Origin of the sequence: Tunturiibacter gelidiferens (assembly GCF_014201335.1) — a bacterium.
In the GTDB taxonomy this organism is placed as follows: Bacteria; Acidobacteriota; Terriglobia; order Terriglobales; family Acidobacteriaceae; genus Edaphobacter; species Edaphobacter lichenicola_E.
This window is the reverse complement of the sequence record NZ_JACHEB010000018.1, coordinates 1-55,975: the sequence shown is the minus strand read 5'-3', so window position 1 is coordinate 55,975 and position 55,975 is coordinate 1. Positions and strand designations below refer to the sequence as shown.

At 53.6% G+C, this 55,975-nt stretch carries 62 protein-coding genes, 1 tRNA gene and 1 riboswitch (1 of these 64 cut by a window edge); of the genes, 39 read left to right on the top strand and 24 right to left on the bottom strand.

The features are described 5' to 3' along the window. Window positions 1-819, bottom strand: partial view of an NAD(P)-dependent alcohol dehydrogenase gene (locus HDF14_RS25585; RefSeq protein WP_183981595.1) — the 5' portion only. The gene continues 141 nt to the left of window position 1, outside the view; the window shows 819 of its 960 coding nt (coding positions 1-819); it begins with the start codon at window positions 817-819; its stop codon lies off the left edge, out of view. Window positions 820-1,124: 305 nt separating this feature from the next. On the opposite strand from HDF14_RS25585, the gene HDF14_RS25580 reads away from it, so the two are divergent. Then, window positions 1,125-1,685 carry a carbonic anhydrase gene (locus HDF14_RS25580; protein WP_183981594.1) on the top strand — a complete coding sequence of 187 codons (561 nt, stop codon included), beginning with the start codon at window positions 1,125-1,127 and terminating at the stop codon, window positions 1,683-1,685. Between the two features lie 242 nt (window positions 1,686-1,927). Next, window positions 1,928-2,317, top strand: a complete 390-nt coding sequence (locus HDF14_RS25575) for a VOC family protein (protein WP_183981593.1) — start codon at window positions 1,928-1,930, stop codon at window positions 2,315-2,317. Window positions 2,318-2,386: 69 nt separating this feature from the next. On the opposite strand, the gene HDF14_RS25570 is transcribed toward HDF14_RS25575, so the two are convergent. Together HDF14_RS25570 and HDF14_RS25565 are read right to left on the bottom strand one after the other, a co-directional pair. Beyond that, complete coding sequence (locus HDF14_RS25570) at window positions 2,387-3,094, bottom strand: CbtA family protein (RefSeq protein ID WP_260698604.1); 708 nt, start codon at window positions 3,092-3,094, stop codon at window positions 2,387-2,389. A gap of 10 nt (window positions 3,095-3,104) precedes the next feature. Continuing rightward, complete coding sequence (locus HDF14_RS25565) at window positions 3,105-3,323, bottom strand: CbtB domain-containing protein (RefSeq protein WP_183981592.1); 219 nt, start codon at window positions 3,321-3,323, stop codon at window positions 3,105-3,107. A 358-nt stretch (window positions 3,324-3,681) separates the two neighbouring features. On the opposite strand from HDF14_RS25565, the gene HDF14_RS25560 reads away from it, so the two are divergent. The 8 genes from HDF14_RS25560 to HDF14_RS25525 all read left to right on the top strand — a co-directional run bounded on the left by HDF14_RS25560 (window position 3,682) and on the right by HDF14_RS25525 (window position 10,560). Next, on the top strand, window positions 3,682-3,936 hold the full coding sequence (locus tag HDF14_RS25560; protein WP_183981591.1) for a hypothetical protein: 255 nt from the start codon (window positions 3,682-3,684) through the stop codon (window positions 3,934-3,936). Between the two features lie 59 nt (window positions 3,937-3,995). Beyond that, window positions 3,996-4,607 (top strand): histidine phosphatase family protein, encoded by a 612-nt coding sequence (locus HDF14_RS25555; protein ID WP_183981590.1) that lies wholly within the window; start codon window positions 3,996-3,998, stop codon window positions 4,605-4,607. Window positions 4,608-4,733: 126 nt separating this feature from the next. Continuing rightward, window positions 4,734-5,165 carry a preQ(1) synthase gene (queF, locus tag HDF14_RS25550; RefSeq protein WP_183981589.1) on the top strand — a complete coding sequence of 144 codons (432 nt, stop codon included), beginning with the start codon at window positions 4,734-4,736 and terminating at the stop codon, window positions 5,163-5,165. A gap of 125 nt (window positions 5,166-5,290) precedes the next feature. After that, complete coding sequence (locus HDF14_RS25545) at window positions 5,291-6,052, top strand: hypothetical protein (RefSeq protein ID WP_183981588.1); 762 nt, start codon at window positions 5,291-5,293, stop codon at window positions 6,050-6,052. Between the two features lie 38 nt (window positions 6,053-6,090). Beyond that, the gene (locus HDF14_RS25540) at window positions 6,091-7,086 is read left to right on the top strand and encodes a hypothetical protein (protein WP_183981587.1); all 996 of its coding nucleotides are present in this window, start codon (window positions 6,091-6,093) and stop codon (window positions 7,084-7,086) included. A gap of 196 nt (window positions 7,087-7,282) precedes the next feature. After that, window positions 7,283-8,548, top strand: coding sequence for a spinster family MFS transporter (locus HDF14_RS25535; RefSeq protein ID WP_183981586.1), 1,266 nt, complete (start codon window positions 7,283-7,285; stop codon window positions 8,546-8,548). Between the two features lie 29 nt (window positions 8,549-8,577). Beyond that, the gene (locus tag HDF14_RS25530; protein WP_183981585.1) at window positions 8,578-9,330 is read left to right on the top strand and encodes a DUF899 family protein; all 753 of its coding nucleotides are present in this window, start codon (window positions 8,578-8,580) and stop codon (window positions 9,328-9,330) included. Between the two features lie 30 nt (window positions 9,331-9,360). Then, window positions 9,361-10,560 carry a glycosyltransferase gene (locus HDF14_RS25525; protein ID WP_183981584.1) on the top strand — a complete coding sequence of 400 codons (1,200 nt, stop codon included), beginning with the start codon at window positions 9,361-9,363 and terminating at the stop codon, window positions 10,558-10,560. A gap of 125 nt (window positions 10,561-10,685) precedes the next feature. On the opposite strand, the gene HDF14_RS25520 is transcribed toward HDF14_RS25525, so the two are convergent. Beyond that, complete coding sequence (locus HDF14_RS25520) at window positions 10,686-11,408, bottom strand: quinone oxidoreductase family protein (protein WP_221304886.1); 723 nt, start codon at window positions 11,406-11,408, stop codon at window positions 10,686-10,688. Beyond that, on the bottom strand, window positions 11,401-11,664 hold the full coding sequence (locus HDF14_RS26205) for a hypothetical protein (RefSeq protein ID WP_221304885.1): 264 nt from the start codon (window positions 11,662-11,664) through the stop codon (window positions 11,401-11,403). The genes HDF14_RS25520 and HDF14_RS26205 overlap by 8 nt, the downstream gene beginning before the upstream one ends. Window positions 11,665-11,780: 116 nt before the next feature. Here HDF14_RS26205 and HDF14_RS25515 point away from each other — a divergent pair, with 116 nt between their 5' ends. After that, the gene (locus HDF14_RS25515) at window positions 11,781-12,419 is read left to right on the top strand and encodes a TetR/AcrR family transcriptional regulator C-terminal domain-containing protein (RefSeq protein WP_183981583.1); all 639 of its coding nucleotides are present in this window, start codon (window positions 11,781-11,783) and stop codon (window positions 12,417-12,419) included. A 45-nt stretch (window positions 12,420-12,464) separates the two neighbouring features. Here the strand turns inward: HDF14_RS25515 and HDF14_RS25510 are convergent, their stop codons facing one another. Beyond that, window positions 12,465-12,887 (bottom strand): ester cyclase, encoded by a 423-nt coding sequence (locus HDF14_RS25510; RefSeq protein WP_183981582.1) that lies wholly within the window; start codon window positions 12,885-12,887, stop codon window positions 12,465-12,467. Window positions 12,888-13,904: 1,017 nt separating this feature from the next. On the opposite strand from HDF14_RS25510, the gene HDF14_RS25505 reads away from it, so the two are divergent. Then, window positions 13,905-14,351 (top strand): DsrE family protein, encoded by a 447-nt coding sequence (locus HDF14_RS25505; RefSeq protein ID WP_183981581.1) that lies wholly within the window; start codon window positions 13,905-13,907, stop codon window positions 14,349-14,351. A 408-nt stretch (window positions 14,352-14,759) separates the two neighbouring features. Continuing rightward, entirely contained in the window at window positions 14,760-15,419 is a 660-nt protein-coding gene (locus tag HDF14_RS25500) for a hypothetical protein (protein ID WP_183981580.1), read from the top strand. On the opposite strand, the gene ispG is transcribed toward HDF14_RS25500, so the two are convergent. Continuing rightward, the gene (ispG, locus tag HDF14_RS25495) at window positions 15,416-16,648 is read right to left on the bottom strand and encodes a flavodoxin-dependent (E)-4-hydroxy-3-methylbut-2-enyl-diphosphate synthase (protein ID WP_183981579.1); all 1,233 of its coding nucleotides are present in this window, start codon (window positions 16,646-16,648) and stop codon (window positions 15,416-15,418) included. The genes HDF14_RS25500 and ispG overlap by 4 nt on opposite strands. Before the next feature lie 65 nt (window positions 16,649-16,713). On the opposite strand from ispG, the gene HDF14_RS25490 reads away from it, so the two are divergent. From HDF14_RS25490 to HDF14_RS25470, 5 genes are all read left to right on the top strand, one after another. Then, window positions 16,714-16,790 (top strand) — tRNA-Arg (locus HDF14_RS25490). Window positions 16,791-17,519: 729 nt separating this feature from the next. Then, a complete protein-coding gene (locus tag HDF14_RS25485) occupies window positions 17,520-17,792 on the top strand; it encodes a hypothetical protein (RefSeq protein ID WP_183981578.1) in 273 nt (90 codons plus the stop codon). Window positions 17,793-17,883: 91 nt separating this feature from the next. Then, a complete protein-coding gene (locus tag HDF14_RS25480) occupies window positions 17,884-19,161 on the top strand; it encodes a sigma-70 family RNA polymerase sigma factor (RefSeq protein WP_183981577.1) in 1,278 nt (425 codons plus the stop codon). After that, window positions 19,161-19,730: a hypothetical protein gene (locus HDF14_RS25475; RefSeq protein ID WP_183981576.1), complete on the top strand. Its 570-nt coding sequence runs from the start codon at window positions 19,161-19,163 to the stop codon at window positions 19,728-19,730. The genes HDF14_RS25480 and HDF14_RS25475 overlap by 1 nt, the downstream gene beginning before the upstream one ends. 487 nt (window positions 19,731-20,217) lie before the next feature. Continuing rightward, window positions 20,218-20,601, top strand: coding sequence for a hypothetical protein (locus HDF14_RS25470; RefSeq protein ID WP_183981575.1), 384 nt, complete (start codon window positions 20,218-20,220; stop codon window positions 20,599-20,601). Window positions 20,602-21,179: 578 nt separating this feature from the next. Here HDF14_RS25470 and HDF14_RS25465 read toward each other — a convergent pair. Further along, entirely contained in the window at window positions 21,180-21,839 is a 660-nt protein-coding gene (locus tag HDF14_RS25465) for a hypothetical protein (RefSeq protein WP_183981574.1), read from the bottom strand. Window positions 21,840-22,182: 343 nt separating this feature from the next. Between HDF14_RS25465 and HDF14_RS25460 the strand changes: the two genes are divergently transcribed. The 7 genes from HDF14_RS25460 (at window position 22,183) to HDF14_RS25430 (ending at window position 28,055) form a co-directional block, all read left to right on the top strand. Then, the gene (locus HDF14_RS25460; protein WP_183981573.1) at window positions 22,183-22,749 is read left to right on the top strand and encodes a hypothetical protein; all 567 of its coding nucleotides are present in this window, start codon (window positions 22,183-22,185) and stop codon (window positions 22,747-22,749) included. Window positions 22,750-22,808: 59 nt separating this feature from the next. After that, a complete protein-coding gene (locus HDF14_RS25455) occupies window positions 22,809-24,095 on the top strand; it encodes a phage portal protein (protein ID WP_183981572.1) in 1,287 nt (428 codons plus the stop codon). Further along, window positions 24,088-24,660 carry an HK97 family phage prohead protease gene (locus HDF14_RS25450; protein ID WP_183981571.1) on the top strand — a complete coding sequence of 191 codons (573 nt, stop codon included), beginning with the start codon at window positions 24,088-24,090 and terminating at the stop codon, window positions 24,658-24,660. Before HDF14_RS25455 ends, HDF14_RS25450 begins: the two co-directional genes overlap by 8 nt. 154 nt (window positions 24,661-24,814) lie before the next feature. Then, a complete protein-coding gene (locus HDF14_RS25445) occupies window positions 24,815-26,029 on the top strand; it encodes a phage major capsid protein (RefSeq protein WP_260698603.1) in 1,215 nt (404 codons plus the stop codon). 345 nt (window positions 26,030-26,374) lie between these two features. Continuing rightward, on the top strand, window positions 26,375-26,623 hold the full coding sequence (locus tag HDF14_RS25440; protein WP_183981569.1) for a hypothetical protein: 249 nt from the start codon (window positions 26,375-26,377) through the stop codon (window positions 26,621-26,623). A gap of 63 nt (window positions 26,624-26,686) precedes the next feature. After that, window positions 26,687-27,007, top strand: coding sequence for a hypothetical protein (locus tag HDF14_RS25435; RefSeq protein ID WP_183981568.1), 321 nt, complete (start codon window positions 26,687-26,689; stop codon window positions 27,005-27,007). Window positions 27,008-27,173: 166 nt separating this feature from the next. Next, window positions 27,174-28,055 (top strand): response regulator, encoded by an 882-nt coding sequence (locus HDF14_RS25430; RefSeq protein ID WP_183981567.1) that lies wholly within the window; start codon window positions 27,174-27,176, stop codon window positions 28,053-28,055. A 323-nt stretch (window positions 28,056-28,378) separates the two neighbouring features. Here the strand turns inward: HDF14_RS25430 and HDF14_RS25425 are convergent, their stop codons facing one another. The 5 genes from HDF14_RS25425 to HDF14_RS25405 form a co-directional block, all read right to left on the bottom strand. After that, entirely contained in the window at window positions 28,379-28,585 is a 207-nt protein-coding gene (locus tag HDF14_RS25425; RefSeq protein WP_183981566.1) for a hypothetical protein, read from the bottom strand. 554 nt (window positions 28,586-29,139) lie between these two features. Then, entirely contained in the window at window positions 29,140-29,400 is a 261-nt protein-coding gene (locus HDF14_RS25420) for a hypothetical protein (protein ID WP_183981565.1), read from the bottom strand. A gap of 991 nt (window positions 29,401-30,391) precedes the next feature. Next, complete coding sequence (locus HDF14_RS25415; protein WP_183981564.1) at window positions 30,392-30,631, bottom strand: hypothetical protein; 240 nt, start codon at window positions 30,629-30,631, stop codon at window positions 30,392-30,394. A gap of 814 nt (window positions 30,632-31,445) precedes the next feature. Continuing rightward, entirely contained in the window at window positions 31,446-32,498 is a 1,053-nt protein-coding gene (locus tag HDF14_RS25410) for a tyrosine-type recombinase/integrase (RefSeq protein ID WP_183981563.1), read from the bottom strand. A 408-nt stretch (window positions 32,499-32,906) separates the two neighbouring features. Further along, complete coding sequence (locus HDF14_RS25405) at window positions 32,907-34,307, bottom strand: APC family permease (protein WP_183981562.1); 1,401 nt, start codon at window positions 34,305-34,307, stop codon at window positions 32,907-32,909. A 318-nt stretch (window positions 34,308-34,625) separates the two neighbouring features. Continuing rightward, a riboswitch (cobalamin riboswitch) is annotated at window positions 34,626-34,817 on the top strand. 267 nt (window positions 34,818-35,084) lie between these two features. Here HDF14_RS25405 and cobG point away from each other — a divergent pair. Genes cobG through cobF form a run of 8 tightly spaced genes read left to right on the top strand, consistent with a single transcriptional unit; the run spans window position 35,085 to window position 42,542 of the window. After that, the gene (gene cobG, locus HDF14_RS25400) at window positions 35,085-36,365 is read left to right on the top strand and encodes a precorrin-3B synthase (RefSeq protein WP_183981561.1); all 1,281 of its coding nucleotides are present in this window, start codon (window positions 35,085-35,087) and stop codon (window positions 36,363-36,365) included. Beyond that, window positions 36,362-36,988 carry a precorrin-8X methylmutase gene (locus HDF14_RS25395; protein WP_183981560.1) on the top strand — a complete coding sequence of 209 codons (627 nt, stop codon included), beginning with the start codon at window positions 36,362-36,364 and terminating at the stop codon, window positions 36,986-36,988. The genes cobG and HDF14_RS25395 overlap by 4 nt, the downstream gene beginning before the upstream one ends. Continuing rightward, on the top strand, window positions 36,985-38,496 hold the full coding sequence (locus tag HDF14_RS25390) for a precorrin-2 C(20)-methyltransferase (protein ID WP_183981559.1): 1,512 nt from the start codon (window positions 36,985-36,987) through the stop codon (window positions 38,494-38,496). The genes HDF14_RS25395 and HDF14_RS25390 overlap by 4 nt, the downstream gene beginning before the upstream one ends. Beyond that, a complete protein-coding gene (cbiE, locus tag HDF14_RS25385) occupies window positions 38,486-39,751 on the top strand; it encodes a precorrin-6y C5,15-methyltransferase (decarboxylating) subunit CbiE (protein WP_406707276.1) in 1,266 nt (421 codons plus the stop codon). The genes HDF14_RS25390 and cbiE overlap by 11 nt, the downstream gene beginning before the upstream one ends. Further along, window positions 39,730-40,113: a cobalamin biosynthesis protein gene (locus tag HDF14_RS27800; protein ID WP_406707274.1), complete on the top strand. Its 384-nt coding sequence runs from the start codon at window positions 39,730-39,732 to the stop codon at window positions 40,111-40,113. The genes cbiE and HDF14_RS27800 overlap by 22 nt, the downstream gene beginning before the upstream one ends. Next, window positions 40,110-40,898 (top strand): precorrin-4 C(11)-methyltransferase, encoded by a 789-nt coding sequence (gene cobM / locus HDF14_RS25375; RefSeq protein WP_183981557.1) that lies wholly within the window; start codon window positions 40,110-40,112, stop codon window positions 40,896-40,898. The genes HDF14_RS27800 and cobM overlap by 4 nt, the downstream gene beginning before the upstream one ends. A 31-nt stretch (window positions 40,899-40,929) precedes the next feature. Continuing rightward, window positions 40,930-41,772, top strand: coding sequence for a cobalt-precorrin-6A reductase (locus HDF14_RS25370; protein WP_260698602.1), 843 nt, complete (start codon window positions 40,930-40,932; stop codon window positions 41,770-41,772). After that, on the top strand, window positions 41,769-42,542 hold the full coding sequence (gene cobF, locus HDF14_RS25365) for a precorrin-6A synthase (deacetylating) (protein WP_183981556.1): 774 nt from the start codon (window positions 41,769-41,771) through the stop codon (window positions 42,540-42,542). The genes HDF14_RS25370 and cobF overlap by 4 nt, the downstream gene beginning before the upstream one ends. A 69-nt stretch (window positions 42,543-42,611) precedes the next feature. On the opposite strand, the gene HDF14_RS25360 is transcribed toward cobF, so the two are convergent. Next, entirely contained in the window at window positions 42,612-43,217 is a 606-nt protein-coding gene (locus HDF14_RS25360) for a TetR/AcrR family transcriptional regulator (RefSeq protein ID WP_260698601.1), read from the bottom strand. 200 nt (window positions 43,218-43,417) lie between these two features. On the opposite strand from HDF14_RS25360, the gene HDF14_RS25355 reads away from it, so the two are divergent. Beyond that, on the top strand, window positions 43,418-43,861 hold the full coding sequence (locus HDF14_RS25355) for a DUF1772 domain-containing protein (RefSeq protein WP_183981554.1): 444 nt from the start codon (window positions 43,418-43,420) through the stop codon (window positions 43,859-43,861). 233 nt (window positions 43,862-44,094) lie between these two features. Here the strand turns inward: HDF14_RS25355 and HDF14_RS27300 are convergent, their stop codons facing one another. After that, a complete protein-coding gene (locus HDF14_RS27300) occupies window positions 44,095-45,009 on the bottom strand; it encodes an AraC family transcriptional regulator (protein ID WP_183981553.1) in 915 nt (304 codons plus the stop codon). Between the two features lie 195 nt (window positions 45,010-45,204). Here HDF14_RS27300 and HDF14_RS27795 point away from each other — a divergent pair, with 195 nt between their 5' ends. Continuing rightward, window positions 45,205-45,534: a helix-turn-helix domain-containing protein gene (locus tag HDF14_RS27795; RefSeq protein WP_406707273.1), complete on the top strand. Its 330-nt coding sequence runs from the start codon at window positions 45,205-45,207 to the stop codon at window positions 45,532-45,534. Window positions 45,535-45,653: 119 nt separating this feature from the next. Next, complete coding sequence (locus HDF14_RS25340; protein ID WP_183981551.1) at window positions 45,654-46,445, top strand: response regulator transcription factor; 792 nt, start codon at window positions 45,654-45,656, stop codon at window positions 46,443-46,445. A gap of 164 nt (window positions 46,446-46,609) precedes the next feature. Here the strand turns inward: HDF14_RS25340 and HDF14_RS25335 are convergent, their stop codons facing one another. The 3 genes from HDF14_RS25335 to HDF14_RS25325 form a co-directional block, all read right to left on the bottom strand. Continuing rightward, entirely contained in the window at window positions 46,610-47,872 is a 1,263-nt protein-coding gene (locus HDF14_RS25335) for an NAD(P)/FAD-dependent oxidoreductase (RefSeq protein ID WP_183981550.1), read from the bottom strand. A 227-nt stretch (window positions 47,873-48,099) separates the two neighbouring features. Then, the gene (locus tag HDF14_RS25330; protein WP_183981549.1) at window positions 48,100-48,612 is read right to left on the bottom strand and encodes a beta-class carbonic anhydrase; all 513 of its coding nucleotides are present in this window, start codon (window positions 48,610-48,612) and stop codon (window positions 48,100-48,102) included. Window positions 48,613-49,111: 499 nt separating this feature from the next. After that, window positions 49,112-49,966: an enoyl-CoA hydratase/isomerase family protein gene (locus tag HDF14_RS25325; protein ID WP_183981548.1), complete on the bottom strand. Its 855-nt coding sequence runs from the start codon at window positions 49,964-49,966 to the stop codon at window positions 49,112-49,114. A gap of 231 nt (window positions 49,967-50,197) precedes the next feature. Between HDF14_RS25325 and HDF14_RS25320 the strand changes: the two genes are divergently transcribed. After that, entirely contained in the window at window positions 50,198-50,917 is a 720-nt protein-coding gene (locus tag HDF14_RS25320; RefSeq protein WP_183981547.1) for an RNA polymerase sigma factor, read from the top strand. Window positions 50,918-51,193: 276 nt separating this feature from the next. Here HDF14_RS25320 and HDF14_RS25315 read toward each other — a convergent pair whose 3' ends face one another. Further along, window positions 51,194-51,502: an STAS domain-containing protein gene (locus HDF14_RS25315; protein WP_406707279.1), complete on the bottom strand. Its 309-nt coding sequence runs from the start codon at window positions 51,500-51,502 to the stop codon at window positions 51,194-51,196. Window positions 51,503-51,766: 264 nt separating this feature from the next. On the opposite strand from HDF14_RS25315, the gene HDF14_RS25310 reads away from it, so the two are divergent. Continuing rightward, window positions 51,767-52,201 (top strand): hypothetical protein, encoded by a 435-nt coding sequence (locus HDF14_RS25310; protein WP_183981546.1) that lies wholly within the window; start codon window positions 51,767-51,769, stop codon window positions 52,199-52,201. A gap of 298 nt (window positions 52,202-52,499) precedes the next feature. Here the strand turns inward: HDF14_RS25310 and HDF14_RS27065 are convergent, their stop codons facing one another. Then, window positions 52,500-53,093, bottom strand: a complete 594-nt coding sequence (locus HDF14_RS27065) for a hypothetical protein (RefSeq protein WP_260698600.1) — start codon at window positions 53,091-53,093, stop codon at window positions 52,500-52,502. A gap of 118 nt (window positions 53,094-53,211) precedes the next feature. Beyond that, window positions 53,212-54,135 (bottom strand): hypothetical protein, encoded by a 924-nt coding sequence (locus tag HDF14_RS27060; RefSeq protein WP_260698599.1) that lies wholly within the window; start codon window positions 54,133-54,135, stop codon window positions 53,212-53,214. A 120-nt stretch (window positions 54,136-54,255) separates the two neighbouring features. On the opposite strand from HDF14_RS27060, the gene HDF14_RS27055 reads away from it, so the two are divergent. Beyond that, window positions 54,256-54,540, top strand: a complete 285-nt coding sequence (locus HDF14_RS27055; RefSeq protein ID WP_260698598.1) for a hypothetical protein — start codon at window positions 54,256-54,258, stop codon at window positions 54,538-54,540. 320 nt (window positions 54,541-54,860) lie between these two features. Here HDF14_RS27055 and HDF14_RS27050 read toward each other — a convergent pair whose 3' ends face one another. The 3 genes from HDF14_RS27050 to HDF14_RS25300 all read right to left on the bottom strand — a co-directional run. Then, a complete protein-coding gene (locus HDF14_RS27050) occupies window positions 54,861-55,187 on the bottom strand; it encodes a hypothetical protein (protein WP_260698597.1) in 327 nt (108 codons plus the stop codon). A gap of 34 nt (window positions 55,188-55,221) precedes the next feature. Then, window positions 55,222-55,482, bottom strand: coding sequence for a carboxypeptidase-like regulatory domain-containing protein (locus HDF14_RS27045; protein WP_260698596.1), 261 nt, complete (start codon window positions 55,480-55,482; stop codon window positions 55,222-55,224). Between the two features lie 183 nt (window positions 55,483-55,665). After that, window positions 55,666-55,975, bottom strand: a 310-nt coding sequence (locus HDF14_RS25300; protein WP_260698595.1) for a glycosyl hydrolase family 18 protein, incomplete at its 5' end; no start/stop codon positions are given.

The window sequence follows — 55,975 nt, the reverse complement described above, 5'->3', positions numbered from 1 at the left end:
ATCCTTCCGAGTCACCTTCGTTAGAAAGAAACCCATCTTCTTCCGTCCCATCCGCGACAGCACCGGCCCCAGCGCAAACGCTTCGAAAATCTGAAACAGACCACCACCCGCCGCGACATAAACTCCACCCTCGGTCAGCAAACGCCTGTAGTCGAAGATCGAATGATGACCACTCGCAGCCAGGATCAGATCGTATCGTTGCCCACTCCGCGTGAAATCCTCTTTCGTGTAGTCGATGACACAATCCGCGCCCATCGACGACGCCTGATCCACATTCCTCGTACTGCACACGGCGGTCACTGCAGCCCCGAACGCTTTGGCGATCTGCACCGCGAAGGTGCCCACGCCGCCAGACGCCCCTTCCACAAGAACCTTCTGCCCCGGCCGAATCCCTCCCTTATCGCGAAGCCCCTGCAAAGCCGTAATCGCCGCGACCGGCACCGCCGCCGCTTGCTCAAACGTCAGGTTCTCCGGCTTCAGCCCCAAACTCACCTCAGCGACACAGACATATTCGGCAAATCCGTTCCCTTTGAAGCCCGTTACCCCGAACACCTCGTCCCCAGCCTGAAACTGCGTTACCTCTCTGCCCACCGCCTCCACTCGGCCCGCGACATCGCAACCCAGGATCATCGGTTTTCGCTTCCGCAGTCCCGGCATCCGATCCCACGGCGCACCTTTCATCAAGTACAGGTCCAACGGATTCACCGACGCCGCGCAAAGCCTGATCATCACCTCATTGCCCGCGGGCACAGGTATCGCGACCTCCGCAAACTCCAACAGCTCTGGTGGCCCGTACTGTGTGCGCACAATCGCTTTCATCGTGCCCTCCCAACAGCTTCCACCGCATCTGCTGCAGCAACCGCCAAGCGGTTAGCGGAAGTATAGGACTAACTGCCGCTCATCGGAAGTCAATCCGATCCTCCCTGAGATCCTCCCAGCGAAACAGTCCAGATCTCCCTCAACCCATCAAGCATCTGACACCCTCCGCGCACGGCGGTCACTTCTCGCAAGCCGAAGCAATCTCCCCTTCGTTTCTTTTAGCATCTGTGATCCCTTTGACTTCTTCATCGCATCGAACTCAAGTCCGCCAAACATCCCGGCAATATCTCTCAAGGAGACCCGACATGAGCAATCTCGACGACATGTTAGAACGCAACAAAGACTTTGCTGCTAAGCAGTCTGCTGCGGGCACACTCATGCCCTGGCTTCCGAAGGCGATGCCGAACGTAAAGGCAACCATCATCGGTTGCGCCGATATGCGTGTCGATCCTTTCGAGATTCTGGGTCTCAAGCCGGGCGAAGCCGTCGTCATACGTAACATCGGCGGTCGAATCACTCCGGTCTTGTTAGAGGAGCTGGGTCTCCTCGGACGTATTGGTCAGGTTGCCAAAGAGATGCCCGGCGGCGGCGGAGAGTTTCACCTCATCGTCCTTCAGCACACCGATTGCGGCATCACGCGACTGGCAGGCGACCCCGACAAGCTCGCGCACTACTTTCAAATACCAGAAGAGGAAGTCAAGGCAAAGAATGTCACCGATCCCCGCGCTGCGGTTGCCGGCGACGTCGCATGGCTTCGGACAATCCCCGCGCTGCCAGCCACATGGATTCTCTCCGGCCTCGTCTACGACGTAGCGACCGGACTTATTGAGGTCGTAGTACCACCAGCACCCATTCGGGCCGCGTAAAACTTCTGCGACTGATGAAGATTAGTGAACATCCAACAAATGCCGAAAAACGCGGAGCCGTATTGGTAAGCACGGCTCGCTGCGGAAGTCATTCCGCAGTCTAGTCAACTCCAGCATCACAGCGGAGAAGGGACCCACGGCGATAGCGGTAGTGCTACGGCACTCCTGCCTGTCGCGTGGTGCGTTCGGTCTGCACTCCTAACAACTCACGCGATAGAACTTTCTATAAACGGAGAATCGCGATGGTAACGATGAATCACACCAACCTCACCACCTACGACGTGCCGGCTCTTACGGCGTTCTTCTGCTCGGTATTCGATTTTCAACCCCTGGAGAAACGCGGCGATAAGTTCTCTGTGCTGCGGAATGCCGATGGCTTTCTGTTGACACTGATGTACGACAAGCGCATGACTCCGGAGCGGGGATATCCCGGAATGTTTCATGTCGGCTTTCTTCAGCCTACGCAGGATGCCGTGGACTATATGTACGAGAGCCTGAGCGCTCAAAATTACATGGCTCCCAAGCCCGCGAAGCTGCAGCGCGGCGGACCGCCAACGTATGGCTTTTACTACGACGCCCCCGGCGGCGTAATGGTGGAAGTTAGCACAATGAACATTATCGAACCTGCCTAACCACATTCCAAGAGCGAGGCGGGTGAGAATCTGCATCCACACCCGCCTACAATCTACGGGCCAGATATGTCAGCGGCGCTCCCGTTCCGTCAACCACCCAAACCCCAACCCCAGCGTCCCCCAAAGCACCGCCTGAATCTCCAGCGCGGCCACGCGAAACTTCCACATCAGCGTCACCGGAAACCCCGCCGGAACCTCATCGATCTCCGGCAAAAAGTGCGCCACCACCCCCACGACTACCACAAACAAAACCGCCGCCAGTAGGGAACCGTTCCACTCACCAAACCTCTTCGCAAACCCGCGTCTCATCTGCAGCGAAAGCACCATCGCCGCAATGGAAACCGCGATCAACAAAAAGTAAGCCCCAGTTCGCGCACCAATCGTATCGGGACTCCCCACAGCCGGAGGGTTCGCCGGATACTTCAAATTCGGCACTACAACCAACGCCACATATCCCAGCACCGCCAGCACAGCCGACAGCGCCCGCGGCCCCATCTCGCCAATCCGCCCATAGGCAAACGCAAACACCAGCCCAAACAATCCGCCCACAGCCGCGCCAAACACCACCGTGCCCGTCAGCAAGCCAAAACTCTTCTGCACGCGCCTGCTCACCATCTCAGGCTCAGGAGCCTCGCCCTTAGCCCGATCCGCAGCCGTCTCGAACGCAATCGCGCGCTCCACCTGCGGCTCGCCGATCCAACGTGCAAACGCGAACACAAGCAGGCCCGCAACAACGCCCACCAGCATCCCGCGAAGGAGCAGAGTTCGAGTCGTCAAAGTTTTCTACTTAGTGGCAGGGAAAGCCGAGAAGATGCCGGCCGTCATGCAAAAACTCATGCACCATCGTCCCGCGAAACATCGACGTAGCGCCCTGCTCCGCGCCGACAAAATAGATCGCCAGCAGCAACATCAATCCACCGAACACCGTATACGGCAGAAGCTCGCGCACCGGAATAACAGGAATCGAAACCGGCTGTGCAGCAGAACCGAAAATAGACTGAGCCATCGTAAAACCTCCAGGGGATCGTGCGTCCCACATACTGCTCATTCGAACGAGGAAAGAACGTCTGGCTCTCAACCCAACATCAGGTCAATCACAGTGGCGCGACCGCACCGGACTCTCACCGGCTTCTTCCATCCTCTTCAAAATCTATCTCAACCCTAAGTGTCACAATCCCCAGTGTCAAGCTCCCGGTGCATTTCCTGGTCATCGGCAAAGCGACGCGACCTCGCAAATGCCGGAAGCCAACCCCACCTCAACAAACGCTCCAATCCCAGGCTTGTAATTAGCCGCTATGTAATCCAGTGGACATATGGCTCCCATAAGCCTACGCTTGAGTCTCTCCCCAGAAAGAGGCCGCACGATGGCCGCACCCCTGCTGCTTTACTCCCACCGTCACAACGCCAACGGTTCCTACGATTCCATCTGTCTGGTTTGCTTTGCCACCATTGCGACAACCCAAACCAATCCTGAGCTTGCTGTGTATGACGAAAAGCACGTCTGTAACCAATTTCTTCTCTCAGAGCGCCGCCTATTCAAACCACCCCACTCCGACTGGCCAGCGCCCAGCAACAACTTCACAGCCGCCCTCAATGGAGGGACTAAAATAGTCGCTTGAGAGTCGCCATCAAACTCTCTCGCAACAGTTAACGACAATCCTTTAGGGAACCAGCCGCTGTGCCAGCTCGTCTCACCCTCATCAGCCACGCGCCCACTCCCGCACAGCGCGACGCTCGTTTTCCGGCAGATGAGCCTCTCGAAGAATCTTCCCTCCTCAAGCTCTCTACTCTGAATTGGCAACCGCCGCGCGCCAATCGAGTCCTCACCGCACCTGAACTCCGCACCCAACAAACCGCCGCCGCACTCAATCTCTCCGCGACATCAGACACAGAACTACGCGACATCGATTACAGCACCTGGCAAGGCCACAACCTCAACGACCTCTACGCCAAAGACCCCAAAGCCGTTACGCAATGGCTCACAGATCCCAGTGCCGCGCCCCACAAAGGCGAGACCATCGCCCATCTCATTGGCCGCGTCACAAACTGGCTAGCCACCTTCGCCGCACTCGTCGCAGAAGAGAAACACACAACCCACACCATAGCCATTACCCACCCCGCCGTAATCCGCGCCGCCATCCTCCACTCCCTCAATGCCCCACCCCAATCCTTCTGGCGCATCGACATAGCCCCCCTAACCCTCACCGACCTCCGCCACAACGGCCGCACCTGGACCCTCCGCTCCACCGCCATCCCATTAACCGCACATGATTCAATCGAGACTCCATAAAAACATCGTCACTCCGATCGAACCCTGAGCAGAGTCGAACCGGAAGTCGAGAAACCTGCCGTAGGCACTCCCCACCACGGTGTCCAAATCGAGCAAAACCCACGCCAAACAAGATAAAATAGAAGCATGAGCACCGCAGTCCTTCCCAACCCGCACACCACCGGCTACACCGACGACCACGCCAAATCCGGCCTCGACACCACCTTCCCCGCCATCGAAACCTGGCAGAACCAGTTCAAGGCCTACGAGATCCTCGTCGACGATCCCGAGTTCACCTCCGTCTGCCCCAAAACCGGTCTCCCCGACTTCGGCCGTCTCACCATCCGCTACATGCCCCGCGAGAGCTGCCTCGAACTCAAGTCCCTCAAGGAGTATCTCTTCACCTACCGCAACCTGGGCATCTTCCAGGAAAACATCGTCAACCAGGTTCTCGACGACGTCGTCAAAGCCTGCAACCCCGTCTGGGCCGTTATCGTAGGCGACTTCCGCCCCCGCGGCGGCATCTCCACCGTCGTCACCGCCGCCTACCCTCGCACCGAAACCGCCCCGCAAAAATAGCAGGCCGCCGGATACCAAAGGCCCCACCGCACAACGAATTGCGATTGAAAGTCGCCCGGAAATGTAGCAGACTGGCGGAGCACAACTAGCCTGCATCTCCACTCTGCGTTCCGAGGAGATTTCCGTTGCTCTCTGCGCTCCGTTCCACCACACTCTCTCTCCTGCTGCTTGGCTTCGTGTCGGTCAGCGCTCAAACGTCAGGCAATCGAAACAGCCCAGACTCAGCAAACGAGAAGACCACCCTCGTTCAGAAGCTGGCCGATGGCACAACGATCACCCGCGAGTCCACGGCCACCGAAGCACGCGACTCACAGGGCAGGACCGTTCGAACGACTACGATGACAGGCATGGGAGGACGAAACGCGACCCACACCACCGTCATTGATCCTGTTGCTCGAACGATCACTCACTGGTCGAGTTTAACGAAGGAAGCGACGACGATGCACATGCCCGAGCCACGAAAAGTAGGTCAATCGGGAACTGTGCTCATGAGCAGCGGCCCAAGCGCGGTTGGCGTTGCCACTCTCGGAGATCTCCCCATGGCCTCCTCAGGAGCCGTTACCCTCGCAGGGGATTCGAATCTCAAGCCTGCAAGGCAAATTGACAGACTCGGCGGTAAGACAATCGCTGGAGTCTATGCCGAGGGAGTCAGAACCACAACCACCTACCCGGTCGGCTACATGGGCAACGACAAACCCTTCGTCAACGTGCGAGAGATATGGACCGCGCCCGATCTGAAGCTTGTCGTATCGAGCACTGACAACGATCCTCGCAACGGGTTGCGATCCACCGAAATGACTGACGTCGTCCGCGCAGAACCCGATCCCGCTGTCTTTCTACCCCCCGAGGGCTACACCATCAGGGACCACTCCCCCGAATCCCACTAACCGGGAACATTTATGCTGGCAACGGCGTCTACCACCACATGAAGCGCCCAGTGATCTGCAGGCAGCTCGCGATCATCACAACGATGGCTTGCACGTTCAGCACGCCATGGTCTGCACATGCGCAGGAGACGGTTGCCCTGGTCACCCCAACGGCGCCTGCTCACGATAAGAGTTTTTACGTAGATAAGCCGATTGCACATCCAGAAGAGCTTTCCGGCATATGGGAAGTTCCTGACGGCCATGGCGGTGCGGTCGGCATCCATCTCATCCTCTCGACGACGGTGCCTGCGGACACAATCACGCTCGTCGGAGTCGAACAAGTGTGGCTCAATCTCCAACTGGGGATATACCAGCGAGCCGGAACGGTTCTCCAATTCGGCGAAGAGAACTTCTCCAGCGATTCTCCTCGCGGCGGCAGCCTCCGGTACGACAACGGTCGCCTAACCCTGCATGATAAAGAATTTGATTTAGACCTCTTGCATATCAGCGGAGATAGATGGTCAGGCCGTATTCACCGCCAGGGCTTTGACGCTACGACGATTTTAACGCGACCAGGAGCCGGTACCGCAAAGAGCGAACCGTGGCTCGTGGGCACCTGGCAGACCGGTGATCAATCAGTCCAGAGCTGCCTTCACATCACGCAGCAAGCGCCAGGTGAGTTCGTCGGGTGGAGGGACTCTCTAACCGCGTTGGAATCCTCTCGATGTCCTTCTAGTCTCCCGAAACCTCCTAATTTTTATGAGCGTTACGGAGATCTCTTAAAGATACGCATCATTAGCAGTAGCAACGCCGCAACTGACAGTAGCAACGTTTCAATAGAACGGAATGCTCCTGACGAGATGTGCTGCTCCTATCCCTTCATTGTTACTCCCGGAGACAATGGCACAGTGATGAAAGAGGTCTGGCCTTCGGGATCCAATCAGCCTCCCCCTCAGACGGTATGGAAAAAGATGTCCGGCAATACCTGCATCGTGACACCCCCTGACCCCGCGCCACACCCAGGGAACCCCGAATGCTCGTGCCCCGAAAAATAAATACCAAAAACCTGGCGCATTTTTAGCGCCCCAGAAACTGACTGCTAAAACACCACATCAGCCACGCAAACCACTACGTTCTCAACACAAATTCACCACGCCAAAACAAGCAAAATCCCCATATTCCCAAACAAAACCACCCCTCATCACCCCAAATAAAAAATCCGCAAACCCCACCTGCTATCCTTCCAGCGAGATGGCCTCCTCGACCACGCAGAAGCCCGAACCCTCCCGCACACCCTCCGTAGCCGGAGCCACCACCGCCCTCGTCCTCCTCACTGCCCTCAACTTCGTCAACTACATCGACCGCTACATCCTCCCCGGCGTCCAGGAGCAGGTAAAAGCCGAGTTCCATCTCTCCGACGAGCACATTGGCACTCTCACCTTCTGGTTCATGATCGCCTACATGTTCACCTCGCCCATCACTGGATGGCTAGGCGACCGCTTCCCCCGCAAGCCCATGATCGTCATCGCCGCCCTCTTCTGGGCCGCGATCAACTTCCTCACCGCCACGGTCCACTCTTACGACTCCCTCAACATCCGCCACGCCGCACTAGGCGTAGGCGAAGCCAGCTTCGGCATCTTCGCCCCCTCTCTCCTCGCAGATTATTACGAGCCAGACCAGCGCAACCGCGTCCTCACCATCTTCAACGTAGCCATCCCCGTAGGCGCTGCTCTCGGCTACCTCGTCGGAGGCACAGTAGGCGAACACTACGGCTGGCGCATGTCCTTTATCGTCTCCGCCATCCCGGCTGCAATCCTCGCCCTCCTCATCGCCATCTTCATGAAGGAGCCCGCCCGCGGAGCAAGCCAGCACGAGAAAACAAAAGTAGAGAAGGGAACCATCCTCTCCCTAATCAAAAACCCAGCCTACCTCTGCTCCATCCTTGGCTACGCAGCCGTCACCTTCTCCCTAGGCGGCATCTCCTGGTGGATGCCCTCCTTCCTCCAGCGCATTGACGGCCGCAGCCAATCCTCCGCCGCCTACATCATGGGCGCCATCACTGTAGTAGCCGGCCTCGGCGGCACCATCACCGGCGGCACCATCGCGCAGAAGTGGTCCCGCACTAACTCCAAAGCTCTGTACCTCGTTCCCGCCATAAGTGCCGCCATCGCAGTCCCACCCGCGCTCCTCTGCTTCTTCGGCCCGCACAACCTCACCCTCTACGGCCTCGGTGCCGCCATCTTCCTAATCTTCCTCGGCACCGGCCCCGTCAACGCCGCCACCCTCAACGCCGTCCGGCCCGAGATCCGCGCCACCGCGATGGCCGGCCAGCTCTTCATCATCCACGCCCTGGGCGACGCCATCTCCCCGCGCATCATCGGCGCCGTCAGCGACCGCTCCACCCTCAACCTCGGCCTCGGATCCACTCTCATCACCATGCTCCTCGCAGCCATCATCTTCTTCATCGGCTCCCGTTACGCCCCACCCCTGCACTCCGAGCAACCCGCCATCGCCTGAACACTCATCTCACCCAGCAAGGAGCAGCCATGACCACAACCTTCCCCGGAGAGTCCCCCGAATACCGCACCGCCCGCAATCACCTCCTCGAACAAGAGATCAGCCTCCGCCGTGCGATGGAGACCGTAGCCGCTGCCCGCCGCAGCCTGCCACCCGGTGGCCTCATCCCTGAGGACTACATCTTCGACACCATTGGCCCCAACGGCAAGCCCGCCAAGGTGAAGCTCTCGCAGCTCTTCACCCCCGAACAAAACTCCCTGGTCATCTACAACTTTATGTTCCCGCGCTGGAGCAAAGACTCCCGCCCTGGCCCAGTCAAAGGCGCAACCTCCGAACTCAAGCTCGAAGACTCACCCTGTCCCTCCTGCACCGCTACACTCGACTCACTCGACACCACCGCTACCCACTTCGCCCCCTCCGGCCTCAACTTCGTCGTCATTGCCAAAGCGCCCATTGAACGCATCGCGACCTACGCACGCGAACGCGCTTGGAAAAATCTACGGTTCCTCTCCTCCGTCAATAACAACTTCAAACGCGACTACCAGGCCGAAGACCCCAACGGCGATCAGCTCCCCCTCATGACCGTTTTCCATCGCGACGGCGATCAGATCCGCCACTTCTGGACCTCCGAGCTAATGTTCGCCCCCGCCGATCCCGGACAGGATCCACGCCATCTCGGCGTTATCGACACACTCTGGAACATCTTCGACATGACCCCCGAGGGGCGTCCAAGCTGGGACGAACAAATCGACTACGACTGCTGCCATCCCAACAACCATTAACCCGCCTCGATCGACCCGTATGAGGATTTATTGCACTCTGCCGTTCATCTCATTCTCCCTCTGCTTGCATGGATCGTCGCACTCGCCTGGATCTGGAAAGCGATCACAGCCGCCATCTTCCTCCGCCGCGTTCCCGATCTCACCTCACCAGCGCACAACCTAACCCCACCCAACAACCCATCCCTCACCGTCGTCATCCCCGCACGCAACGAATCCGCCCACGTCGCCGCCTGCCTCCAATCTCTCCTCAACCAGCAACACCCCAACCTCCACCTCATCGCCGTCAACGATCGCTCCACCGACTCGACCGGCGCGATCATGGACGTCCTCGCCACCGATCATCCGGACAAGCTCACCGTCCTCCACATCACCGAACTCCCCACCGGCTGGCTCGGCAAAACCCACGCCATGGCCTTTGCAGCGCGCCACGCCATCTCCCTCCACAGCCCCGACTACCTTCTCTTCACCGACGCCGACATCCTCTTCCGCCCCGACGCCCTCGCCCTCGCCCTCGCCTACACGGTCGCCACTGAAGCCGATCACTTCGTCCTCCTCCCCACCGCCCTCGTCCGTTCTGCCGGAGAAGGCATGGTCCTCAGCTACCTTCAAGTGATGGGCCTCTGGGCCGTCCGTCCCTGGCGCGTCTCCGACCCCCAGGCTCTCCGCGACGCCGTAGGCGTAGGCGCCTTCAACCTCCTCCGCACCTCCGCCTATCAGCAGATCGGCGGCTACGAAGCTCTCCGCATGGAGATCGTTGAAGACCTCGCCCTCGGCAGCCGCGTCAAGCGAGCCCGCCTCCGCCAACGCATCGCCACCGGTCCCGATCTCGTCAGCGTTCATTGGGCCAGCGGCGTCAGCGGCATCCTCAACGGACTCATGAAAAACCTCTTCGCCATCTTCCGCTACGACCCCGCTGTCGCTCTACTCTCCTGCCTCTGGTTCACCCTCTTCTGTATCGCCCCCGCGGCCTTCCTCGCACTCCCGCAAACTCGCACGCCGGCAATCCTAACCTTCGCCTCGGTGGCCTTCCTCTACGTCCTCTCCAGCCGCCAAAGCAAAGTCTCGCCCTGGTATGCAGTCCTCTTTCCCATCAGCGCCACCCTCATCGTCTGCTCCATCATCCGCTCGATGCTCACGACACTGAAGAACGGCGGTGTCACCTGGCGAGGCACCTTCTACCCACTGTCGGATCTGCGCAAGAATCAACCACCTTTCGCCAGCGTAAAGTAGCAGTTGGCGTAGACTCTGCCGTGCCTTTTTTGGTTGTCATTCCCGAAGGGAATCTGCTGTTGCCTTCCTCCATACCAACAGCGAATCCGCTTGAGTCGTGCAAACGGCTCTATCGTACGGAGGAACTATCCTATCGTGAAAACCACTCGTGGTTTACCGGGCGCATCATCCCAGGTAGACTCAATCTCCGAAAGCGGCACAGTCTTTATCGCGATCTTCAGGTTCGCCTTTGCTACAACGTCAAACACACCCCTGATCGCATCCTTGAACGCCGACATCGGGACACTCTTCAACCCACTCCCCATCAACGTAATTGCCGACGAACGTAGCGCTGCTCCTGGCAGTTCGATATTCTCCTCACGGCTAGCTCCACCAACATGAACAAAGCGAACCGGCGTCGTGTCTTCTACAGCCTTCGCAATGGCAACGATGATCGTCTTTGCACTCTCTCCCCACAGATAATCGATGACGACATCGATACCGTTCGCGAACTCCCTCAACAGTGCTTCCTCATATTTTTTCGCTCCCATCGGATGCAAAGCGTCCAGCGAGGAGGGAATCACGATATCCGCTCCAAGCGCCTTTATCTCCTCAAGTTCCGCCGCGTTTCGACCAGTCGCAATCACTCTGCCCGCCCCAAGATGCTTCGCAAGCTGCACGGCAAGCCTTCCCGCCGTCCCGGTCGCACCATTCACCAGTACAGTCTCTCCAGTCTGCAAACGAGCACGTTCGACAAGCGCAGCCCACGCCGACATCCCAGGATTCGCAATCCCCGCTGCAGTGATGTCGTCGAGTCCATCCGGAATCGATACACATCGTTCGGAGCGCACGAGAGACTTTTCAGCCAAAGGCTCCATAAGGAGCCTGAGGAGATACGAAGTAGACGCGCCGTCCGTCGACCGTACGACCAACACCCTCAGCTCCAGCAGCTGCAGGGAAGACTCCGTCCGAACTGTAGTGCGAGCCCGACGAACGCGACTTGCTGAACTGGCTCAGCGCGGAAGCACGAACCGTAATGAGTTCTTCTCCGCTTTGAGCCACGGGCTCGGCGAAATCTCTATAGACAGGCGTTTTGCCGGCTGCCGTAATAATCGCTGCTTTCATAGAAATCTCCTCTGATTTTTCTCCGCAGGTGGACTGAGCGGAGAAAGTATTGAACAACGTTAGATAAAATCTAACATCGTTCAATTATGTGATATCAAAACTGATATTCTTGATGCATGAAAGTTAATCGAGAGATGGTGGCTCAGGCAGGACTCAAGCTACTGAACGAAGTCGGCCTCGAGCAGCTGACCCTTCGTCGTCTCGGCACTCAGTTGAAGGTTCAAGCCGCCGCTATCTATTGGCACTTCAAAAGCAAAGAAGAACTCATCGACGAAATGGCAACGATGGTCCTTGCCGAGGGCGCTCCGAACCTCTTGCCAACCCGGCGCAGCGCCGACTGGAAGGCCTGGTCCGCTGCATTCGGACATGGCCTCAGAAAAACACTGCTTGCATACCGGGACGGCGCTCGAATGGTCTCAGGAACCGAGCTCACAAACACGGAGTACATGAAGACCGTCGAGTCGATTGGTTCGAGGCTCCTCGAAGCTGGCTTCTCATTTCGTCAGGCCGTCGTTCTGCTAAGCACCATCTACAGCTACACCTTGAGCTTTGTCATGGAAGAGCAGGCCGTCTACCCGCGTCCAAACGAACGCTCTCCGCGATACGACATTGCCAAGCGAAAAGCCCGTCTCGACGCAGCAGAACTTCCACTGCTACGCCAAAGTGGACCGATTCTCTTCGACAAATTTGATCGTCGCTACAAAGAGGGCCTGGAGTTAGTCCTTCACGGCGCCGCAGCATTAAAAGATCAATAGTAGGGGATGTCCGCGTCGTGCCACGCTCAAACCGTGAGTCCAAAGTTATGACGCTGGCGGAGAAAACACACCGAGCTGCATCATCAGTCCAAAGATGTCCATGATGATACGTGTGTCTTTGATGCGGCCCTCTTCCAGACGATCAATGACGATGCCCCAAACCCTCACCTGCTTGCCTGTTTTGGGCACCCCCAGAAACTCTCCGTGATGCGTTCCGGTCCATTCGAATCGGCTGGCCACCTTATCCTCTTCGGCAATCTGCTCCTTGATAGAGAAATCCAAATCAGGAAACGCGGCACGCATACCACGAAGAACATCCTTGAGTCCTTCCAACCCAGGCCCCTGCCCCGGAAAAGGAACCTGCTCGACCACGTCATCCCAGACGAACTGTGCCGCGATATCCATATCTCCCTGGGTGATCACTTCTTCGGCAAAGCGGCGAACGATGCTCGCATTATCTTTTACCAACTTGAGCTCTCCTATGGTGATTTGCAGCCTGAATTATATTTAACTTCCTCCAACGAAAATTCAATAAGATGAGGTCACAAGACAGGTGAGTCTGAGTAAGGTGGGCTTGTGTTGAGTAATCGGCAGTGGACGAGAAACGGCATCTCGGACAACTGGATCGTCGTGCTCTTCACAACGAAAATCTATCGGGCAGGCGTCGATGGGGACTCCGAGCGAGCTTCATTTCTCTTACCAAGTAGGCCAAGCTGAAGAGTAGTGCTAACCAAGAGTCGGAGTAGCGTCGACTAATTGGGTCAGAATATCTTGCCGGCCGAGTAATTGAGCTGACGGATAACCGCCAACACCGAGAGCATAGCCAGTCTGCGGCGTTCGACCGTTCAAGCTCTTCGCCCTCGGCAAACTGAGCCGTTATGGCCCTGATTCCACCATGAGTGAAGATGTCTAGGGCTCCTAGAAATCTTTTATTCAGCGAGATGTCTGAACAGTTGCTGAGGCAACGATCCAGCGCCCCGAGGGTTGGCGGAACTTTCGCCTTAAGTCCCTCCGCGAGGGCACAGATCGTCTGGCCACTTGCAACCTCCGAAATCCAAAGCGTGCGCAATCCGGCTTCGAGTAGCGGCCGAACCAATGCTTTCGCACTTGCGTCTTGTTGTGATCGAACAACAGATGGATAGAGCTGTGGTGATCTTGTGCCAACCGGAACGGCGCCAATGCAACCGCGATACGGTCGTTCGGCTCCCACGCACAACGCAACGGGATCGTCTCGCAGATTTCTCCCATTCGTAAGCTGAACGCCTAGGCCTTGCGCCACTCGAAAATCCAATCAATCCCGCTAAACATGCAACGAGTCTACCCCGCGTACTGAGTTGGAATTTCCGTATTGGCGACCACTCGACCAGAATCTGGAAGATGATCGCGTCGAATAGTCCAGCGTTGAGCCAATCAAGAAAGACGCGCCGACTCTGTTGCTTCAAGTTTGTGAATGCTATACATTGCTCCTCACACCTGGAGGTACTTATGGCAAGGCGATCCTTCCTTCGTCAACTGGTCGCTCTACCGCTTGTTGGCATGACGTCCTGGGGGCAGGGAACGACTCACAAATCTCTGAATGTCATGATGAAAAGTGCCTGGGGCTCCGATGACCCGACCAAGGCGGCCTTTCCGTTTCTGCACGGACTCGCTCTCTCCGAAGCTGGACACTCGGTCCAGATCTTTCTCCTCGGTGAAGCGGTCTCACTCATGCGAAAGTCCGTAGCGAGTGCAGTAGTGCCGGTTGGCTGGCCGCCGTTGGAAGAGGCGCTTACAAAGATTGTCGCAAGACACGTTCAGATCTATGCATGCGGTGCTTGCAGCCGCGCCCGCTCCGTCGCCCAAAGCGACTTGGATCAATGGGGCGCGAAATTCGGCAGCCCCGCCATCTTCGTATCTCTCGTGGAATGGGCCGACCGGGTCATCACCGAGTAGTTCTTCATCTTTCAAATAGGACCCAAGGCCGAACTGCAAGATCGCCTGTCCCGGATAGCTGACCCGCATACGTCTGCCTCATGCAAAATTTCGCGACAACACTAAAACCTGTCAAACCCCTCAATCGAACAAACTCCTTCAAAACAGTGACTTACACGTGGCGCATTAGTTCCACACCAAAAGCTATACTTGTTACTGAGAACAAAAACAAATGGCCCCGGATTCAGTCCGGGGCCAATTGATTGATAACAAGTATTTTAGACGTAACTCATTTGTTATGAATATTTTGCAGACGCCACCACCCTGCAAGCTATTGAATACAAGTAATTTACGTCCAAAATACCCCTGAGAGGGAGGGGGGTACCTAACCGAGTGATCCCGTGCCGGATTGATGTATGCTGACTTGCCATGAGCGATGATCGACATATCTTCGTTAGCGTTGGATCGACTTCCAACAGTGGTCAAGAGGCATTTGTGTGCGCTATCGAAGATCGGTTGCGTTCAGAAGGCATGATTCCACACACTGTGAATCGAAATACCTTTTCATCGGATGCACCACTCGAGGCAGTCTCCGAACTATTAAAAACCTGTTCCGGCGCAGTAGTAATTGCTTTAGAACGCTCCTATTTTCCTTCTGGGGTAGAAAAGCGTGGAAGCCCGCAATCAAAGGAGCTCTCGGAAGTGAGGCTTCCGACTGCTTGGAATCAAATTGAAGCGGCGCTTGCGTACTCGCGTGCTATGCCCCTGCTTGTAATCGTCGAAAAAGGTTTGAAAGAGGAGGGTTTACTTGAACGCGGGTACAACTGGTATGTCCAGAACGTGGAACCCAGTCCCACCGCTTTGGTATCCGCTGAATTCAACGGGATCTTCTCCAGTTGGAAAGGAAAAGTCTTGTCGTTCTCGTCAACCGCGTCGCCGACGCCGCAGGCAAAATCGAATGTCGGAGACTGGACGATCGGCGAGATCTTATCCGGTCTCAAACCGGCACAACTCTGGAGCTTCCTTGCGGCACTAGCAGCGGTTGTCGCAGGAGCATTTTTAGTGGGCGCCAAATTGCACGGTCATTAGACCTCGACCAGCACTTTGCCATATCGCTTCTCGACATATTCATCGAGAATCACCTGAAACTCCTCGACGATCCGATCACCCTTCAACGTGGTGAACAGCTTTCCGTCGACATAAACCGGAGCCTTCGGCTCCTCGAATGTTCCAGGCAGAGAGATTCCGATGTTTGCATGCTTCGACTCGCCGGGCCCGTTCACAATGCAGCCCATCACAGCCAGCTTCAACTCCTCGACTCCCGGATACTGCTTCTTCCACTCCGGCATCGACGCCACAAGATAGCCCTGAATTCGCTCCGCCAGTTCCTGAAAGTAGGTCGAGGTAGTCCGCCCACAACCAGGGCAACTCGTCACCTGCGGCATGAAGCTGCGAATTCCGAGCGACTGCAGAATCTGCTGCCCGCAACGAACCTCCTCCGACCGATCCCCCCCCGGCGTCGGAGTCAAACTAACCCGGATCGTATCCCCGATTCCCGAAAGCAGCAAAGGAGCCAGACCCGCAGCCGAAGCCACAATGCCCTTCATCCCCATCCCCGCTTCGGTCAGACCAAGATGCAGCGCATAGTCACAACGCTTCGCTAACTCGGTATAAACATCGATCAGGTCCCGCACCCCGGAGACCTTGGCGGACAAGATGATCTGATCCCGGCGCAGCCCATACCGCTCTGCAGCCGCAGCATTATCGAGAGCCGACACCACCATCGCCTCCATCATCACATCGCGAGCGGGCAGGGGACTGGCACTCTTCGAATTTTCGTCCATCATCTTCGTCAGCAGCGCCTGGTCGAGCGAACCCCAGTTCACGCCGATCCGAACCGGCTTCTGATGCTCGACCGCAACCTCAACCATCGTCCGGAAGTTGTCATCATCCTTCCGCCCGATCGACACGTTGCCAGGATTGATCCTGTACTTCGCCAGCGCCTTCGCCGTCTCCGGATACTTCTTTAGGAGCAGGTGACCGTTGTAGTGAAAGTCCCCAATGATCGGAGTCGACCAGCCCTTCTTCGCGAGCTCCTCGACGATCGCAGGCACAGCCTTCGCCGCCTCATCGTTGTTGACAGTAACGCGAACCATCTCGGAACCCGCGCGAGCCAGCGCCGCAATCTGCTGTACCGAGTTCTCGACATCGGCTGTATCTGTATTGGTCATCGATTGCACGACAACCGGCGAATCCGACCCCACTCGAATCCCACCAATGTTCACCGTTACCGCACGTCGACGCTGTATCTCAGGCATAAACTCTCCACCCTCAAGTTTACCACCGCAACACCAATAACCTACGCGATACACTACCAAAACGTGGCCCGGTAGCTCAGTTGCATAGAGCAGCGCACTCCTAACGCGAAGGTCGGCAGTTGGACTCTGCCCCGGGCCACCACAAACACCCAATAGACAAGCCACTTTCATCGAAACTCAAAGTCTCGACGGGGATGGTGTGTGTGCTTTGGTGATACTTTTGTGATACTCAACCACTGTCGTGTCTAGGGCCAAATAAAGAATGAATCGACCATCTCCGACGGCGATGAAATTATCTTGACTTCACTCTTTTGAGGCTGTAAGGTATGGATTGTTGACGCAAGCACTCGCCTTTTGGCGCAGACGCTTGTTCCCTGCCGAAAAATAAACATTGACAATCAAGCCCCACTCATAGCATTATGAATGCATCCCTCGACTGAAGGGGACATGGCGTGATGTGTCAACACTGGACGTGGCGTGAAAAGACGTGACGTGGCTTGACTAGGCATGACAGGGCAAGCGCAGCACAATTGAGCAGTATTGACCGCAACGCAGCTTAGCAAGATGAAAGGACAATGCCAACCAAACCGCACCAAAGCCATTGTCAAGGCTTTTGAGCTAACCCAAACTTCGTGATGAATTACCGAACGGGGAAGCCAAAGAATGACACGCAGCGCCAGCGTAAGGCAGTCTCGCCTATGGAAGGGGCTTGAGACGGAGCGCAGCAACCAAGTGTATCTGCCACTATATGCAGACAATCCCCCACAACTGAATCACAAAGGCAGATGAATACGTGTGCGTGTTTGAGCACAGGTGTCTTCTGTGCAACCGTCCACGAACATCCACCAATGATTTCCAAGGAAAATCACCAATGCCTGAAGTGTCTTTGTTTTCTGACGATTCATTCACGTTCGACATATCCGCCGCAGCTGACCCAAATTTCACAGGCGTTACCAAGCTTCTCTATTCACGCCGAGAAGCAAGCTGGTCCATCGGCTTGAGTTTGCGCAGTCTGGATGGCCTCGTAGCTAGTGGGCAGCTAAAAACTCGCAAGATGGGTCGGCGCATTATGGTTCCGGCCTCCGAGTTGGAGAAGTTTGCTCTCAAGGACCACATGGACCTTGGCACTGACACTGTGACCTAGCCCACCACCTGAACCCATTGATGCGTCCACTGTCCCCTAGAGGGCATGAGGACACCTATTTAACTTTTCCACTTTTGAAAGAGAAAACCACTTGGCCACAGCAGTAATTACAACTCCACCCATCGACTTGGCCGTAGCAGCCCTCAGAATGAATTGGCTGTTGCCGAACCCTGCTGAAACGTCAGCAACCCCGCATAGCTTAATTCTGCCCTTCCTATGGGCATCAGAGCATGTCGAATACGAACATCCAGATGAATCAAAGAAGTACAAAATGGTTGGACCTGCCTCTTATTCTCCTGGTCCTTGGTTGTCAGTAGGAATTGTTGACTGCCTCCTCAGCGATGAACGCGGTGAACTCACCAATGCAGAGGAAGGACGCTACCAGCGGCTACGTGCGGTTCAGTATTCGTTCCGTGGATACCTACACGACAATAACCAGCGTCCTGCTCCTTTCCTTGGAAATAACTTGAATACATTCGGCAACGTGTTCACCGATGAAGAGCTTGCTATTCACCTCTCCGAAGAAGAATTGGAAGAAGCAACTGACACGGACGTTGAACAGTGCAGCTTCGAGGTTGCTGGTCCTGTTGCTGGAACTGAAGACGATGAACTGAACGAGGAGGATGACTTTGCGGCGCGCGTAGATGTGTCATCTTCAGACCCGAAGTTCGAGATTTCTGTGGTTCATGACACCGATGCGGAAGCAGATAAAGAGCTTGATAAAGCCTACTTTTTATGGCTTGAGGACCCAAGCACTCAGCCGTCATTCATCCGAGCCCTGTATGACTTTGTCCATGAGCGGATGGGTAGAACCACGGTTGCAACCAAGCTTTGGCTAGCGGATGAGGTTGATGACTCTGCTTCGGAATTCGTAGTGACCATGATGGAAACCCTTCAGAAAATGCGGGATGGATTTGGTAAGCACAAAGAAGTAAGACGCCTGGATAAGCCTTGCCACTATGTATATCGGGCACTAGCAGAGACGCGTAAAGGCGAAGTAGTAAAGCTTACAAAACACCAAGAGACTTGCTTGTGTGTTGAGTATCTAAATTCGGATGGTGAAGAAGAAAGCAGATTTGATGACGCCTCAGAGACAGCGAGGAATGGCTACTTCCACGACGATGAACCAGATTTCGAGTTCCGCAAAGATGTTTTCGAGGAACGAAGTTCCCAATGGGGTGAGCTAATCGAAGCATTGCCTGTGGAGTTGCAGCCCGTTGCGCGAATGTACTATCTCCAAGCTCTGACACAAAAGCAGATTGAAACTGACTCGGGAATAACGCAGGGCGCTGTTTCCAAACAGCTCACGAGGGTGCGGGAGATTATGTCGGCTTATGTGGCGAAGAAGTCGCAAGGAGGTTACCTCTAATGCCGAGCATCTACCTAAAAGAGTCTGGATTCACATACTTTCAAGTACCGGACAGACTCATCGAACTCCGCCCACAGCTTACGGTTTTCAGTTTTGACTTACTCCTGCTCCTCCATTGCTTGATGCAGCACAATCGGAAAAGACCTGGTTGTGTACTTCTAGCCGATGATCAGATTGCAAATCATCCTAGTTGGGGCGATAGGAAGATAAGCAGCAAGGAAGTATCGAGGTCAAGGACGGAACTAAAGAAGCGTAGTTTGCTTCACTACAGGAGTGAGGGGCGCTCGTGGATGTACTTTTGCACAGATCCTAGGACAGGTAGAGTCATTGACCAAGTAGAGGCCGCACGGCAAGCCAAGGAGTTGAATGCTCCGAAGGACGCTGAACTGGCTAAGGTTAGAGCTGAGGCTGATGAGGCTAAGGCTGAATTGGCTATTCTTAAGGCTCAGATTATAGCCAAAAACCAAACAATTTCACCGAGTGTGGTAAAACACACCAGAAAACACGGGTTTGACCCATACGAATTTGAGGACACTGGACAGGTAGATGAAGATAATATTACCCAATAAAGACGCGGGTTTTATAGGTATACGGTACGGGGTGGGGACGGGGCGGAACACTCAACATAAAGGATACTTTCTGCCTCTCCATCTCTGTTCCAGTGTGTTATACCACACTGAGCTTTTTCTATAAATATAACATTCTAAGTGATTTACCTATCATTAAATTTCTCTCTAATAATTATTACTTATTACATTATTACTTATTACATTATTACATTATTACATTATTGATTATCCATTGTTGATTATCCATTGTTGATTATCCATTGAGTAAACCTCCAGGCTCCACACCAAAATAAGTCAACTATTTTCGATCACAGCAGGAATATTTTCCAAATTCTCACTACGTATTAGTAGGAGAGCAGAGTGGCTTCTGTTTTTTCATTTCTTTCACAGGGAATCCCGTCTGACTAGCATTCGAGATTCCCTGTATTTTTTGCGCATACTGTGCAAGCCCCCAACCCAACCAAATAGGAGTTCAGCATGGTGAGCCATGAATAAAACGAAATTCGACATTCAGTGGACTCTTGCAAAACGCCTCACGGTAGAGATTGAGTTCGTCAATCAAATCATGGCGGATGCGGCCACGGAGCACGAAGAGGGAATCAAGTTTTACAAGATTTTGGAGTGCTACGTTCACAGCTTGCTGAGGAAGCAGCATGGGTTGGCAACAGATGCTGAAGAGGTCGAAGAAATGAAGCAGACTATCCACTCTCTGGATGAGTTGTTCCTCTCCGTTCGAGAAGAGCCCGAGATGGAGGGTTGGTTCTATGGAATTCAGGGCAATAACCTTGGATTCGCTCTCTGCAATCTGTTGATTCACGTTCGCAATGAAATGTTGCTGAGCATCCCGTACCAGAGAGGCAAGACACAGTGACGGAGACACGTAAACAAACCAAACGCCGACACATAGCCAGTCGCCGAGCACTCACAGCGAAAAATATTATTGAACATTCGATTTCAGAGTGTGCAAAAGTTCTCAAGCGTAATCGCTCTCTAAAAGTCAGAACATTGAAGACACGACCTGAACTACTAGGTGTGGTTTTCGTCGAACCATCAAAACTAGATACCACTGGAGCAGAATCACAGCAATGAACACAGATATGTCCTTACAAGCTGAGCACAACCAAATTGAGATACCACCCATGACGAATGGAGCCCGAAAGCTGTACAGAGGTGTTAGGGAAGACCTCGAACGCGTGGATTAAGTGAGGGTTGGTTCTACGATGACAGGCTTTGCAGAATGTGAAGAATCGTCCGCACACAATTGGACAAAGGCAAGAGCGAGTTGAGCAGGTCAGCACTGATGATCGTGGTCCCTGGGTTGTGTCAGACCAATTCACTCTGGCCCCCCATAAACAGGGCGACATTCAAGTTCGGTGATTAGGTCATCGCACCTACTTACCGCCATCGCAAAGCATCGAATATATCTTTAAGGATGCGAGGCTTCCGCTCTTAGGTGTCTCGAGTATCAGGTTTCGCTTGTATGATGTCTGGACGAGATTTGATCGACTCTCGACCTTTCACTTGGCGCCATATTTCAGCGGAATTGGAGAAGTGATCAAGGGCCTCCTTCCAATCTTTCGTACAGTAGACGAGAGATGCTGCAACCACAAAAAGAACGAGATAATGTATTCCCCCATTGCTGGGCGTCCTACCAAGTTGAACAGAGAACAGAGCTGAACACGCTAATGTGACGAGCCAGAATGTCAGTGGCATAGTGTCTAAAGATTCGGAATAATGTATGTCTCGAAATGCAAGGAGTCGTTTGCCCCATAAAGGGCCCAAATCGGCTTCCTCGATAAAAACGAGGAAATATGCTGCAGCCCTCCCGAGCTCTTTTCGCAGATCTATCATGAGGAGGAAGGCGGGGAAGATTAGGAGTAGAGGTGTTAGCGCAATGTATGCTTCAACCGTTCCATAGGAAACTCGGTCAGTCTTAAAAAGGAATCCACAAACTCCACTTAGGATGGTCACTGCCAGAGCAGTGGTTCCTGCGAATACTTTCATGATCCGATCTTCGGTTGCGGCCGTCAACGCAATCAAAGACTTATATTCTTCCTTCAAAAAATCCAATTGCGATGCAGTCAAGTTGTCGGAACCGAGTGAGTTCATCCCGTGTGGCCTCCTGGGGATTATAGAGAGTCAAGAATTCGACACCATATGCAGCTGAAGCAGATTCGGAAATGTCGACGGTAGATCAAAAGCAGTGACACCAGGCCGGTAGGGGTGAAACGAACGTGCGAACACGTTAGGGGTGAGACCGACGCCCAAGGCAAAAATCCGCCTAAACAAAACAGAACTTTTTATTTTCAATGGCTTACAGCCTTAAACAACGACTGTCGTTTTTGTCCGTTTCACCCAACAAACAAAGAGATTTAAGGTCTATGTGATTCATTCTAATACATTTTGTGGGACAGGATCAAACGATCCACTTAACCAACTAAAGGAAACCAGCATGGCTAGACCACGCAAAACGCTGGAAGAACTCAAATTGTCGGGCACGTTCCAGCAAAACAAGGCACGGTATTCCCACATGTTGCCTTCTGCGGAACCTACAGCGGCCCATCCTGCTACCGAGGGGTTAGGTGAGCCACCAAGCCACCTGAAGGCAGCAGACAAGAAGGCTTGGCATGAGGTCGTTGCCATGACCTTTCCTGGAACGTTGGAGCAGAAGGACAGGTTGTTGGTAGAGATTGCTAGTCAGCTGCTTGTGAAGCAACGTGCTGGCACGATCAAGGTTGCAGAGTTAAAGCAGTTGACGACCATCCTAACTGGGTTCCAATCTCGATCTCGCGCTACTACCTCTGTTGCTCCAACCCCCAATGAATCGATTGATCCCAGTGATGAATTCTTCGCCCAATGTGACAAGGAAGATGCGGAAGAGAAACGTGTTCGGGTAGAGATGGAACGCAGACGCAATCTAGGGCCACAAGAAGGTCAGACTCATGCTGAATTCGACCGCTGGTGCCGGTGGGCAACAGTGAGAGACGAATTCGCACAGTCGAGTAAATCGAGTTTATAAACAACATCGCAGGAATTAGTCAGCCCATCGTGGCGGCCCTGCACAAAGAAAGAACACCTATGAAATTTCAAACGCTGGGTCTAATTGTCCCAGAGAAACGAAGTGCAGACGGTGCCCCAGTCGTGCCTGTCAATAACGTGGCTGCGTGGCATTGGTTGCGTTCAGGCTTCGAATCGGACGCAGGAGAGACAGTTAATTCTGAGACAGCATTGCAGCTTCCTGAGGTTTACAGTGCTGTACGCGCTATATCAGAGCTTATAAGCAGCCTGCCTCTGAACTTGGTCAGGAAAAGCACAAATGGAAACGCTGTTCAGGTAGATAATCCAATCCATCAACTGTTCAGTGCGGCTCCGAACAACCAAACCACATCGGTTGAATGGTTGGAGCAGCTTGTTACAAACCTGATGACTGAAGGCAATGCCTTCTCACAGATTGTGAGGAGCGTAGATGGTACTAAAGTGATTGGCATCTACGGTCTGCCACCGAACATCGTCCAGGTTCACCGGCTTATCACAGGCGCCTTAGAATACCGAGTTCAATCAGCCAAGGGACAGGTAGTCCTGCCTGAGAATCAGGTTCTGCAGATCAAACTCAACAGTCGTGACGGTGTTCTTGGTCTAAGTCCTGTTCGACAGTGTGCTCAATTACTCGGTTCCAACCTTGCCGTAGCTAGATTTAGTGCTCGATATTTTAATAATAATTCTGTCCCTCCTGTGATTTTGAAGACGGTAGGAAAGGTCAAGCCCGAAGACAAGACAAAGATGCGTCGCGACTTCGAAGAGTTGCAGAGTGGAGACAGTCAGCACAGAACCGCTGTAATGGACCAAGATATGGATGTCAAGGTGCTGGCTTTTGACCCACAATCAAGCCAGATGATTGAGACTAGAGCTTTTCTTCGTGAGCTTGTTGCCTCCGTGTGGAGAATTCCAGTATGGCTGCTGGGTGATACCAGCAAACTCACCAGTGGCAACTTGCAGGAGTTGAGGCAGGATTTAGTCACATCTGTTCTTAGACCTCTGGCAAAGCGCATCGAGGCACAGATTTACCTCAAGATATTGCGTCCAATTGATCCAACCTTACACGCTTGCTTCGATTTTGCTGACTTGCTGAAAGGCAATCCTGAGCAGACCGCAACTGCGGTTGCACTTGGTAGACAGTGGGGCACTTTAACAATTAATGAATCACGAGTGATCGAAGGACGTAACCCAATTGAGGGTGTAATGGGTGATTCTCTTCTCATTCCCGTAAATATGGCGATTGTGAGTGCAGACGGTACGGTGACTCCTACCGGTAACACTGCTCCTACGGATACTCCTACATCCACAGAAGGAAACAACAATGAATAAAGAAACCAGATTCAACCCCCACTCGACTGAGCTTCGAGTGGCTGATACGCCAGAAGGTAAGTGGCTAGAGGGCTATGCAATCGTTTGGAATAGCCGATCAGTGGACCTGGGCGGCTTTGTGGAGGTAGTGGCACCAACAGCACTCGATGAGAGCCTTAAAACCAACCCAGACGTTTTGATGCTACGTGACCATGACAGCAGCAACGTACTCGGTAGAGCACCGAAGACCCTGACTCTCACACAAGATGCGAAGGGACTGCGATTCTCTTGTCTTCTGCCCAATACGCAACAAGCCAACGATCTGGTTGAATCTATTCGTAGGCAGGATGTCAGATCTTGCTCTTTCGGTTTTGTGGCAGTGCGGGACAGTTGGGCCAAAGATCATGGTGGTCAGAGGGTCCGAACATTGGAACAGATAAACCTCAAGGAAACTTCAGTAGTCACGTTTCCCGCATATCCAGACACCTCTGTGGCGACTAGATCCCTTGCTTCTGTTACTGAGGCTGAAGGGCAGGACGTTAGATTAGCACTGTTGGAAATCGCTAAGCGCAAAGCAAGCTACTAAGTACTAAAAGCATCATTGGACCAGCGAATCTGCTGCCTCCTTACACCATCCTCACAATTCCGCGGTTGAGTGCAGACGATCAAAAAATGTCGTGTGCAGTCCTGCGATTTCCCCACCTAAGCCCTCCATAGATGAGGCAGAAAGTATAAATTTTATGCTTAGCAACTTGATTGAAGCACGCGCACGTATGACCAATGAAGCAACGGCCATCACCAAAGACAAAACCAGCCTTACGGGTGAAGAGCGCAGCAAACTGGATACGATTCTCGCTAGCATTGACTCGCACACTGCACAGATTGAATCCCTGCGTCGTCTGGAGAAGATTGAGCAGGAACAGCGTACTGCTGCAACTGCACCCATCCTCAGCACTGGCACTGTGAACAGCACCGAAGCTGAGTCCCGTTCCATCGCTGCCTTCAATGAGTGGGTTCGTTACGGCAACACTTCCGCTGAGAATCGTTCATTTCTGAAAATGGATATGGCTACTCGTGACCTGGGTGCAGGGCCGATTGCAACGCCGATTACTGGGGGCAATGTGCTTGTGCCCAGCCAGATTGACAACGTACTCCATCAGACTTTGAAGAGTTCTGGGAATTACATTGGTTCGCTGCGACAGTTGAACCTGTCCAATGGTGGACCTCTTACGGTTTCCAGTTCGGATGACGTTACTGCAAAGGCGGTTATTGTAGGAGAAGCGGTTACCAGCAGTGAGCTTGACCCTTCGGTAAGCGGCAAGGTGAATAACACCAGCCTCTTTGATTCCCAAATCGTCAAAGTCTCCTATGAACTCCTCAATGATTCGGCGTGGGATATTCAATCATGGCTCACTGGTTTGTTCAATGCGCGTATGACTCGCGGTGTGTCGGGTGCGATTACCAATGGTGCAACCAACTTTGACAGCTTGCTCACCGCTGCTGTGGTGAAGGCAACCACTGCTAGCCCAATTTTGCTGGCATACGAAGAGGTACTAGAGGCATACTCTGCTCTTGAGCCAGCGTACCTGGGTTCGGCATCGTGGGTAATGCATAACAGCGTGCGGACTCAACTCATGCTCGGTACGACTGACTCGTTTGCTCGTCCTCTCATCCAGCCAGCTGGACAGGACAATGTTCTGTCCCTCTTCAACCGACCTGTGCTGGTCAATCAGGACATGACTGGATTGGTGGCAGCTTCAAAGAGCATCATCTTCGGTGACCTAGGCGCAGCCTACACACTCCGTTCGGTCAATGGTGGAAACACCATTCAGCGGTTCAATGAACTCTATGCAGGTACGCGTGAGGTAGGTTTCCGTATGTTCTCTCGCTACTCAGGCTACAGCACCGTGCAGGCTTCCAGCCCGTCCCTGGTAGCACTTCAGCAGCACGCGTAATAACTAGCAACACGGCCTCCATCATCTTCTCAGGTGATGGAGGCTCTTTTTTGTTTGAACAATACCGAAAAGGCCCCTGAGGTTGGAGAACTTGAATTGAGACACCAATTGGTGAGAACTTTCTTCGAGCTTTATACAAAGGCTAGATGCCGTGTAAACAGGGGTTTTTTACCAAATTAGCAACATAATCGTGGTTTCCACAAAGATAGATGTACCTTAGACGTGCCTCCGGCCTCTAGACTTGGGATAGCGGGTAGGTGAGTTAAGTCGACCGCGAAATATTTTCGGGTGCTGATTATCTCCTTCAACACCTGAAAAGTCATCTCATATGTGAGGAAGAAGAGTATGACCCAAATGGAAGCGGTTGTCTTGGCAATATCGACTCTAGTTGTGGGTGCTTTGGCTGTATATGTGACGTTGAGAGGGGCTCCTCCCCAGCCGCCCTCCCAAACAGTCATCAACAACAATAATCATTACTACAACCTCACTACACCCCAGTGGCCTTCAGAAAATCAGCGTGGAGAAGCACAACTTCCTGCGCTTTCGCCCAAATCGGCTCTAACTTCTCCAGCATCTTCTTTTGCCGAAGAGTAGCCGCGTAACAAGCATTCATTTTGTTGCTAGCCGCATAAGGTAACCTCTATACGGAGGGTTCCATTGGACACAGCAAGCATTCTTCAAGAAATCGACTCAGAGATTTCACGTCTGGAGCAGGCTAAGGCGATATTGTCAAGAACCGCAGTGAAGAGATCTCCTGGCCGTCCTAAACAGACGCAGTCTGTTATCAAGACGGTTGCAGTTGAACCAACCAAGCGTGTGATGAGTGCAGAAGGCAAAGCAAGGATAGCAGCGGCACAGAAATTGCGTTGGGCTAAATCGAAGAGAGCAATTCGGAAGGCAGCAAAGAAAGCTGTTGTGAAGTCGGTTCTTACTAAGAAAGCGTCGGCTAGCAAAGCTGCTCCCAGTAAAGCCATCTGAGATCAAAGCGTAAGATATGAAGGGTAGTAATATTGAAGGTCAGAGAGTCATATCTCTTCGCATTAGTCTGCATGGGCTGAGCTTCTTTTCTTGCAGTTGGCAACTGAATTTCAACTATCTGAATCTAATCGTGTGGGAAGTAGAGTATCCAATCCCACGGTGAGCAATGCCCCATACGAAAATAGAGCACTCTGTCGTAGACGATGAGATATTGGCTACGCCGAAGATACTGTTGGTTGATGATGACGAAACCATCCGCGAAACGCTTGGTGAGATTCTTGAAAATAGTGGCTTTCAAGTCGTCGTTGCTGCGAATGTCAACGATGCTCTCGGCCTTATAGGCTCTCAGACTTTCGACGTTCTCTTAAGTGACTTGCACATGCCTGGGGCAGGCGACGGCCTTACAGTTGTCAGTGCCATGCGCCATGCCAATCCCAGAGCCGTAACGCTCATCCTCAGTTCGCATCCCGCAATGAAGGAAGCTGCGGAGGCGATTTTGCTCCAAGCGGATGATGTTCTGGTGAAACCGATGTCGCTAGTCATGCTGGTTGACCTGATCAGGAGACGGCTGAAACAGGGGGCAATTCCTGCGCGAGTTATAGCGAGTGTTGCCGATATCCTCGAAGAGGAGACGCAAGCGACAATCAGTGATTGGCTTCTGCGTGTTGAACTTGAGCCTGACATCATTACTGTCCCCCTGGGTTATAAAGACCGTACCGCTCACCTTCCAAACCTATTCAGCGACCTTGTTTGTCGTCTTCGCTATCCGCTACCATTGGGTACGCGTGCCTTGGTGTCCGCCTCCGCAACTCAGCATGGGCTAGACCGACGTAGGCAGGGCTATACGGCAGCAATGATGGTGGAAGAATCGCGAATGTTGCAGGTAAGCATCTTTCAGACCTTGCAAAATAATCTGTACAGAGTGAACTTCAGTCTGGTCTTGGTGGGAGTAATGGCGATAGCAGACGAGGTAGACTCCCAACTCGCTCAGGCAATGGCGAGCTATGTTGCAGAGTCAAAGCTTGACGATCTACCCGTAGTTGCCTAACCCTAAGGCAGTGAAGCCGATCACGTTGGTGACTAGGACGACCCACCCACAGATAGAAAAACACAAATGCAACTTACCCCTTCAGAGTGCTGACATCCTGGCGAAATCGAGTCAAGTACGTGCCTGGGAGTTCAAGATCAACGAACTTGACTTCAGAGCGGACGCTCGTAATCTTCCATTCAGTGTCAGACCCGACAGGGATCACCCGGTCTCCGATCTGTGGCATCGCTGGGGGAGTGGGTGGGACAAGTGGCAGGGTAAGATGCTCGGCTTTATTACGTGCTTTCGCCATGATGGAGACAGCGTAGCAGATAGCAATGGCTTTACCCTGCGTATTTGTTTTGATCGATTTCAGACTTGCATTTGAGTATGCGCTGGCGATGCTCTTCCTGTTCATTTCGCATTACGGAGAAATCTGCGGGGTTCACTGATGATTCATCAGTATTAGCGATCTTAGCTCTGAGTGCTTCTATTTCACACTCGGAAAGGTGAATCTGATTGATCAGTTCGGCGTGATTTGGGTCGGACATCTTGACCTCCGGTGTACACACACCTGCTTTAGGTGGCCGTTAAATTTCCTGGGTGCCGCTTGAGAACCATTGATTCTCCACAATTCTTACACTTTGCATCTCGCGTGTCTTCAGGGCTATCTTTCACGCTCTCCGACTTTCCACAGCTCACGCAAGTTAAGACAATCTCCATCATCGGAGCCTTCCATAACTCAGATAGAAGCCTATTGGTTTCTCTTAAGGTCTCGCGTCTTTTGCTATCTAGTTGCCGCAATTCCACAAATCCAGATAAATCAATTGGCCCGCGCCGTCCAACGGCTAAAGTCTCTTTGACGAGGTCTCGATATCTGGCCTCGGACGCTAAAAGGTCCGATTCCAATTCGGTGTGAGATTTGTGTTTCATTTTTGAGCCACAGGGGGTGGGCGTGCTCGGGAGTGGCGTGCGGATCTACACCTGCGGCTCACTTCCACGTGCTGCCTCGTGTGATGCAGTCGGCAGTAGCCTGGTTTTCCTTATCTGTGCTTATTCTTGAGCCTCAGCCCATCCCCGTTGCCAAGCCTGACTTTTGGTGTCGTCATTCTGTCCCCCGCTCTGCCCACACTCGAATCCGTTCATCGTAGTCGGCGATCTCTTCATCTGTGCGCTTACGCGACAGGAATGGCTCTGTGTCGGCGGTGGCCTCTCCGCTAAGGCCGCCTTCACTGTAACCTTCTTTGCTGCTTTCTATACAGATGATTTCATCCGGCACAGGATCAACCCCCGTCACTACAGGATCGCTCACCGTCACAGTGTTCGGTGGCATTGGAAGTTGGTTGTCATCTATTGGAATTATCATCTCAGACCTCGTTGCGGGAATCACAGACACCAGAATGCTAGACCAGGGCCATGTAATAGGATTGGATGTTGTTCAGACGATCTAAGGATTGCTGGTGGCTAAGCGATTCTGCGCCAATCTTCTATAAACCCTAGACTCTTCAGCTGATCAGCATCCAACTCGATAGCCTCACAGCACACGTCTATATCGTCATTATTCCAGGCTCGTTCTGCTGTCCAACTGAGATCCTCTACCTGTTCAGCTGAGAGATTCGCTATCTTAGCCGCTACTCCGAAAACTCCAGGGTTCAGATGGATGGATGTCAGAGTGGGGGCACCCTTAGCAGCGGCTGTGATTTTGAGGTATCCATCTTTCGTATGAAGGAATGCAAGTCTATAAATCATGGCGAAGTTGACCAGTCTTTCAAAAAAGTTAACTCATACTCGAAGTCGTCTTTGCGCAAGAAAGAGAATAACGACAAACATGGATCTTCTCAACTTTTTCTATATCCGTTTCTGTTAATCACTATGATTTGACTGCACCGTACACAAATCCCAAGCGTCACTTGCATTGGGTTTCCGGAGAAACGTTGGGGCACAAATCCTCTTCGCGGGTAGAAACCTCAGGCGCAAGAGCTTATTTGAAGCAAAGGTACGTGTTTGTCGGATGCCCGACATTGAGAATCCTCTTGTTTTAAGCTTGGTTACATTTTTCGCACTTGTTGCTATGATTCACCATCGCGTTATATGTCCACAGAAGATCAGCACGACTCGTGCTCGTCCTGGCAGGACCCCATGTGTTAACGCACTCACCAGCTGCCTTCAAAAACTTTAGGGCGAGATCCAATCTTTCATCACACGCTGGCATCCTCTCAATATTCAAGGGGGCTAGTAGGGCATCATTTTGTACTGGCATATTCTTTACCTCTTTTATAATCTGCACACGATTCTGATGACTGGGAGAGCCAAGCAGACACTCTTTATAGTGATTTGAGGTTCAACCATGTTTCACCTCAGTTTTTCCGCTGAATCTTCTGTTTCCGACTTCTAAGCCTATCGAACTGCTCCTGGCTCAACTCGATATCAATTGATCCTGGCTTCCGCTCTTTCAGTTGCTGCCTCACCAACTGAATGTCTCTGAACCGGCAGTTGGCCGATTCCATAAGACTGATGATCATCTCCGGGTCAGTGAACTTCCAATGGGTGCCGATGAGCGTGTTTCCCTGAAGGAAGCACACGCTGTATCGCATCATCGTTTCCTTGAAAAACATCTTCACGACGGGCATAGGCGAATGAACTCACTTGTGCGACGTGGATCTGCTTTTTCCCCAGATGTCTACCGTGGCGTAGACGGCACCACAATGAAGGCATCGTGAGTAGTCCGAGGTCAAACGCACTTTCCCTGCCGGTCGTATCAGCCTCATGCAGGATGGGCATTGATCCGCGCGACTTAGCTCGGCTGGGAGTTTCCAGATGCGTCTCATGAGAAGAGTATAGACGAACAAAAAGCGAAAATAGAGGAAATTGCGTACCTAGTTATCAACAGGTAACTTGTTTATCTGTGCACAACGGGCAGACATTGGCTATACTCGAACTCTACCCGTGGTGGGTAACAGACAAAAAAAGGCGCTTGGGCATGTACCCAAGCGCCAAATTAAAGCAAAGTTATTTCTTTGGTGTTGTTTTGTAGTGCTCAGTTTCTGTCGTCTTCGGATGGCTCTTAGCGTACTGAGGTGTGACAAATTTTCCGCTGACTGCGCTACGATTTACTGTAATTTTTGTCATGTAACTGCTCCTTGGGCTGTAAAGCCCCTGTTATGTGATAAATGCGATCCAACCCGGTAAGGTGGTCTAAACACCTGCCGGGAAGGGCGTACCTCATCCGTTGATGAGATAACTCCGTGGCGACCTATCGCCAAATTCACGAATCAGTCGAACATTTACCTCCAAGGCACCAGAAGCGAGCACTTTGAGCAGAGTAACGCCATTATAGCCTGACGCAAGCGTATAGACAGCCCATTACTGGGGTATTCAGGTCTCAGTTATCCACAGAATGTGGTTCACTGTTCAATCTTCTAGAAGAGCAAGACCCTTAAGCAGGGAAGTCTTGTCCATGTGCGCATACCGTGCAGACATAGCAATCGTTTTGTGGCCGGCTGCCTCCTGAATTACCTTTAGGCTTGCTCCACGCTGCGCTAGCCTTGAGCAGAATGTATGGCGCAGATCGTGCCATCGGAAGTTTTTTATCTTGGCTCGTCTCAAAGCAGATCCGAACCAGTTTTTGTTGTCACCGATGCCAAACACGGAGTCAGCAGGGGAGGGATTCGGCAGATCGTTGGACCTCCTCTTGCGTGTCAGTGAAAGCGCCTTAAGTGCTCTGAGCGCCTTCACAACGCTGGGTATCAATAGAACTTTCCTATCAGTACCGTTCTTCGTGTCCCTCGCTACCAATTCACCCTTCTCAAGATGAACATCGGGCCATACAAGACTGTATTGCTCACCCTTGCGCATTCCTGTCCCGATTGCCACGTCAAGTTCGTAGATGCGATGGAGCATGCGTTTGCGCAGCTGTTGATTCCTTGGCCCACACGCGTCTACATCTTTCTCTAAAACGGACCTCAGTCTCTTTTCTTCCTCTGGCTCTAGGAACCGAATCAAAGCAGTTTTGACCTTCTTTTGCTTGAGGCTTCTGGCAGGATTCGTCTGGAGCCTGTGTTTGCCCTCCACTCCAAATGTAAAGATGGCGGAGAACATTGCCTTGTATCGGTTCTTCGACGCAGGGGCCAGCCCCGCCAACTCGGTATCTAGCCATTCGTTGATCTCATAGGGCTGGATGGAGGCGGCCTGCCTGTCACCAAACGCACCCTTGATACGGTTGATGCGCTGGGGCGGGTTCCTCTGGTCTTTGTATTCGGAGGGATTCTTGGCTATGTGCTTCACGAGCCCATCGCACAGAACGCCGAACAGAACTCCATGAGTATGTTCCTTGGCCTCTGCCGCCGTCCTGACTGGTTCCGTGGCTGTAGCGGGTACGATTCCATCACCTGAGGCTCTGACGTGCCTCACCTTGTTTATGTAGTCGATTGCCTGTTGGCGTGTCCCGATTCGTTTGCGAATCAACTTCCCAGGCTTGCCGATGTCGGTGGCAGGAAGCCGATACTGAACGTGCCAAATCCCAGATCCTTCAACCCGTTCGTAGATTCCCGTTATCTTCTTTGCTTGCCTAGCCATATGGGATTGCCCTCACGGATACTGTACCCCATGACGTGATACTTTTGTGATACTTCGGCTCGGCTTTCGGCGCATCTCGGTGCGTCTGATACCTTCCAAGTAAACACGCCAACTGATAGTAAATACATAATGTTCGCGCGTGCTGAGACGCATCTCAACGCATCACGCAGAAGAGTATGGAGCGCACTCCTAACGCGAAGGTCGCAGGTTGGACTCCTGCCCGGGCCACCATCTACTCCAGACCACGAATGATCTAAAGGCAAGGCGACCGTCGATTCCCACTGGTCGACCACGCAGCTAGGGATCCGTTGGATTGATCACTGGGAACGGGTGTGGCACCCGTCTGCTCTTTACTACAGCGAAAAAGTAAACCGGATAACTCAAGGCGACCATCACCAAAGTAAAAAAGGCGTCCTTGGGATCCGCGACGATAGACAACAGCAGGAAGACGGCCGAAGCAACAAGAACACCCAGATTTGTCCAAGGGTACCCCCACATCTTGAAGGGCCGCGAAAGTTCCGGCTCCCGCTTTCTCAAGGCAAACAGCGCCGAGAAGCCCGACAGATAAACAGCGACATAGAGAAATGAGGCGACCGCGATTAGCGTCTCGAAGCTGCCGATCAAGACCAGCGCTACCGTCGTTGCCGTACAAAGCAACAGCGGTGCAGTCGGGGTACCCCCCTTGTTGATAAACGTCATCTGCCGTGGCATCAGGCCATCCCGCGCCATAGCGAAGAGGATTCGCGGAGAAATCATCAGCGACGCATTGATCGTGCTGATTGCTGCTAGCATCGATACAAGAAGAATGACGTCCTTCCCCCGCCCGCCGATGATCAATTTGGCCGCGTCCGCAGCAGGAATCTGTGACGTCGCCAGTTGGTGCATCGGCAGAACGTGAAGCAGAGCGCCGTTCACCAGCAGGAAGATAACGACGCACGCCAACACTCCGCCGATCGACGAGCGCGGCAAATTCCTCGTTGGATCTTCATCTTCTTCCGCGAAGTAAATTGCTGCATACCAGCCGTCGTATGTGACCACAACCGCTTGCAACGCGATCACGACCGCCAGCAGCATACCTCCCTTCGGAAGCGTCAGAAAACTCGGGACCACAGAAGTGTCGACCCGAGCCGAACCAGACGCCCCAACGAAACAGACGATAACAAATCCGATAAGCGCTAGCGCCTTGATCAGACTGGTAAGCTGCTGGGTCCGGCAGCCGGTCCGCAGACCAAGCCAGTTCAGCAGCATCAGAAGGCATGTGCAGGCGATGGCTACAAGCTTGACGTGTCCTCGCAACGCCGGGTGAAACTCAGAGGCAAACTCGCCAAAAGCGACTGCTAAGTATCCGATCGCAACCGACTGCATAATCCAATCACTGCAACCTACAACGAATCCACCGTAATCGCCGAACGCCCTGCGAGAATAGACATACCAGCCCCCGGCCTGCGGCAGCATGGTCCCCAACTCAGTCACCGCCAGCGTACAAAAAAACGCATACACGCCACCGATGACCCATGCTGCGATAATGAATGTTGAGTTCCCTAAGTGCGCTGCAATCTCACCAGGGGTACGAAAGATGCTGCTGCCAATTGTGTCGCCAATGATGACGGCTATCCCAAAGCCTACCCCAAGGATTCGAAGCAGATGTCCTCTAAGGCGTGCGGGAGAACGCGCAGGATCAGAGATGTGTTTGGGCATGACCGGAAATCAGCTCAGGTAGAAGAGTCAGCTATATTAGCTGGGCGGGCATGGTACGTCAATCCAAAGTGAGATTCCGTTAGTCTATGCCGGATCGCGTACGGAGCTGATTTTTTGTGGCGGACTATCTCTGGCCTATGAAGTATTGTCATCTCTACCAGGATCCAGAAACCACTATTCCGTCTATTCGATTCGGGACGTCACTGCGTAACTTCCCGGATCGTAGTCGATGCGAGAGTGGGATAGCGCTCGTGACAAAGCGTTGACATCTATCGCTTAGTGACGATGTCTCACGTTGTTAGGAATATTTATCTGGTCTATACTCAAGTTGTTTCCGGTGTCTGCTTTTAGAAGCAGGCTGAAAGGGAATCCGGTGAGAGCCCGGAACTGCCCCGCAGCGGTAATCAGGAACGAAAACTCCATATTGGCACTGGTTTGATTGTGAACTGGGAAGCTGGAGTGAATAGGCAGCCTGTAAGTCCGAAAACCTGCCGTAAACGCTGGCCATATGGGCCGAATTGCACACGCCTCCGAGGGAAAGGCCGGGTGATCACAGCGTATCTCAAGGCTGTGTTTCCCCACTCCTCTTGTGGCGACAAGAACGTTAATCCCCATCTAGGCTGTGGGTGGTGATTGTGTAGGTTTGAAAAGCTAAGACCTCTGCGAGGACAGTAGTAGTGGTGGTTCTATGTTCGGGTTGGAACACAACGACGAGATACCCGAACGTGATCTTCAAGCGGTTCGTTTTTACCGCTAGCTAAGAAAGAAAGTTCTGCGATGAGAGTTGGAGAGAATTTCTGCCCTGGAATTCTTCATGCCGTTCAGGCGAAGGATGGCCTACTCACTCGGATTAGAGTTCCGGGTGGCATGATTGTTCCCAGCCAACTCTCTGCTATTGCCGAACTTTCCGCCGCATTTTCAGATGCACATGTGGAGATCACTTCACGTTCAAATCTGCAGATGAGGGCCATTCTAAATAAGAATTTGAACTATTTGCGTCGGGGACTTGATTCCGCAGGCTTTCTGCCTTCATCGAGTCACGACCGCGTTCGCAATGTAGTGACAAACCCTTTCGCCGGTTTAGGCTTCGACGAGATTTTAGATTCGCGGCCGTTTGTTCGAGAGTTGGATAGCCGCATTACCAAAGACCCAGAGATGGCTGGTCTACCGCCCAAGTTCAGCTTTGCTATAGATAGCGGGGGAAGCTGGTTTAGCCATGAAAATGACGACTTGGCCTTGCGAGTGATAACGGTCGACAATTCTCATTTATTTCGTCTATCGATCGGCGGTATTTTTTCGGGCTTCGGCGTAACGATTGAGAAGGCAGTTGACTGCCTTCTGGAGGCGGCACAGGTATGCCTCTATATTTCGAAAAAGTTCGACGTGCCTGCAAGGGCAAGAAAAATTGCATCAATGCCGCAGGCTATGAACCATCTGCTTAGTGAACTATCTCACTTTCTGGTGGACTGTCCTTCTTCGAACGACTGTAAGTCTGTGGCCGAAGTGCCTCTAGGAGTTTATTTGACGAAGCAGGCCGGTTTCGTAAACTTGGTGCCCTCAGTTCCTCTCGGGCGGCTGACGTCAGCCCAGGCACAGTGCATTGCCTCAATCGCAACGGAATGGGATGGAGATCTTCGGCTGGCCCCGTGGCGAGGCATCATAATCGGATCCATTCCCGAATGTGCGATTCGTCGAGTTGCTGCAAGGCTCCAAGCCACGGGCTTGTCGCTTGATAACAGAAGTGGATATGGAGGAGTCTTTGTCTGTGCAGGAACCGGCTGTGATGCGTCTTTGGCTGATGTGCGGAATGACGCGTCTCTCCTGGCGCACTTGCTGTCTGGTCAGGCTGGGAAGCCCGGATGGACAGTCAACATCTCAGGATGCGAAAAGCAGTGTGCTATGCGAAACGGTGCGACAGCCGAGTTAGTCGCAACTTTTTCGGGCTATGACTTGCGGATTGGTGGGCGGTTTATAGCGTCGAATTGTTCTCGTGAATCTGCCATGGACGCAGTCCTTGCATCTCGGTCGGAAATGGGCTCTGAGGTTTCTTCACGATGATGACCTATAAAAAAAGTGCCCAAGAGATCTATCGAGAATCCTTTGAGATCATTAGGGCGGAGTCAGATCTATCTGCTTTTTCCCCTCGTCTCGCCCGCGTTGTTGTGCGAATGATCCATGCGTGTGGGATGACGGACTTGCCACAGTATGTTGCCGCGTCACCAACAGCGATTGAAGTTGGTGAGATGGCGCTCCTTGCGGGAAAGCCCATCTATTGTGACGCAAATATGGTAGCAAATGGGATCACGCGGTCCAGACTTCCCCAAGACAATGAAGTGATCTGCACGCTCAATGATCCGCGCACAGTCGAACTAGCGAGTAGATTCGGAACGACCCGAAGTGCGGCGGCGCTGGAACTCTGGCGCGAGAGACTAGGCGGTTCTGTTGTTGTGATCGGAAACGCACCGACCGCTTTGTTCCACTTGCTTGAAATGCTCGAAGACGGCGCGCCGCCCCCTTCGCTCATCATTGGAGTTCCGGTTGGTTTTGTGGGCGCTGCGGAGTCCAAAGTAGCTCTTGAAACTAACAGACAAAATATTCCTTATTTGACGATACGAGGTCGTCGAGGTGGAAGCGCCATCGCGGCAGCTGCCGTCAACGCTCTGGCGAGTGAGGAAGAATGATCAAGAGCACGATGCCAGGCCGACTATTTGGTGTGGGACTTGGACCTGGCGATCCAGAACTTATCACTATCAAGGCCCTGCGTACCATCAGACAGGCTCAGGTAGTTGCATATCCAATGGCCAAGCGCGGCCAAAGTAATGCCCGCTGCATCGTGAGCTCGGAGTTGACAATCGAGCAGATTGAGCTACCGATGATCTACCCGATCACAACCGAGTCGACAGATCAGAGTGGGGAGTATGAGGCAATCATCGCGGAGTTCTATGACGAGATGGCTGAGCAGATTGCCGCTCATCTTTCTATTGGGCGCGATGTGGCCGTTCTTTGTGAGGGCGACCCGTTTCTCTATGGGTCTTTTATGTATCTTCACGACAGACTTGCTCACCGCTTTCTCACCGAAGTAATTCCCGGAATACCATCGGTGATGGCCGCCGCGGCGAGGCTCGCGACTCCTCTTGTTCGAAGGGATTCACAGCTAACGTTGCTCCCCGCCACTCTTTCTGAAGATTTGTTGGCCGCTAGACTAAATTCATATGACGCTTTCGCGATCATGAAACTTGGTCGCAACTTCTCGAAGGTAAAAAATGCGCTGTCCAGGGCAGGCGTTCTCGACAAGGCCCTGTACATTGAACGCGCAACTATGAGCCAGGAACGGATAGCCAAACTGAGCGACGTAGATCCGGCAAGCGTTCCTTACTTTTCGCTTATCCTGGTTCCAGATTCGCGCCAGAGCCGGATCGGCAATCCCGTGAAAGACGCAGGCCGGATTACGGTTGTCGGACTGGGTCCTGGTGCCGACGAATGGATTACGCCGGAGGCCCAGCAAGCACTAGCGGAAGCGACTGATTTGGTGGGCTACCAGCGGTATCTGGACCGCGTCCCGATTCGATCTGGCCAACGACGTTTCGGCTCGGACAACAAGGTAGAGGCGGAGCGAGCACGGCATGCCCTTTCTCTTGCGGAGGCTGGCAGGCGGGTCTGTGTCGTTTCGTCCGGAGATCCAGGCATTTTCGCAATGGGTGCTGCTGTACTGGAGTCAGTCGATGAAGGGCCCGAGGTATGGCGTTCTCTCGATATTAGGATTGTTCCTGGTGTATCAGCGATGCAGGCGGCCGCCGCGAGAATGGGGGCTCCTCTAGGGCACGATTTTTGTGTTCTTTCGCTATCCGATCGTTTGAAGCCATGGGAAGTAATCGTCAAACGACTGCACGCGGTGGCTTCTGCTGATTTCGCGCTTGCCATCTATAACCCGATCTCGTCTGAGCGGAAATGGCAACTAGCAGAGGCACAGGCGATTCTCGCCAGCTATAGGGCTGCGGAGACCCCAGTTGTACTCGCCCGTGCTGTTGGTAGACCAGATGAGAAGATTGTGATCACAGATCTCGGACGATTCGATCCGGCAGCCGCTGATATGCAGACGCTGATTATCGTTGGTTCCTCGACAACTCGCAGTCTTGCGCTTTCGAATGATCGGGAGATGATCTACACTCCCCGGAGCTATGAGGCTTAAACCGATGCTGACTACTCCATCTGAAGTTGCGAGGTTTGATCGCAATGAGCGCTGGTTATCAATCGTAGGCATTGGAGAAGACGGTTGGGAGGGCCTCAGCCGGGCTGCGAAGGAAGCCGTAGAGTCCGCAGAATTTCTGTATGGTGGAGTTCGCCATCTGGCTCATATTTCGACGGGCCGGGCGACAAAGGTCGCATGGCCGTCTCCTATGTCCGCCGCTGTGCACGAGATTCTGACGCACCATCGTCGACGAAATAGAGTTTCCGTCTTAGCTAGTGGTGATCCTATGTTATTTGGGATCGGTGTGACACTGACCCGCGAATTGGAGCCAACAGAATATTTTGTTATCCCGCAAGTTTCCGCGTTCTCCCTTGCGTGCGCGCGCCTCGGCTGGCCAATTGGGGAAACGGTCTTGATATCGCTGGTAAACCGCCCAATCGAGCAATTGCACCGACATCTCTATCAGGGGCAACGGCTGGTGATTTACTCCGAAGACGGCACTACGCCCGCAGCTGTCGCGCGCATGCTGACTAGTAACGGATATGGGTCAAGCCAACTAACCGTCTTCGAATATCTGGGTGGTACTGCGGAGAAGCGCTGGGACGACTTGGCAAAGCAGTGGTCAACAGAGCGGTGTGGTGCCTTGAACTTGATCGCTGTCGTGTGCAGTCTAGATTCCGGAACTAGATCGATTCCGATTGTTCCGGGGCTTTCCGACGACTTCTTTTTAACAGACGGCCAAATGACAAAGCGTGAAGTCCGTGCTGTTACGCTTGCCAGTCTTGCCCCAATGCCTGGTCAGCTACTGTGGGATATCGGCGCTGGCTCGGGAACGATAGGCATTGAATGGATGCGCTCTCATTCTTCCTGTTCCTGTATTGCATTTGAAAGGAGCGGCGATAGAGTTGCCCGAATTTTCGCGAATGCGAAACGACTTGGCGTGCCAGGGCTGGAGGTCATCGCAGGAAGCGTTCCGGAAACTCTCAATGGTTTGACTACACCCGACGCAATCTTTATCGGTGGGGGTATCGGCAAGGATGGCCTATTTCAAGCCTGCTGGAATAGACTTGCCAAGGGCGGAAGACTTGTTGCCAACGCGGTGACGATTGAGAGCGAGGCGGCTTTAGCAACGTGGCACAAATCGTACGGCGGAGAGCTTGTGCGAATTCTCGTTGCCCACGCTGAGCCGGTTGGCGGTGCGTTAGGTTGGCGACAGCTAATGCCGATTACCCAATGGGCGGTGGTGAAGTCATGAGTATGTCTTGTTCGATCGGAATTGGCTGCTCTTCTCGTGCCGTCGCTTCGGATGTGATTGAGCTTATTCAGCGATGCGTGAGTGAAATAGCTCCCGATAGCGTGGTTGCAACGCTGGATCGGTGTTCAAGCATCGCAGAGGCTGTTGCAGCAGTTCTCGGGCTGCGACTTGTGTTGTTTCCGGCAAGCGTTCTTTCGCATATTCGTGGAGTACAAAGTCATTCGCTCCTGGCAGCATCAACAGTGGGGACCGCCAATGTTGCGGAAGCAGCGGCGTTGGCTTCACTCGGGCCCGCGGCGCGTCTTATTTTGCCACGACAGACCGGACGTTTCTGTACTTGTGCAGTGGCGGTGCTGCCATGACAGTTCATTTTATCGGCGCTGGTCCCGGAGCCGCCGACCTTCTTACGTTGCGGGGAAGGGATCTGATCAGCCGTTCCCCAGTATGTTTGTATGCGGGATCTTTGGTGCCGAAAGAGGTGATCTCACATGCCCCACCTGGCGCTCGCATAGTCGACTCAGCAGAGATGAATCTTGATGAGATCATCGCAGAAATCTCTGCAGCCCACGAGAATGGATTTGACGTCGCCCGGATTCATTCAGGAGATCTGTCGATCTGGAGCACAATGGCGGAACAGATTCGCCGCCTTGCGCCGCTTGGTATTCCGTACGACGTCACTCCTGGCGTTCCGTCATTTGCTGCTGCTGCCGCTGCTCTCTGTCAGGAGCTAACTCTTCCCCATGTTGCGCAGACTTTGATTTTGACCCGAACTTCAACGCGGTCTACGGCAATGCCTGCTGGAGAAGATCTTGCGACGCTCGGGCAATCGGGTGCAACAATGGCGATTCATCTATCCATTACGAACCTCGACATCGTGACGTCGCAGTTATCGCCACTCTACGGGCCCGACTGTCCAGTAGTTGTCGTGTTTAGAGCAAGTTGGCCGGATGAGATGATTTTGCGGGGAACTCTTGCAACCATTCGAGACATTGTTGCGAAATCTGGAGTAGACCGAAATGCACTTATCTTGGTTGGAAGATCTCTCAGCGGTCCCGCATTTGGGGAGAGTTATCTTTACTCCGCTTCCAGAGAGCGTGATTCAAGCGTGCCCGTCGCCATTGAACCTAACTCTGTAATCGGTGATTGATAAGTGGTGGTCAGAGAGGCCGAGTATCGAATTGAGCGAACTGAATCCCATATCAGATGGCATCGAAGGTCGGCTCGGTCGATCTCCAGATGCAGTTCCGCGAATACTGATCCTCGGTGGAACAGGAGATGCAGCTGAGCTCGCCGCGCAACTCGCAACCAGAAACGATCTTGAGTTCATTTCATCGTTCGCCGGAAGGGTAAGTCACCCTAAATATCCCATAGGAGTCGTCAGGGTGGGAGGATTCGGTGGGATTGAAGGGCTGATCTCTTATCTGATAATGGAGAGCATCAGTGTGGTGATTGATGCTACCCATCCCTTTGCCGTGGGGATTAGTCGAAATGCAGAAGTGGCTTGTGCTCGATTAGGATTGCCGCTCATCGCTTTGGTCCGTCCTGCATGGCAGAAGCAAAAAAACGATTTGTGGCATGAAGTTACAACTTACGTGCACGCGGCCGAATTTGTTAATAAAAAGAAAGGACGGGTTCTTCTTTCGATCGGCAGGCAAGAGGTAGGTTCGTTTGCTGCTTGTAATGACGCGTGGTTTCTGATCCGTGCCATTGAGGCCCCGACGGGGCAGTTGCCACAGCATCACGAAATTCTTCTACAGCGTGGCCCCTTCGATCTCAAAGAAGAGTTGCAATTGTTGCGGGAGTACTCAATTGATCACATCGTTTCCAAAAATAGCGGCGGCTCAGGAACCTACACCAAAATTGAAGCCGCTCGACTTCTTGGACTTCCGGTGGTAATGGTGGAACGCCCCACTAAACATACGGTTCCAGCTGTTGAGACCGTAGACCAAGTCGTCACTGAGCTTGCCGCGCTGTTGACGCGAACCGTGCAGGATGGGAAACAGCGGAAGGACGTTAGATGAGAAAGCTGTACATCATTGGAATCGGATCGGGCAACCCGGAACACATTACTGTGCAAGCCATCAAGGCGTTAAATGAGGTAGATGCTTTTTTTGTCTTGAACAAAGGAGACGCGAAAAGCGATCTTATGCGCCTCCGTAAAGAGATCTGCGAGCGATATATCGACGAGCCATCCTACCGAACTGTCGAAGTCGTCGATCCTCAACGGGACCCATCGATAGCTTCCTATACTCTGCGGGTCGAGGCGTGGCACCAACAGCGCGCGCTAATCTACGAAGACTTGATTGGAAACGAGCTAAAAGAGGATGAGTGTGGCGCGTTTCTAGTGTGGGGTGATCCGTCACTATATGACAGCACTCTTAGAGTTATAGATCACATTATTGCTCGTGGAATAGTTCACTTCGATCATGAAGTTATCCCTGGAATCACCAGCATCCAGGCCTTGGCGGCGCGCCACAAGATAACTCTGAACGGCATAGGCGAGTCGATTTGCATTACGACGGGCCGCCAGTTGTCACCTGGACTGGTCGCAAGTTCCGAGAACGTGGTTGTGATGTTGGACGGAAAGTGTTCCTTCAGGGAAGTTCTGGATCAGGATGTCGAGATCTATTGGGGAGCATACGTCGGTAGCGATAAAGAGATTCTCTTATCTGGAAAACTTACCGAAAAACTGGAAGCCATCGAAGTAGCCCGCAGTGCGGCACGGGAGAAAAATGGATGGGTGATGGACATCTACCTACTCCGGAATCCTTCGGTGCGACGTCCCACGTGACGAATAGCGTGATTGTGAGGACTCATCTCGCTTGGCTCGTGAAAAAGCGAGAACACGCGCCTATTACACTCATCGCGCTTTCACTATCGGTGGTGTTTTATCGTGGAAAGTGAAGAGCTCGACGAGCGTCTTCACACGCTCTTTCTGACGACCGCGCGGAAATCGCTTGGCCCTCGTTAGCTCGGCGATACCATGGAGGCTTGCCCAAAACAGTTCCGATATAACCTCCGACTTCGGGCTCTGCCCCTGAAACAACTCCAGGAGTTGGGAAAACGCGAACCGCAACTCCGGAGGAGTAGCTACGTCATCGAATGGCACGTTCAAGCTGAGCGAAAACATCACTTCATACAGTGCTGGTGAGGACGCAGCGAACTCCAGATAGGCGGCTGCGACCGATCCGACCGTGTTTCCTCGCTTATCCCGTTTCTGTGCTTTCTCCAAAGCCAGGCCCAACTCGTGAAAACCCTCGACCGCAACCGCTGCGAGAATTCCTTCGCGACTTCCAAAATGACCGTACAAGACAGGTTGGCTGTATGAAATTTCGGCGGATAACCGCCGGACGGTTACGTTGGACCACCCTTCAAGCTCCGCGATTCGTCGTGCGGCACCGATAATCTGTGCACGGCGAGCCTGCCTATCACGAAGTTTTCGTTCCGCAATTCGGTTAGCTGCCAACGCAGGTTCCATTGATAGGAAGTATAGCACCGCTAGAAAACCTTGGAGAACACTGAAACTTTGTCAAAATACTTCGCATCATATATAGCGTTGCTAGGTTTCCTAATGAGGAAACATCCTGTGCATGGCGCTATCCCGCTTTTTCTAGCGCCCTCCTGGCTGGGGCGATTCCAAGGTGTTGTTCATGGAGGAAGTCACAAATGGAAGTCCTAAATGTTGTTGCAATTATCGTCGCTGGATTGATGGTTGGAAGTGAACTGGCCATCGCCGCGTTTGTTCATCCAACACTCGATAAACTTCCGGACGATGTTCATCAGCCCGCCGCAAGCGCCCTCGCTCGTGTGCTGGGGAAGTTCATGCCGTTTTGGTACATTCTTGTATTTCTGCTGACTCTAGCCGAGGTGGTAATCCAATGGCACCAATCCGGCCGCGTACCGATCTGGATCGCTACATCGGCCGGTTTGTGGATGTTGGCGAGTTTGTATTCGATCATCGCACTCGTGCCGATCAACAACCGTATCAAGTCCACTCCGCCTCCCGATTGGAAGATGTACCGGCGTAGATGGGATCTGCTTCACCGCTGGCGTGTTGTACTCCTCACAATAGCTCTCGCGTTTCTAATCGTGGGATTCGTTAGCAAGTAGTCATCTTTGGCCCTTCCCCAAGGGCAGCTGTCGCCGGAGATCGGCATCGGTTGTACCCACGGTGCATGTGGAACCGCAGCCCCATTTGGGGATAACGTGTCAGCCTAAACCCACTGCCTAGCAGCGCGATCTCTTTTGACGGATGAGTGGTGAAAACGGTAGAGCAGATCGTCCGCATCGGGAGCTTGGGATTCTCCGCCGTGCCAGTTTATGTGTGCCTTGCCCCGCGTAACCTATCCAGCCTGACTACGGTACTTCACGGGCGCAACTCCAACCTTCCGGCGAAAGACCTTTGCGAAATGGCTTTGATCGGAAAAACCAGCCGCAACGCCCGCATCACCGACGCTAAGTTCCGGATCGCGAAGATATCTCTTTGCCCGCTCGATTCGGCACTGCAAGACATACTGATACGCAGTCATTCCCGTACTCGCCTTGAACAACTCACAGAAGTAATGGGGACTCATTCCTGCTAACTCCGCAAGCTCCCATAGACGCAGATCCTGGGCGAAGTTCTGGTTGATAAAATCGAGCACTCGATTCAGACGCGCTGTAGGCATTCCGCCGGTGACTTGGGCGCTATTGCTTCTATTTCGAGTCGAATAGCGCCGAATAAGATAGAGGCCAAGCGCCAGACCAAGAGACTCCCCATACAAGGGGCCCGCGGGGGAGCCATCTTCCAGATCGGCATGCATAGCCAGCATCAAGGACTGGATGTGCCGATCACGAAGATTCCAGTGCGTCATCAGGTCGATCTCATCGAGATGTGCGGTCTTCTCAAGCGAGCGCGAGAGAAATCCCGACTCCATCACCAAAACAATCCGGGTGGTAGGACCCGACCAGGTCAGCCTGTCGCGTGTACCTGCCGGCAACAGATAGATTGTGCCGGGACTATTCGTTGCACTGTGACTCCGTCCCTCTGTGGTCCATTGAGCCTTGATCTCCCCTCGTGTAAGCAGGTTCACGAAATGAGTTGGGTGCTCATGATCCGGGATGGCGACGCCTGGGATGTCGGTGAACGACTCCATGGCAATCCCTTTCCACCCGGCGCCCTTACTTGTAATTGACGAGCGGGCAGGAAAGGGGCACAACGCGCAGCTACCCCGCATCACCTCTACAGCATCGACAGGAAGAACCCCAGAGTTGGCCACAAGCTAACCTCGCCGCCCGGAAGATCGGTAGGAAGAGAATACCGCTGTTTCGTGTGCGTCGGTTTTTTTGACCGATTAAATCGGAAGAATTGACCAACGCCGGAACATTTGACCAATCCTTTCGCGCTACGGTGTCCTCATTCGGCAGAGCAATAAAGAAAAGGGGCCCATATTACTAAGGAAGTTTGTAACAGGGTGATCGAATATATCCACTCGAACACGAGTGGAAACATCAGTTTGGCGGACATGGCTAGGATCGCTGAATTGACTCCGCACCATCTTGCAACATTGTTTACCAAGGCAACAGGACTCAGCCCACACCAGTATGTTCTGCGGGTCAGAATCGAGCGCGCGAAGATTCACCTGATAGACGACAGGTTAAGCATTGCGGAGGTTAGCAAGCGCGTTGGGTTTAGAACGCAAGAACACTTTACAAAGGTATTTCGCAGAGTAGTTGGAGTCACTCCGAGTAAATTCCGCGAAGAGCTGGCAAGCGATGCCAGCGGAGAGACGAGTTCGTCTTAGATCTACCCAAAGAAACTAAGCACAACTTCAACGGAGAGAGGGGCAATTGTGAGCATTCATCTACGATCGTCATGGACAACATCTCCAGAACAAACCACGGGAACATCAAGGAGGCCGATATGGATTTGATTCTGACGGGATATCGCTTGGAAAGGGACGCGAGCTCGTCCATCGATCACCGACTCGGGTTTACTGAAACATCAAGGACCGCACTGGTCGTTTACGTCGTCGCCCCGGACGAAGCCGAGCGCGACTCACTGGACCGATTAATACGATGCGAAGGCTGGCAGCCAAAGACTTTTGCTTCGGCCGAAGAGTTCCTTGTCCATCCGCTCGTAGCTGTTCCCAGCTGCTTGTTGTTGGACGTGGCTCTTCCGGGCCTGAGTGGTCTCGAACTGCAGAAGCGTGCAGCCGTTGAGCGACCTTACATCCCGACTATTTTTCTCAGCGCCAAGGGTGACATACCCACTGCTGTAGAAGCCATGAAAGCAGGAGCTGTGGAGTTTCTCACGAAGCCTTTCCGGGACAAAGAACTCTTGACCGCAATCAGAGAAGCTCTCGAACGGAGCCGTTTTGTTCTTGCTAAACAGGCGCAGAAACAAACTCTGCAGAGAAGTTATGCCTCGCTCTCGCGCCGCGAACGACAGGTCATGGCGTTGGTGTCTTCCGGGTTGTTAAACAAGCAGGTCGGTGGGGAGCTTGGCATCAGCGAAATCACAGTCAAAGCGCACCGGGGCCAGGTGATGCAGAAGATGCACGCCAACTCCTTCGCAGATCTAATAAAAATGGCCACCAAACTTGGAGTCTACAGAATGAAAGAACTTCCTCGGCCCCGCCGCAATGATTCGGCCACTGCTCTTACTGGCGTACTTCTCGACTCTTATTGCGCAGGTATAGTCGAAGCACCTTAGAAAGGGAAGTGTGCGTACGCTAAGGCCGGTGGACTTGCCCGGGTGACCCATATCTCGATTTTGAGATGCGAGCATTCGAGCGAAGCGCAACCCGCGACGATCAAGTTCTCAGTGCCAGCGCTATATTTCCATCTCCAAGAGAGTTATCGCAAATAGACCGCGCACTATCGCCCTAGAAGTTGATGTTTCACGGACATCAGAAATTGATGTGCCATAGAGACTGCCGTTGCACCATCTCCCGCTGCTGCAGCGCACCTTTTCGTAGAGTTATGGCGGACGTCTCCTGCAGCAAACAGCCCTGGAATGCTTGATTCCATGAAGAGTGGTGCTCGACCATCTGTCCACATCTCCGCTGACAGGCCCGACCGGTCGAGATCCGGGCCCGTGAGAATGTAGCCCGCCGGGTCGCAATGCAGCACTCCAGGTTTTGCCCAGTCGAGGCGAGGCTTGCCTCCAATACAAACGAATACGCTATGCGTCTCGATGGATGTAGTGTTGCCAGCTTCATCGCGATACGAAATTCTTTCAAGCGCATCATCTCCTTCGAGCTTAGTTAATGTGGTCCTCGTCAGGACCGTAATCGACGAGTTGTCTTCAATGCGCTCCAGCAGGTACGTCGAAAGCGTGTCCTTCAAGCACTCCCCTCGGACGAGCATCGTCACCCGCGTCTGCCGCGCGAAGTTCAACGCAGCCTGGCCAGCAGAGTTCCCACCGCCCACAATCACTACATGTCCCTTGCAGAGCTCAGCTTCGCTCGAGCCGGCACCATAGTAGAGACCGCGATTCAGAAAATAATCCTCTCGTTCAAGCCCAAGTCGTGAGTACTCGATGCCAGTGGCGCAGATCGTTGCTTTCGAAGCGATCTGCTCGCCGCTGGCGAACCAGCTAAACTGCCAGCCATCCTGATGCTCTCCTGCTACTCCCTCGAGGCCAACTATGATCTCCGCTCCCAGTTTTATTGCCTGTTGACGTGCCCTGCTTGCGAGCTCCCATCCGCTGATCCCATCCGGAAACCCCATATAGTTCTCAATCTTTGAGGTGCTGCCAGCCTGGCCACCGACGGCGATCTTCTCGACCACTATTGTGCGTAGCCCTTCGGAGGCCCCATAGAGAGCGGCACTTAAACCTGCTGGTCCCGCACCAAAAATCGCCAGATCGTAGCATTCGTACTTCGGTCCTTTGAACCACTCCAGAGCCATCGCCAGGTCGCGCAGACTAGGACAATAGAGTCTCCTATTCTGGCTAAGAACGCAGACAGGAAGTCGAGGGTCTGTAGCTCCTGAGATTCCTGCCAGCTTCCGGGCCTCCTCATCCGTATTCAATTCGACCCAGTCATACTCACAGCAATTACGGGTCAGGAAGTCGCGTATCTTGTAACCCGCGGCCGAATTCGCGCGCCCATAGATCACAATCCTGCCGTTCAACATCTTTTCTTCTCCCTGAAACCCAGATCATTCATCGGTTCCTCCCTCGATTTATCTTTGATCCAGGAGCGCACGAAAAGCGTCGACAGAATTTTCTGGCGCTCTGTCTTCACTGCTCCGGTCACAGACAACTCAATTACGCCAGAAGCGCGCCGATGAATCTATTGGATGAACGTATCGATCAAGACCAAGGTGCAGGGTGGCGTATGGGCGAATTTCCGCCTAATAGACTACCTGTCGTCCTTGGCCGTTACTTCTTTCAGTTCGCCCGTTGACAAATCAAAAACAAATCCACGAATCACGACGTCCGCAGGAATCCATGGGTGCGACCGAAGTTTCAGTACCTGCTTTTGCGTTGTCAAATTTACGTCGGTATAGAAATGGAATCTGTCGGGAGCAACTGCCCACACGCCGCATTGTGTGTGAAGGTGCTTCTCGAAAGATTCCTCCGAAAACAGTTCCATTCCGCAGCCAGTGTGCCCGATGATCATGACCTCTCGCACGCCCAGAACGTGAATTGAGAACATGAGAGACCGCACAACGTCTTCCGTCGTGGCCGTTCCGACGTTCCGAATTACATCCGCATCGGCGGGTTTGATCTCTAGCCATTCGAGTAGTTGGTTCAGGCGCGGGTCCATACACGTGAGGATTGCAATCTTCGGAGCTGGCTTGTTTGCCAGCGAAGGATCATGGTGCTTCGCATTCTTGTGGTTTACCGCGATTGCGTGGTCGATCAGGCTCATTTGGATTCTCCTAAAATAGTGTTGCAGGCCGGGAGTCGGTTGCAACAGTGCGTCGTTTGTGTTGTTTATGCGGATCGAACTTTCTCGTTCGGACCTGCAAGTCTGTTGTCAAAGTTGGAGGGTGGGCCTCAAAATCACTAATCGTGTTTCCGGCGGCCTTGAACAGTGTCACGATCATTTGTTCGTAACGGCCAATGTGTTGATTAAGCCAGAGGAACGTCATTGCATCCATCAGACGAAGGTATCGGTCGATACCTTCGTCTGATGAGGAACAACTGACACAGACGTCGGCTGGCTCCGAACGCCAGGGAGCATACGCATATCGTTATTGAGATATGCCACGATGCATCAATTTGTCGGGAATCGTATTGGATCGCTCCAATTTTTCTGCACCGTCGAACGGCAGTAAAGAACCGTCTTAACTTCGTTTGAAGCCGCACCTAAGAAAATCAAAGCAACCTTTTGCCTCTCTGACTTTGATAGGTGCACTACGGCTGCTTTACGAAATGTCCATCGTGCTGCCTAGCGTTCCAACATGGTATCCAAGCCGATTTTCAACGTCTCCCGGCTTGTGAAAGCCCTGTTCAAACAGCAACCGAAGTCTTGCTTGTGCGGCAGGCCGTCCCAGCGAGGCTATAAAAGCATCCCACTCCGGAACGATCTCCGCATCGGAAGGCAGACTGTTCAAGTCAACTAAATGTTTCGTTTCCGCGATCGCCCGCCGGTCGAAGGACGCGATCCTTCTCGCGGACGCGTCGACAAAATTATCCAGCTCACTATCAGATATCGAACGATTGACATAGCCGTACAGCTCGGCGAGATCGCCGCTGATATCGTCCGCTCCTAAAAGCACTTCCAACGCCCTTCCTCGGCCAATCAACCGTGGGAGACGAGTCATGGGTCCGCCGCCGGGAACCAACGCTGCTCCAACTTCCCATTGGGAGAGGATTGCCTTTTCACGGCTGGCAAATCGCATATCACATGCTAGTGCGAGTTCGCTGCCAACACCGGTCGCACGGCCACGAATCGATGCAATCGATACGACAGATGTACGACTGAGCCTGGCAAGCATGTCAGGCAATGCCTGCAAGCCGGTTCGTCCCACCGGGAATTTCGCAGACTCTTCGGGCTTTGCCAAAAAATCATAGTGAGTGAGGAAGAACCCTTCCACCGCACTATCAAAGACCACTACCTTGACTCGTTCATCAGACTCGAGCAATCCTACAATCTCTTCAAGCTGTGGGATATTCGCGGGGCCAAAGATATTCAAAGGTGGGATGTCGAACGTCACCCTCCAATATGCATTAGAGATCCGAACTAGACGTATTTGTCCATCGTTGTGAGCGTCGCTCATCTTGCCTCCTGTTTTCTTCTCTATTAGGCAGACAGAGAGGATTGAAAGCAATTGGACGTTGGTATCGCTAGTGCCTTGGCGTGTTTGCGAGCGACGGGCGGCTGACACCAAGGTATTGACGACACCTTCGTCTAATAGATTCGCCTCCGCACTTCTGGCTTAATCGCAAAAATGAGGCTTATTTCAGTCACCTCAGGGTCGGCAAGAACGACGGTGACCGGGGGTGCCTCAATGACGATTGGAGGAATAATGAATCTTTCAGGTGAATCCGGCATTCCGGTGGTAGTCCCTTCCTCATCGAACAACAACATGAGTGGCGCCCTTGACCACATTACCTCGCATAGCCACCAACACTTGATCCTCGCTGCCCAATCGGGTTGCCGGACCGCATTTGATGAACTATGGGATCTCTACTCACGCCGAGTCTACAGAACTGCTTTGAGTATTACAAAGAACGAGCAAGACGCCGAAGATGCACTGCAGGACGCCTTTCTTCGCGCATTCCAGGCTATTGAGAGCTTCGAAGGCAGAGCGAGCTTCTATACTTGGTTAACTCGCATTGCAATTAACTCGTCATTGGGTATCCTGCGTAAGCGACGCTGCCGACCGGAATCCTCACTCTACTCAATTTCTCAACAAGAGGAAGATGGCATTCCTGACGAACTACGAGACCTCGCTCCGAATCCTGAACAAATCTTCGAACAACAACAGAGACACGCGAAGCTCATCCAGGCGATACACAAACTCCCCGAAATCTTACGGGAGGCCCTTCAAACGCGCATTGCGGGAGACTGCTCGGCCAAGGAAGTTGCCCATCAGCTCAACATCTCTGAGGCTGCTGCTAAGTCGCGGCTTGCTCGGGCAAGTACCAGGCTGGGTATGCTGATCACAACCGGATATGGATCGAAAGTCAAAGCCAGTATCCAATACAGCACGCCTTCCATCCGTTGAGCCCGAAAAGTTGTCTTATCGGCAAGTCGTCACGAAGTTGCCGATAATGCTTCAGCACCGCCCACGAGAAGCAGGATTTTGTTTTTTAGACCCCTCCAGCCACCGCACCTCGTCTGGCTTAGTACGAGGGAAGGAGATTGGAAATGCAGCCGAATTCGATCTTTTCTTGCCTATTCTCAACGAGAGACAATTGCCAATGCGCTCATCGAGAATGGAACGCGGGGCCAAGCTCGAACCTTGGCCGGCAGCCGCGACTTCACGGCTGATCTGCCTCTTCTACTCTAGAGACCCTCGGAAAAACTTGTCCACCTTGGTCATCTCAAACAGTTGAAGCACGCGCGGATTCACTCCAGCCACAACCAGCCGAACTCCCGTGCTCTGGCACCGGACATAGTGGCTGACGATCAACCCAAGCCCCGCCGAATCCATATACGGAACTTCTGTTAAATCCAGAATATGGTGAGAATGAACTGGGAGAGCATGCGGTTCGCTCTCCTCCTGCGATTCGAACGTACTGCGAAGTGCGTCCGGCGAAAGGGAAGCGTGCATGTCCCGCGCCGTAAACGGCCCTGACAATCGAAAGATGACTGTGCCAGCGGTCTTGCCTTGACTGCGTTCAATCGTGAACTTCGAACTCTTCCAAACTTGGGCTGTCGTCGTCGAGCTAGTGACTCCTTTTCAATCCAGACTGCCGTTTGAATAACCATATAGGACGGCCCAAATTACTACCCGCGAATCTGCGTACTGCATATCTCGAGTCCGAGAGATATGAGCCTTCGAGCGAAACTCGAACCTGCGCTTCCAACCTTTTCGTTGAAGCATCTAATGGTAAGTAGGAGGGCCAGTCCGTTGCGCCACACATTCCCGATCTCATACATCGCACTCCTGACCTTAACGTTCGCAATCAGCACCCGGAGCGTCTCCGCTCAGAACACCCAGACCATGCCCGCCCAGACTCAAACCCCACCACCGTCCCAAACCCGCAGCCCCGGCGGCGATGTAGACAGCGGCGCCGGTGATATCGGCAAGGGCACCGGCAAGGGAACCGGAGCCGCGGCTGAGGGCGTCGGCAAAGGCGCCGGCGATCTCGTCACTCTCCACCCCATCGACGCCGCTGGCAACGTTGGCAAGGGCGCAGGAGTCGCCGGCAAGGACGTCGGCGTAGGAGCCGCCAAAGGCGCAGGCAAAATCACCAAGGGCACAGGTCGCGGCATCGGCAAGATCTTCCATCACGGCCACCACGATGAGGACACAACCCCGCCCTCATCCAGCCTACAAAACTAAAACCGAGGCAGCAGCCTTCATTCAAAACCCGGATCCATCAGAGAAGGGAATCGCAGTCGGACAGGCTCTCAGTCCCGAAACGGGAAGCCCAAAAATTAATGTGGAATCCGTGTCACATTTTTCATCACCACAAACCATCACTGCTTAATCACCACGCTCACCACGCAATACACCACAACCACACCACGAAATCACCACACCAAAACACCCCAATTTCTCAAAAACCCCAACAAAACACCACAAACCTCCCCTCAAAAAAACTTCTGCTTTGGTGCTAAAAAGTGATCTCTGCGCCAAACTAAATCTGCCGCATGTAGGGTTGACCACTGCCGGAGACTGCGTTGTCGACGCCCGTAATCAGACCAGAAGCGCCCGTAGTGCAGTCAATGCAGCGCGCGTTCGATGCGCTGGGAACCCCCAGTGGAGCGTGGTTGAACACATTGAAGACCTCGAACTGAAACTGTCCTGTGATTCGCTCGCGAACACGAATATTCTTGAACAGTGAGACATCAGCGAAATAGTCCGACGGACCATTAAAGCTGTTGCGACCAATGTTTCCAATGGTCCCAAAGGCAGGCCGGGCGAAGGGACCGGACTGCGCACCGTTTACCGTGAGCGGAGCAACGGGACTAAAGAATCGACGGCTGTGGGTGACGGTGTCGAACGAGCCGACCGAGCGTGCGAAGCCCTTACCCGGCCCGTTGGCAAGGACATCGGGACGGCAGTCGCTGGAGTTGCCGGAGTTGCCGAAGTTGCTGTCGACGTCCTGATCCTGGCCGCATTCCCCATAGGTGGGGGTGAAGGGCAGGCCGCTCTCCCAAGTGGTGCTTCCGGCGAGCTGCCAGCCCCCGACGAAGTAGTTGACCCAGCTGCTGGTGTTGTTCAGGAACATCTTGTCCTTGCCGAAGGAAAGCTCATAGATGCCGCTGAGAACGAAGAGTTGGTCGCGTTCGTATCGCTCGGACCCTTCTCGACGCGCGGGTCAATCGCGAAATAGGTAGTCCCATAGTTCAACGCACGCGACCAGGTGTAGTTGGCGAGGAATTGGAGGCCGTGCGAGAAGCGTCGCTCAACCGTTGTCTGGAGGGCGTTGTAGTTCTCGCGCGCAGAGGGGCCCGTGTAGTTGATGTTCTGTGAGCAGCAGATCTGATTGGCTCCGTTATAGAAGGCAGAGAATCGGTTGAAGTAGGGCCGCCGTTGGTTTTGGCTGAGCACACCGGGATGATTGTTAGGTTGTCGGTCGCGGTTAGATCGGCGGGGTTCGAGGGTAGAACGTACTGATTAATGTTATAGCCCTCGGTCTCGCCGGGGTAGACGCGCTCGCCGATGTTGCCCACAGAGGCGATGGTGAAGGTCGTGTTCTCGCCGACCTGCCGCTGCAGGCTTGCGTTGTACTGGTCAACCTTCGGCAATAACAGCAGGTCGGGGCGGACGTTGTAGCCGATGCCGTTGAGGATGGGGATGAGGCCGTTGGATGGAATGGGAAACTGCGCCGGAGACGCGGGTAGCGTCGGATAGCTATAAACCGGCGTGGTGCCGCTGGAGTTGCCGACGCTCTCCGAAGTCACGACGGGGACGTTATGCGTCATGGCGGAACCGAAGATGGTGCCGAAGTAGCCGACGCTGTTGTAAACCTGGCCGAATGCGCCACGAACCACAGTGTTCGGATGCAGCTGGTAAGCGAAGCCGAAGCGTCCGCCGAGGTTCTCTTTGAGTGGGCAGTTGCAATTCTGCGAGCCGAAATTGGCGATGCTGCCGTCCTGAACCTTGTAGGTGGGTGAGCCGGAGGTATCAAAGGTGCCGGTGTTCAGGTTGGGTAGGCCATCGTTGAGCGCAGGCGTGGTGCCTGCGTCGAACTTGTTTTCGTCGAAGTTGGTAAGAAGGTTCGCATTGAGCGCGTAGTTGAAGCACACGGCGGCGCTCTGATTCTGCACGGTATCGGTGCCGGTGGTGTGGCCCAGGCCGAAGCCGTCTCCGCCGGCAGCGCCGAAGATCGCGGGCCGAGCAGGCGGAAAATAGAGTAGTCGTAGCAGCCAAAGGCGTGGAGGTTCTGGTTGACCTGGAAGTCGAGCCGGGCATCCGCCTGGTCGCCGTCGTTGTTGCCGGTGCCGGAGCCTACGAAGTTGTTGGCGGTGGTGTCCCCGAGACCTGAGTTGGGCGCGGGCAATGCGCTCAACAAGGTGCGACCCTGCGGAGTGACGAGCATATTCGAGATGAGGCCGCCTCCGTACTGGGTGAGGTTAGAGGTAGTGCTGGCTGCGTTCAGACAGGTGCTGCGGACTAGGTTGGTGGGGACGTTCTCCAGCAGGCTGGCACCGACCTTCTGGCGCGCTCCCTGATAATCGAGGAAGAAGAAGGCACGGTCCTTGATGACCGGGCCGCCGAGCGAGCCGCCGAACTGGCTGTAGACGGAGCTTGGAATGTCCTTGCCGGTGACTGGATCGGGCGCGAACTGGGTGAAGGGATCACGCGCTTCGAGGGCATCGCTGCGGCGGTAGAAGAAGACGTCACCATGCCAGGCATTGGAGCCGGAGCGGGTCTGGGCGGAGACGAAGCCCGCTATGGCGCCTCCGAACTCTGCGGGGAAGTTCTGAGTGTCGATGCGCGACTCACTGATCGAGTCGAGCGTGGGATTGACGACGATGATGCCGTCGATCGGTTAGCGGTTGTCGGTGCCGTCGAGCAGGTAGCCGAGCGAGCCGTAGTTGGTTCCGTTGACCTCGAGGGCCTTTGTGCCCTGCGGGTTTTCCGTTGCCTGGATGTTGAAAGAAGCGCGCTGCACCCCCGGGGTGAGCAGGGCGAACGTGGAGAAGTTGCGGTTCTGATTGGGCAGGTCCTGGAACTGGCGCTGGGAGAGGGTTGTGCTGACGGCGGCGCTGTCTGTTTGGAGCGCGGGCGGGGCGGAGGTGACGGTGATACTCGTGTCGCCGCCTGCGGCCTGGAAGACCAGGTTTACCTGCGGGGCTGTCGTCGGAGACGACGTCATCGCCTTGGCCGGTGGAAAGCCGGTGGCGGTCGCCTTAGGAGTCTGGGATAAGACGCAGGACGGAGTAGTTGCCGTCGTCTTTAGACTGGACAGTCTGAGAAGTACCCTTGCTTACATCTATAACTACTATGGTTGCATTTGGGATCACCGCGCCAGTTGTTGGGTCGGTAGCGGTGCCGACGATAGAGCCGAAGACGGCTTGAGCCTCCATGCGCGTGCCGCTAGCGAGTAGTGTGGCCACGAGGAGAAGGGCGAGCAGCGGCGGGCTCTCGGACCGATAGACTTTAGAGGACATATTGCGTGATTGTGAGGAGGGTGACTTTGACAGAGGAGATTTGGGGGTGAAAGAAAGGATCTGGCATCGCATACCTCAAAATTTATGCAGCAAGACTGCTGCAACCTACGTTCTAGTTCACGGATATCAGAACCGGAGCGCCTTTGTCCTTCACCAGGAACACGACGAACCTTATTGGTTTGGTTAGGCTTGCGTTCGACCCAATCGTATGAATATCATCCCTTCGTGCACGAGGCTGATCATGAAGGCGGGGCCGAAGTGATCGCGCAACTGACGGAGACCCGAGATGACGTTGACGATCGATGGCTTAGTGGGATGCTTGAAGTCCGTGTCTTCGGCATCGATGTTGAGTGAGGGGGTCTCGAAGTCCAGATCAATTCCATCGAAGTCAAATTGGATGACGATTTGTGTCACTGATGAGACAAATGTCGGAATACTCGCAGGATCGTTAAGAGTGAAATATCTGCCACCACCGCCAAGGGAGATCATGACC

Excerpts from the sequence above, each read along its gene's own strand:
- HDF14_RS25580 (WP_183981594.1), top strand. The coding sequence starts at position 1,125 with ATGAGCAATCTCGACGACATGTTAGAACGCAACAAAGACTTTGCTGCT.
- HDF14_RS25575 (WP_183981593.1), top strand. The coding sequence starts at position 1,928 with ATGGTAACGATGAATCACACCAACCTCACCACCTACGACGTGCCGGCT.
- HDF14_RS25565 (WP_183981592.1), bottom strand. The coding sequence starts at position 3,323 with ATGGCTCAGTCTATTTTCGGTTCTGCTGCACAGCCGGTTTCGATTCCT.
- HDF14_RS25560 (WP_183981591.1), top strand. The coding sequence starts at position 3,682 with ATGGCCGCACCCCTGCTGCTTTACTCCCACCGTCACAACGCCAACGGT.
- queF (WP_183981589.1), top strand. The coding sequence starts at position 4,734 with ATGAGCACCGCAGTCCTTCCCAACCCGCACACCACCGGCTACACCGAC.
- HDF14_RS25540 (WP_183981587.1), top strand. The coding sequence starts at position 6,091 with ATGAAGCGCCCAGTGATCTGCAGGCAGCTCGCGATCATCACAACGATG.
- HDF14_RS25535 (WP_183981586.1), top strand. The coding sequence starts at position 7,283 with ATGGCCTCCTCGACCACGCAGAAGCCCGAACCCTCCCGCACACCCTCC.
- HDF14_RS25530 (WP_183981585.1), top strand. The coding sequence starts at position 8,578 with ATGACCACAACCTTCCCCGGAGAGTCCCCCGAATACCGCACCGCCCGC.
- HDF14_RS26205 (WP_221304885.1), bottom strand. The coding sequence starts at position 11,664 with ATGAAAGCAGCGATTATTACGGCAGCCGGCAAAACGCCTGTCTATAGA.
- HDF14_RS25515 (WP_183981583.1), top strand. The coding sequence starts at position 11,781 with ATGAAAGTTAATCGAGAGATGGTGGCTCAGGCAGGACTCAAGCTACTG.
- HDF14_RS25505 (WP_183981581.1), top strand. The coding sequence starts at position 13,905 with ATGGCAAGGCGATCCTTCCTTCGTCAACTGGTCGCTCTACCGCTTGTT.
- HDF14_RS25500 (WP_183981580.1), top strand. The coding sequence starts at position 14,760 with ATGAGCGATGATCGACATATCTTCGTTAGCGTTGGATCGACTTCCAAC.
- ispG (WP_183981579.1), bottom strand. The coding sequence starts at position 16,648 with ATGCCTGAGATACAGCGTCGACGTGCGGTAACGGTGAACATTGGTGGG.
- HDF14_RS25485 (WP_183981578.1), top strand. The coding sequence starts at position 17,520 with ATGCCTGAAGTGTCTTTGTTTTCTGACGATTCATTCACGTTCGACATA.
- HDF14_RS25475 (WP_183981576.1), top strand. The coding sequence starts at position 19,161 with ATGCCGAGCATCTACCTAAAAGAGTCTGGATTCACATACTTTCAAGTA.
- HDF14_RS25470 (WP_183981575.1), top strand. The coding sequence starts at position 20,218 with ATGAATAAAACGAAATTCGACATTCAGTGGACTCTTGCAAAACGCCTC.
- HDF14_RS25465 (WP_183981574.1), bottom strand. The coding sequence starts at position 21,839 with ATGAACTCACTCGGTTCCGACAACTTGACTGCATCGCAATTGGATTTT.
- HDF14_RS25460 (WP_183981573.1), top strand. The coding sequence starts at position 22,183 with ATGGCTAGACCACGCAAAACGCTGGAAGAACTCAAATTGTCGGGCACG.
- HDF14_RS25455 (WP_183981572.1), top strand. The coding sequence starts at position 22,809 with ATGAAATTTCAAACGCTGGGTCTAATTGTCCCAGAGAAACGAAGTGCA.
- HDF14_RS25450 (WP_183981571.1), top strand. The coding sequence starts at position 24,088 with ATGAATAAAGAAACCAGATTCAACCCCCACTCGACTGAGCTTCGAGTG.
- HDF14_RS25445 (WP_260698603.1), top strand. The coding sequence starts at position 24,815 with ATGCTTAGCAACTTGATTGAAGCACGCGCACGTATGACCAATGAAGCA.
- HDF14_RS25440 (WP_183981569.1), top strand. The coding sequence starts at position 26,375 with ATGACCCAAATGGAAGCGGTTGTCTTGGCAATATCGACTCTAGTTGTG.
- HDF14_RS25430 (WP_183981567.1), top strand. The coding sequence starts at position 27,174 with ATGCCCCATACGAAAATAGAGCACTCTGTCGTAGACGATGAGATATTG.
- HDF14_RS25425 (WP_183981566.1), bottom strand. The coding sequence starts at position 28,585 with ATGTCCGACCCAAATCACGCCGAACTGATCAATCAGATTCACCTTTCC.
- HDF14_RS25420 (WP_183981565.1), bottom strand. The coding sequence starts at position 29,400 with ATGATAATTCCAATAGATGACAACCAACTTCCAATGCCACCGAACACT.
- HDF14_RS25415 (WP_183981564.1), bottom strand. The coding sequence starts at position 30,631 with ATGATGCGATACAGCGTGTGCTTCCTTCAGGGAAACACGCTCATCGGC.
- HDF14_RS25405 (WP_183981562.1), bottom strand. The coding sequence starts at position 34,307 with ATGCCCAAACACATCTCTGATCCTGCGCGTTCTCCCGCACGCCTTAGA.
- cobG (WP_183981561.1), top strand. The coding sequence starts at position 35,085 with ATGAGAGTTGGAGAGAATTTCTGCCCTGGAATTCTTCATGCCGTTCAG.
- HDF14_RS25395 (WP_183981560.1), top strand. The coding sequence starts at position 36,362 with ATGATGACCTATAAAAAAAGTGCCCAAGAGATCTATCGAGAATCCTTT.
- HDF14_RS25390 (WP_183981559.1), top strand. The coding sequence starts at position 36,985 with ATGATCAAGAGCACGATGCCAGGCCGACTATTTGGTGTGGGACTTGGA.
- cbiE (WP_406707276.1), top strand. The coding sequence starts at position 38,486 with ATGAGGCTTAAACCGATGCTGACTACTCCATCTGAAGTTGCGAGGTTT.
- HDF14_RS27800 (WP_406707274.1), top strand. The coding sequence starts at position 39,730 with ATGGGCGGTGGTGAAGTCATGAGTATGTCTTGTTCGATCGGAATTGGC.
- cobM (WP_183981557.1), top strand. The coding sequence starts at position 40,110 with ATGACAGTTCATTTTATCGGCGCTGGTCCCGGAGCCGCCGACCTTCTT.
- cobF (WP_183981556.1), top strand. The coding sequence starts at position 41,769 with ATGAGAAAGCTGTACATCATTGGAATCGGATCGGGCAACCCGGAACAC.
- HDF14_RS25355 (WP_183981554.1), top strand. The coding sequence starts at position 43,418 with ATGGAAGTCCTAAATGTTGTTGCAATTATCGTCGCTGGATTGATGGTT.
- HDF14_RS25340 (WP_183981551.1), top strand. The coding sequence starts at position 45,654 with ATGGATTTGATTCTGACGGGATATCGCTTGGAAAGGGACGCGAGCTCG.
- HDF14_RS25335 (WP_183981550.1), bottom strand. The coding sequence starts at position 47,872 with ATGTTGAACGGCAGGATTGTGATCTATGGGCGCGCGAATTCGGCCGCG.
- HDF14_RS25330 (WP_183981549.1), bottom strand. The coding sequence starts at position 48,612 with ATGAGCCTGATCGACCACGCAATCGCGGTAAACCACAAGAATGCGAAG.
- HDF14_RS25325 (WP_183981548.1), bottom strand. The coding sequence starts at position 49,966 with ATGAGCGACGCTCACAACGATGGACAAATACGTCTAGTTCGGATCTCT.
- HDF14_RS25320 (WP_183981547.1), top strand. The coding sequence starts at position 50,198 with ATGACGATTGGAGGAATAATGAATCTTTCAGGTGAATCCGGCATTCCG.
- HDF14_RS27065 (WP_260698600.1), bottom strand. The coding sequence starts at position 53,093 with ATGTTCCTGAACAACACCAGCAGCTGGGTCAACTACTTCGTCGGGGGC.
- HDF14_RS27050 (WP_260698597.1), bottom strand. The coding sequence starts at position 55,187 with ATGACGTCGTCTCCGACGACAGCCCCGCAGGTAAACCTGGTCTTCCAG.
- HDF14_RS27045 (WP_260698596.1), bottom strand. The coding sequence starts at position 55,482 with ATGTCCTCTAAAGTCTATCGGTCCGAGAGCCCGCCGCTGCTCGCCCTT.